A 57,671-nucleotide genomic window follows, 5' to 3' on the forward strand; every position below is an offset into this window, starting at 1 on the left:
CAGGTGCTTATCTATCCAGTAGCTGACTTAAGCTATGATACTGCATCATATGAAGAATTTCAACAAGGTTTTGGATTAGATAAAGATCTAATGATTTGGTTTGGTAACCATTATATTAGAGACAAATCGGATCAAAAAAAATATATATGTAGCACCTTTATTAGCCGAAGACTTAAGCAATCTGCCTCAAGCTATCGTCATCACAGCGGAATGTGATGTTTTAAGGGATGAGGGTTTAGCTTACGCAAAACGTTTAAAGGATGCGGTTACCGCGGTTGAAGCGATTTGTGAAGAGGGATTAGTTCATGGCTATTTTACAAATATGGCTGTCTTTTCAGATAGGATTAAAGATACTATTTCTAAAATTGATCAGTTTCTGACTGAATCCGAACAAAGGATTAAAAACGTTTGATTACTAAATTTAGCTTTATTCCAGACAAGCGTTTAATAGAATGATTGTTTCAAACAGCTTCTCTATATGTTTGAAAGAATCAATAAATTACAACAATATTCATCCATGGGAGGAATATTCAAATATGATAAATCAAAAAAGTGCAGTTATTAAATTAGACGCAGTTGTTGTAGGAGCAGGTTTTTCGGGATTGTACATGCTTTATCGGTTACGGGAAGCCGGTTTTAGTACGCGAGTCTTTGAAGCATCTTCGGGTGTAGGGGGGGGTCTGGCATAAAAACCGTTATCCTGGAGCACGTTGTGATAATGAAAGTATAGATTATAACTTTACTTTCTCCGAGGAACTTTTCAAGGAGTGGAATTGGTCTGAAAAATTCTCCAAGCAGTCGGAAATATTAGAGTACCTGAACTACGTGGCTGATAGGTTTGATTTGCGTCGTGATATTCAGCTCAATACTCAAATTATTTCGGCCCATTATCACGAGGAGGATAATAGGTGGATCATTCAAACCAACGAAGACCGTACAATAAGTGCTAAGTACTTTATTACAGGAGTGGGATGCCTTTCAACCGCTAACATTCCTAAGTTCAAAGGTTTAGATCGTTTTCGTGGTGAGTGGTACCACACTGGGAATTGGCCAAAGGAAGAAGTTAACCTCAAGAGGAAACGAGTTGGGGTAATCGGTACTGGGTCCACGGGTATTCAAGTTATCCCTGCTATTGCACCTGAAGTAGACCACCTTACTGTATTCCAAAGAACACCACAATACAGTGTACCATCAGGAAACCACCCATATGATCCGGAATATTTAAAACAAGTGAAAGATAACTTTGAATCGTTTAAGCAAAAAAGACGATACTCCTTTGGTGGATTCCCTAATGATGTGGAAGCGAGATCTTCAGCACTAGATGATACTCCTGAAGAGCGAGAAAAATTGTACGAGTCTGCTTGGCAAAAAGGTGGGGCAAGTAGTTTTTTTCTTGAAACTTACCAAGATTTAACCATCAATCCGGAATCCAATGAAACCGTGTCGGAATTTATCCGCAATAAAATTAGAGGGATTGTCCATGATCCTGAAGTTGCGGAGAAATTATGTCCAACGTATTATTATGGTACGAAACGATCCATTCAGGATACGGGTTATTATGAAACGTTTAATCGAAAAAACGTTAGTTTGGCAGATGTTAAGACAAATCCAATTGTTGAGATAACTCCAGAAGGGATTCGCACAACTGATGGGGAGTATGAGCTGGATATTATTATTTTTGCTACAGGGTATGACGCGATGACAGGGTCGCTATTTAAAATTGATATTCGAGGTAAAGATAGGATATCCCTTCAAGAAAAATGGGAGAATGGTGAACAAACCAAAACATATCTGGGAATTGCAACATCTGGTTTCCCAAATATGTTTATGATTACAGGCCCTGAAAGTCCTTCTGTATTAAGTAATGTTCCGACTTCTATTGAACAACATGTGGAGTGGATATCAGATTGTATTAAATATCTTCGGGAAAAAGACATTGATATCTTTGAGGCAAAACGGGAAGCTGAAGACGAGTGGAGTAAGCATTGCCGGGAAGTTGCCGAAACTACTCTGTTTACGAACACTGATTCTTGGTATACCGGTGCGAATATTCCTGGTAAACCACGAAGGTTCCTTATATATCTTGGTGGGGTTGGACCGTACCGTGAAAAATGTAGCGAAGTTGCATCGCAAGGATATGAAGGATTTTCTTTACAATCCACCTTAAAGAAGACCTGAAAAGGGTTAAGTGTTGCTTTAAAAGCTTTAAGGTCTATTGAAGATATGGACTCTCGGTAAGAAAATATTTTGTCTACAGGGTCTAACAATGGTTAAATCAAATAGTTCGGTATGCATTAAAAAGGCTGCTAAGAGGATGTCTCCTAACAGCCTTTTTTTCCTTTAATTTATACAGTTGCAGAGAACTGTTCTTTAAATGTGCTCTTAATTTGTTCGAGTGCTGTGTGGGCATCATCCATAATTGCCGGCATCCAGAAGAAGCCATGGATTTGTCCGTCAAATCGGGTATGCTGAACTGGTACACCGGATTCTCTCAAATATTGTACGTATGCTTCACCTTCATCACGCAACACATCTTTTTCCGCTGTGAATACAAGTGCGGGAGGAAGTCCCGAGACATCTTTAGCTTGTAATGGTGCAGCGTAAGGGTTTTTCTTGTCGGCTTCATTGTTTAAGTATTGATCATTAAACCAATACATTGCTTCTGTTTCTAAGTAGTTGCCCTTACCGTTCTCTAAGTATGATCCTGTTGTAGTGTCAAAATCTGTTACAGGGTATAGCAGGATTTGCAATGCGATGTCAGGCCCGCCACGGTCTTTGGCCATTAGAGGGATAACAGCTGCCAAATTACCGCCGGCACTATCACCACCCACGGCGATACGCTTCGGATCACCGTCATATTTCTGAATGTTGTCCGAAACCCACTTTGTAGCTGTATAACAATCTTCCACAGGAATTGGGAATTTGTACTCTGGAGATAGTCTGTAATCGACAGAAACAACTATTGAACTGGTTTCATTTGCTACCCAGCGCATAATTGGATCGATAACTTCCAAGTCGCCCAGTGCCCAACCACCACCGTGATAAAACACGAACACAGGAAAAGGGCCATTGCCTTCAGGTGTGTATAGTCGTAAACCTATTTTGTCACCATCATGTGACGGGATATTAATGTTTTCTACTTTTTTAACTTCCTGGGGTTCGCCAACCAAATCCATGTATAGGGCAGCCAGTCCTTCACGATTCTCTTCAACTGTCATTTCCTGGATAGGTTTTCCCTCAGCAGAATTAATTTGGTCAAGTAAATTCTTAACTGCTGTTTGATAGGTCATTCTATTTCCTCCCTTTAGAATCATTTAATCATTCTGAAAACTATTATATAACTATATACCTACAAATGCAATACAAAATTTAAAAAATATATAATATTTTAAAATTAAAACGTTGATTCAATATTTTAATACTGGTATAATATTTTAAACTGATGCAATAAATAAATTGTTAATAAGAGGTGGTGTTTAAAATGAATTACCAGTTTCTTCCGGTGGAGTATGTTCAATACGGAGAGGATATTGTACAAGAAGAATTGTTAAAACAAATTATCATGCGGAGTGCTAAACGGGTGTTAATCGTCACAACCAAAAGTATTTTGGGAAATGAAGCATATAACGGTATGTTAGAAAAAATACATGCCAGCCAAATTGAAACTTTAATCACACTTTCTAAGCAGCATGTTCCCGGTGACTTATTGATGAAGGATCTAAAAGAAATAAAATCCTTTAATCCTGATTTGATTATTAGTTGTGGTGGCGGCAGTCCTATTGATGCTGCCAAAATTCTATCGTTTGTATTAGCAGAAGATATACAAGCGGAAGATGAATTATATGCTTATTCAGAAAATAAACAGGAAAAGAAAATCGCCATGAGAAACTATATTCCAAATTTCGCGATACCAACAACCCTTTCAGCAGCAGAATTCACGGGCATTGCCGGTGTAACAAATGGAGAGGATCAGGTAAAATATAAGTTTTCTCACTTAAATATGACACCAAAACAAGTATTCCTGGACCCCGTATTTACAAGAGATACGCCGGAGTGGCTTTGGATATCAACCGGAATTCGTGCAGTTGATCATGCAGTAGAGACGCTTTACTCTCCCTCTCCGAACCCTGTTAATACGAGTCTCGCATTACAGGCATTAAAAAAGCTGCATCAAAATTTACTGTTGTCAAAGAGACACCCTGAAAATCTGGCATACCGTCTGGAATGTCAATTAGGTGCCTGGCTGTCATTATTTTCTGTCGTTAATATTAAGCTAGGACTATCTCATAGCATTGGCCATCAGTTGGGAACGTTATATGATATCCCGCATGGCATGACATCCGCTATTATGCTGCCGTTTGTGATGGAATTCCTCCTGCCCCGGACCTATCATGAACAAGCTCAAATTTCAGAGGAACTGGGCTTTGCCAGTCCGGGTAATAGCGTAACTGAAAATGCTAAAAAAGCACCGGGGCTGATTGCTGATTTAATTGAGAGTCTGGATATTCCGAATCGATTGCGTGACTTCGACGTAAAAAAAGAATCAATTCCGGAATTAATTGAAAATATATTGGTTGATATTTATGCAGAGAGAAATGATTTTGTAATGGAAACAGAAAGTTTGGAAGAAGAGATCACCAGGCTTATTTATAAGGTCTGGTAGTTTGTTATGAAAAGATCTTTTTTCACTGTAATTTAAAAAATACTTAAAAATTAAAAAAATACTTTACATTTAAATTTTGTATATGTATAATGATTTTAAATCAACTATAGATACTTGGAAAACACAAAATATTACCTTTTGTTTGTAAGCGTTAACATAAAGGAGGTCGTTACATAAGTTCATCGATCTAAAAGAAATGAAATAAGGAGGTGTAGAATGTGCTCAGGATAAAAAATGTGTATTACGGAGTTTCGAATATGGAAGAAACAAAGGATTTTTACCAGGATGTACTTGGACTTTCTTTACAATTCGCAGACAGAGATCAATGGGCACAATTTAAGGTGAACGGATTGACATTTGCACTCGGGGGACCAAAGGAAGTCCCAGAGGAGTTAAAAGGTGGAGCGGTTGTTACATTTGAGGTAGAGAATCTGAACAAGTCAATAAAGGAACTGCAGAACAAAGGGGTTAATATCAGTAGAGTGCGTGATATGGGGAGTCATGGAAGTACGTGTTATTTCCGCGATCCCTCCAATAACCTTGTACAGTTATATCAAAGCAGTAAGTGACTGGGTAATCTTTAAAGAGGATGGTCGGGAATGTTTTGGGATTTAATAATTCTGATTAGAAAGGGGAAATAATCAAAATGGTTAAGCTGGAAAATGACGTTTTAGATCCCCGCGCTTTTCGTAATGTCGTTGGCAATTTTAGTACAGGTGTAACCGTTATTACAACAAAGAATGAGGTAGGAAATCCAATAGGGTTCACTGCAAATTCATTTACTTCCTTATCATTAGATCCGAAACTTGTATTATTTAATATCGATAAAAACTCGAGTAACTATGATGTATTCATGAATACAAACTACTTTGCTATCAATGTTCTTGCAAGTGATCAGACTGGTATATCCAAACAATTTTCTACACGTGGTATCGACAGATTTGAGGGAGTGGCATATTTTGAGGACACATCTGGCAGTCCAATATTACCCGAGACAATAGCTTATTTAGACTGCAAAGTAAGCACCCACTATGAAGGCGGTGATCATATCATCGTAATCGGAGAAGTCTTATCGGGAGAAGCGAATCCTAATAAGGAACCGTTAATATTTTTTAAAGGTAAATATTTAAATGCTTAACCTAACATAGAGAAGATTCCGAGAAGAAACAGATTAGTTCTGCTATAAAATTAAATGAAAAATTTAAAAGGAAAGGGAGATTTAATAATGGAATTTGGAATGTTTTATGTACTTGAATCCCCAGACGGAGACTTTAAAAGAGCGTACGATGAAATGCTAGGTCAAATTGAATACGCTGAAGAATTAGGGTTTGACTCAGTATGGCTTGCCGAACATCATTCTACTGCTTACGGTTCCATGGCCAACCCGGCAGTTGCAATGGCAGCTATTGCTGAACGTACGAAAAAGATGAAAATAGGAACTCTTATTTCTGTGCTGCCGTTGAATAATCCGATACGTATTGCTGAAGATTATGCGATGGCGGATATCATTAGCGGGGGCCGTTTGCAATTTGGGGTTGGCAGGGGTTATCAGCCAACCGAATTTAAGCAGTTAGGTGTAAGTATGGAAGACACAAGAGCACGATTTAAAGAAGAATTGGAAATCATAACTGGTCTTTGGAAGCATAAAAACTTTTCATATGACGGTAAATTTTATCAATTAGATAATGTTACGCTTAGACCAAGGCCGATTCAGCCGGAACCACCAATTTACGTAGCGTCTATTAGTCCTGAAACATTTGAAATTGTTGCTGATATGGGCTTGAATATAACTGCAACCCCAACATTGGGAACATTGGAAGATGTGAAAGGTCAATTAAAAGATGCAAGAGCAGCATTAATTGAAAAAGGAATGAAACCGGAGAATATTGACTTCCCTGTAAACTTGCAAATGCATGTTGCTGATAATGCAGAAGTTGCGTATGAAAGAACAAAAGATTACTTTAATTGGTATTTTAAAGAGGTCGGAGCGTTAGTGCCAGGGGCTGATGGAAAAGCACCTAAATCTTATGAATCATGGGATGCAGTAGCTGAGAATTTGTCGAGCATTACTTTTGACCAAATGCGTGAAGGGGGAGTCATTCACGTTGATGGTCCACAGAAATTAATTGAAGAAATTGAAGGGATGCAAGAAGCATTTGGTTTAAAACAACTTAGTTGTTGGCACCGTGTGGGCGGCATGTCAGATAAGTTAGTTCGTGAATCTATGGAAAGAATGGCTAAAGACGTTATTCCATACTTCAAGAAAAAAGAAGCAAAACAAAAAGCTTGAAATTAAATTTCAAATTTGAAGGGTGGATTGCATAGGTTGAGTTTAGAAGAAAAAAATAAGAAGATTGTTAAAGAATTTATGGACACTTTTTCGACAGGAGATATTGATAGATTCTTAACTTACATGTCTGACACAGCAACATGGTGGGTTGCCGGTAATATCGAGGGCGTTTCTGGTGAAAAGGATATGAAAGAATTTAGGGAGATGAACTCAGGACTCGCGACGGCTACAAAAGAAGGTGCCATCCGCCTGACACCAATTGCATGGACAGTTGATGGTAACCGTGTTGCTGTTGAAACTGAATCCTATGCAGAAATGACTAACGGCAAGATTTACAATAACTTATACCATTTTCTGTTTGTTGTGGAGGACGGAAAGATTCAACAGGTCAAGGAATTTCTTGATACGGAACATACACGTTATGTTTTTCTCGGCGAATAAGACATGAATTGCAAAAGGAGAACAAAGCTCAAGAGTTGTTCTCCTTTTGTACATAATAATTACTTTTTAGTGGGGGTGATCCGATGTTGTCTTATGAGGAGATAAATGAAAATTTCTCATGGAAAAACGTATTGAAAAAATATGACTGGGACCCGGAGGAAAAATTCAACATGGCCCATGAAGCCTGTGACCGTTGGGCAAATGATCCCAGTAGGGTAGCTATTTATTATGAGGATCAACACGGGCGAAAAGAGACGTGGACATTTTATCAGTTAAAAGAAAAATCAGACAGAATGGCTAATCTGTTACGGTCTTATGGCGTTGAAAAAGGAGACAGGGTAGCTGGTCTGTTAGGCAAGGATATGGCACTTTATATAACGGTACTGGCAGCTTGGAAAATCGGGGCCATTTATGTGCCTTTATTTACTGCATTCGGCCCTGAAGCACTTCGTCATCGAATGTTAGATTGTGATTGCAAGCTATTATTAACGAATAAAGAACAGGCTGAGAAATTGGAAAATATAACTACAGAAACTATTGTTATTGATGAACTATTCGCCGGGAGACTCACATTTTGGGAGTTTTTGGAGACGTTTTCCAAAGAACATGTAACTGAACCCACCACGTTAATGGATCCATCGGCTATCCAATATACTTCCGGTTCAACAGGATTACCTAAGGGTGCAACATGGGGTCACAAAATTTTGCTCAGCATCTACCCATATCAGAAATATGCCATGGGCACAGAGATGAATGACCGTTTATATGGCGGGGCGGATCCGGGGTGGTCGTTTGGACTTATACAATGTACATTTGCACCGCTCTCCATGGGTGCATCAATTTTAATATATAAAGGAAAATTTGAAGTCGAAAAAACCTATCAACTATTGCAAGATTATAAAATTACAAGTTTTGCATTTGCTCCCACAGCATACAGGGCAATGATGGCTGCTGGTTCAGATCTCGTGCAGAAATATCATTTCCATTTGAAAAAATTCAGCAGTGCCGGTGAACCACTAAACGCTCAAGTCGTCCGCTTTTTTAAAGAGAACTTTGGCCGAGAGATTTATGATCATTATGGCGCAACTGAGCTCGGAATGATTATTAATAATTATAATAGTACTGATATGGAAGTAAAGCCAGGTTCAATGGGGTTTCCGTCTCCAGGCTATAACGTTAAATTAATAAATCAGGACGGGGAGGCCGTCCAGCAGGGAGAAATTGGAGAAATTGCAGTTGATCGAACAGCCTTTCCATTCTTTTTTCTTGGGTATTGGAATAACCCGGAGAAAACTGAAGAGAAGATGAAAAAAAACTGGATGGTTTCAGGTGATCTTGCGAGGGAAGATGAGAATGGTTATTTCTGGTTTCAAGGAAGGTCTGATGACGTTATCTCAAGCGCAGGTTACCGAATCGGACCTTTTGAAGTAGAAAGCAGCCTGATTGAGCATCCGGCTGTTCAGGAAGTTGCTGTTATTGGAAAACCTGATCAAGTAAAAAGTGAAATCGTCAAAGCATTCGTTGTACTAAAAGATGCATATAAAGCAAGAGCTTCCAAGGAATTTGCTGATGAATTAAGTTTGTTTGTTAAAGAAAGGTTATCCAAACATGAATACCCGCGTGAAGTCGAGTTTATTGATGAACTGCCGAAAACTCAAAGCGGTAAAATTCAGCGCTTTCAGTTGCGGGAAATGGCAAAAGAATTGAAATAAGGACAGTTTAGGGGGTGTATTTCATGAGTGTGAAGCAAGACATTACAGAGGTCCGCGAAGGAGAAGACTTTGACCGTCAGGCTGTGAAACAATATATAGCCGAACAGTATGGTGAACTTCCCACTGCCCCTTTAGAGGTAAAACAATTTTCAACCGGGTTGTCTAATTTAACATATTTCATTCGGTTTGGGGATTGGGAAGGGGTATTAAGGCGACCTCCTGATGGGCCATTGCCTCCTAAAGCACATGATATGAAAAGGGAGTCGACATTTCTCAAGAAACTTCATCCTTACTTTTCATATGTTCCGGAACCATATGTCATGTGTGAGGATACATCTATTATCGGCGTCCCTTTTTATGTGATGGAGCGGAAAAAAGGAATTGTGCTGGATGAAGAATTTCCGCCGGATGTGGAAATTACAGAAGCACGACTTCGAAAGCTTTCGTATGCGGTAGTAGATCGGCTTACAGAATTGCATACCATCAATTACGAAGAGGCTGGGCTTAAGCAATTTGGTCATCCCAACGGATTTATTGAACGACAGGTCCATGGCTGGATTAACCGCTATGAAAAAACTAAAACAGATTCAATTCCATATGTCGATAAAGTATGTCATTGGCTCATTGATAATATTCCAAAAACAGCGAAAAGCAGTATTATCCATAACGATTATAAATTAAATAATATGTTGCTTTCCAGGGATTTGACTAGTATCAATGCTATCTTGGACTGGGAAATGGCGACAATTGGCGATCCATTATTTGACCTCGGAGGTGCATTGGTTTACTGGGTTCAACAGGATGATCCTGAATCTATTAAAAAAAGTCTGCCAGCCATTACAGCAAAAAAGGATGGTTTTATTTCTCGTAATGAATTTATTGAACGGTATGCCAGAAAAACAAATAACGATATTCAAAATATGGATTTTTACATTGCTTTGAATTATTTCAAGCTGGGTGTTGCTCTACAGCAGATTTATTACCGCTGGAAGATTGGAAAATCGAGGGATGAACGTTTTGCAGAATTCCATCGGCGGGCAAAGAGATTAATTAAGCAGGCATATAAAGTTGTTGATCGAAAATTATATCCCTGAAAATGTAATAAACAGCGTTTTCACTTATCTGGTTGAATTTTTAGATAACTAAATTGACATAAAAATAATAAACGTTTAGAATAATGTTGAATGATATCGAATTTTGTTGAAGGAAGTGGAACAATGTCTTTACGAGCGCAAAAAACAGCGAAGAAAAAAGAGGAAATAGTAAAATCTGCAATTAGCATCATAACTGAAAAAGGCTATCATAATACAACGATGGAAGATATCGCAGCCAAACTTCTTATGACAAAGGGTTCTGTGTACTATTATTTTAAGGATAAGCATGATTTACTTTACCAAAGCTATAAAATGCTTCTGGAATCCAGTATTAATACAGTTGCAGATATACAGCGGGAAAATATTTCAGTGGAAGATAAACTATCAAAAGTTATGACTGCTCATATAGAATATTTAATAGCTGAAAGGTCCGGGTTTGAAACGGGGATTAATCCGGAGCAGTTTTTTGAAGGGAATAAACTGAAATCAATTTTAGATTTAAGATCAAAGTATGCAAGTGAAATTGATCGTTTAATCATTGAAGGTATCGATTCCAATGTTTTCGCCCCGGTCGATGTAAAAATTGTTAGAAATATCATCTTAGGTGCTATGAACTGGGTGATTCGATGGTATTCTCCCGAGGGAGAGATGCGAGGAGAAGAAATGGCCTCATCCATTACGAAATACCTATTGCGTATCCTTAAACAAAATGATTAGAAATACCGACTATTTAAGGACTTCTTAAGAAATAAAGAAGTCCTTTTCTAGCTGATTCCATGGATGTATGTTCAGCGCTTTTAGGTTTTTCCATTAGTTCATTAGAAATAAAGTAGTTATAAAAATTTAAATAAACCAAATTATCTAAAAATAAATTGATTTTAACCTGTGTTTCTGATATAGTTTAAATTATACAGGCAGAATGAGCGTTTTTAGCTGCCGTAATAAATAATAATATATATCAACATTTAATATAGATTTATACATAAATTTTTTTAACCTCTTATTTAACCAATTGTTTAAAAATAAAATTATAAGTTAAACAGATGAATAGTAACTATTTATAAGAAAGGAAGATTTTCATGGCCGAATTACTGTCCGTAACAAAGGAGAATGGTGTTGCAACCGTAATAATTGATAATCCGCCAATGAATGTTTTGAGTGTGCAGGTGACAAAAGAGCTTGATGAGGTGTTTCAGGCGCTAAAAGATGATCCCAAAGTTATAACTGTCATTCTTACCGGGGCAGGGGAGCGTGCTTTTATGGCTGGGGCTGATATTAAGGAATTTCCGGATAAAGAAAAAAATAAAAGCACAGAGATTGATACACATGACGTCTTTGATCGGATAGAAAACATCTCTAAACCGGTGATAGCTGTCCTGAATGGGTTTGCACTTGGCGGCGGCCTGGAATTATCCTTGCTCGCTGATATTCGAATTGCTGAAGAACATGCTCAGCTTGGTCTTCCGGAGGTTAATCTCGGACTGCTTCCTGGAGCAGGCGGCACACAGCGTTTGCCGCGAATCGTTGGTGCTTCAAAAGCAAAAGAAATGATGTTTACGGGAGATCCATTATCTGCTGAGGAAGCTCACAGACTTGGACTTGTCAACAAGATAGTTCCTAAAGGGGAAGGAAGAGATGCGGCAAACAGCCTGGCACAAAAGTTGGCCAATCATTCCCTGCAATCGTTGAGTCGGATTAAACACTTGGTTAATGTTGGCAGCGAGCTTCCGATTGATGAAGGTCAGGATATGGAGAAGCAGCTATTTGACGACCTTTTTGTAACAGAAGACGCCAAAGAGGGTGTTCGTGCATTTATTGAAAAACGAAAGCCTGTTTTTACACACAAGTAGTTACGATCAAAGGGGGCTGATGCCATGCAAAAGCAAAAAAACGATACAATTGATTGGCAAAAGATTGAAACGTATATCCGCAATCATATTACCGATTTGTCAAAAGACGAAGAAATGTCTGTGAAAAAGTTTACTGAAGGTTATTCCAATTTGACCTATATGGTTAAGATTGGGGAATGGGAAGCGGTTTTACGCCGGCCGCCTTTTGGCTATATACCGCCAAAAGCACATGATATGGAAAGGGAGTACCGGATTATTGAGAAGATACATCCGGTTTATCCTTTAGCACCGAAGCCATATATGTTCTGTGAAGATACAAATATAATGGATAAGCATTTTTATATCATGGAGAAGAAAAATGGGATTGTGATTGATGCGGAGATTCCTGAAGCATTTAAGGAAATAAAAAACGCCGGAAAGGATATATCAGAAGCAGTCATTTCTGCTTTAATAGATTTGCAAAATATTGATGTGGATAAGAATGGTTTGCATAATCTGGGGAAACCAGAGGGATTTGTAGAGAGACAGGTATATGGGTGGAAGAAACGTTTTGAAAGGTCAAGAACAGACGACCTCATAGACTTAAAGGATTTGGAAACGTGGCTTATCAATCATATCCCATCCAATAGAGAAGTATCGATTGTTCATAATGATTTTAAACTGAATAACATGATGTTTGAAAAAGGCGATCCGGGTAAAATAATCGGTGTTTTTGACTGGGAGTTATCAACGATTGGTGATCCGCTAACAGATTTGGGATCATCACTTGTTTATTGGACGGAAGAAGGCGATCCGGATATGGGGTTAACTTCTGTGACGGATGAGGCGGGCTTTGGATTTTATAGCCGTAGGGACTTCCTCGAAAGGTATGCACAAATATGCGGGCGAGACGTTTCTGACGTGAATTTTTACTTAACACTGGGGTTTTATAAATTGGCTGGCATACTGCAGCAGTTATATTACAGGTGGAAAATTGGTGAAGTGAAAGATGACCGTTTTTCCACTCTGAATCAAGGTATAGCACACCTTTTGGAAATGGCCGAAGAGGCCAAAAACAATCGATTGATATGATTGAAAGCGCTTTATCGAACGTGAGTTTCTTTGTTTTATGGGTAATACGGAGGAGGAATGGCTGTGTACTTTGAACACTCCCATAAAGTAAAAGATCTGCAAGCAAGATTAAAGTTATTTATGGAGGAATATATTTATCCGAATGAAGAAATTTATGCAGAACAAATCAATAGCCATGACCGATTTTCTGAAATCCCGCCAATTATGGAGGAATTAAAACAAAAGGCAAAAGAAAAAGGTTTGTGGAATTTATTTTTACCGGAGCGAGAATTTGGTTTGGGTCTATCCAATCTGGAATATGCACCATTATGTGAAATTATCGGGCGGTCACATATTGCACCTGAAGTCTTTAATTGTAATGCTCCGGACACAGGAAATATGGAAGTCCTTTTAAACTACGGCTCAACACAGCAACAAAATGAATGGCTTATCCCTCTATTAAATGGTGACATTCGTTCCTGCTTCTCAATGACAGAACCTGATGTTGCTTCCTCAGATGCTGTAAACATTAGTGCAAGTATTGTTCGGGATGGAGACGAATATGTCATTAATGGTACGAAATGGTGGTCGACAGGTGCGTTGGATCCGCGCTGTAAGATTGCTATTGTAATGGGGGTAAGTGACCCTGCTGCACCTCGTCATAAACAGCAATCTATGGTCCTCGTTCCAATTGATACACCCGGTGTAGAAGTGAAGCGTTCGTTAAATGTATTTGGTTATGATCATGCGCCTAATGGCCATGCGGAAATAGAATTTAGAGATGTGAGAGTTCCAGCCGGCAATATTCTGTTAGGTGAAGGACGAGGTTTTGAAATTGCCCAAGGCAGGCTCGGGCCCGGCCGAATTCATCATTGCATGCGGTCTATTGGGGCAGCTGAACGAGCACTGGAATTAATGATGACGCGTGTCCGGGACCGTGAAGCATTTGGCGGAAGATTGATAGATCAGGGAATTGTTCAGCAATGGATAGCAGATTCACGTATGGAGATTGAACAGGCGAGATTACTCACCTTAAAGGCGGCTTATATGATGGATACCGTTGGAAATAAGAAAGCAAAAGCGGAAATATCGATGATTAAAGTGATTGCACCGAAAATGGCTCTAAATGTTGTCGACCGGGCCATTCAAGCATTCGGGGGAGCGGGCGTCAGTGATGATTTTATCCTTGCAGCCAGCTGGGCAAATTTGCGCACAATTCGAATTCTAGATGGACCGGATGAAGTGCATAGAAGGACAGTTGCGCGAGAAGAAATAAAGAAATATAAATAATCAATCGGCTGTCAGAAAGAAAAGTGAAACAGGCCCAATTCATATATGCCAGAAAACTGAGGTGGCGGGGAATGCGTAAAATCCATGTCATATTAAAAAAAGAAGATGTAGATGAGAGATATTTAGATAATAAAATAGCAGTTGTGTTTGATATCCTGCTTGCCACAACAACCATAACGACAGCACTCGAACATGGAGCAAGGGAGGTTATTCCTGTCTTAGACCAATCAGAAGCAAAGGAAGTGATAAAGGCTATCCCGGAGGGTAACGGCCAGCTGGTTGGCGAAGATCAGGGGTTAACCATTGAAGGGTTCATATCTCCAGACCCATTGGCTTTAACGGGGAAGATTTCGGATAAAACGATGGTGTTATGTACAACCAATGGAACAGTAGCCCTTAAGAAGGTCTTGTCCGCCAAAAGCATATATGCTGCATCGTTATTAAATAGTGTAGCAGTAGCGAGAAGACTTCTGGACAATTGTCAAGACGAAACGATTTTATTGGTTTGTGCCGGATCATCCGGCGAATTTTGTGTAGAGGATTTTTATGGAGCGGGTTATTTTATTGAATGTTTAATCGCGCAATGCAAGGAAGAAGAATGGGATTTAACGGACGCAGCATTGTCCGCTTTTCATTTCGCCAGGGGAATAGGCGGCCAAGCGGCAGAAATATTTCATGCTTCCCGAGTTGGAAAAATGTTAACTAGTCTGGGGATGAGAGAGTCTATCGATTTTGCTGCCAAAAAGGATGTATGTCGAATTGTTCCATATATTGCCGATAGAGCAACCCTTCGTATAGATGAAAAATAGGTATCCATTTTTATTTTTAATGATTGCTGGAGGTGGAGCAATTGAATGCTTGTAAAATAGTGTTTGTGATTCGCTGTGAATTAATGGAAGTTATTCGGGGCTGTTTGGGTTTGAGAGGTGGGCTAGCGGATGCATGTATATGACTTTTTCAAATTAGATGGAAAAACTGCGATTGTCACGGGAGGCGGCCGGGGCCTTGGGGCACAGATTGCTGAAACTTTTGCCGAAGCAGGTGCTAATGTTGTCGTTTGCTCCCGGAAACTGGATGCCTGCCAGGAAATGAGTGAAACATTAAAAACGCATGGTGTGGACTCTTTGGCCTTAGCTTGTGATGTAACGAATAATGAAGAAGTAAAAACAGTCGTCAATGAAACCTATCAGCAGTTTGGACAAATTGACATTCTGGTGAACAACAGCGGCACATCTTGGGGAGCACCAGCTCTGGATATGCCCCTGGATGCATGGAATAAAGTGATGAATGTTAATATAACAGGAACTTTTTTAATGAGTCAGGAAGCCGGTAAGGTGATGGTCGAACAAGGACAGGGGAAAATTATTAATCTTGCTTCTGTTGCGGGGCTCAAAGGTACAGACGCCAGTTATTTGGATGCACTTGGTTATAATACGAGTAAAGGTGCTATTATTAATTTTACCAAAGACCTGGCTGCCAAGTGGGGACAGTATAATATTCACGTCAATGCTATTGCACCGGGTTTCTTTCCGACAAAAATGTCCAAGGGCTTGCTTGAACAGGCTGAGGGAAAAATCCTTGAATTAACACCATTAAACCGCTTGGGCAATGAAACGGATTTAAAAGGAGCAGCATTATTCCTCGCTTCGAGTGCCTCGAATTACATTACAGGGGGGATTATTCCTGTTGACGGCGGGATGAGTGCGGTGTGAAAGTTCGATTATGCAGCAAGATAAAGTTATACGTATAAGGAGGAAGAAAATGACAATCGTAAATACAAACTTTCAGAATGGTGTGTTTAAGATAATCCTGAACAGGCCGGATAAAATAAATGCCTTAAACAGGGATTTGGCTTTGGATTTAGCGAAAGCAGTATCTGAAGCTGAATCAAACCCTGATGTGCGTGCTGTTCTGGTTTATGGCAATGGAAAAGGATTTTGTGCCGGCGGGGATTTAAAGGATTTTGGGATACATACTGATAATCCAAATGAGGTTAAAGAATTCCTGAAAGAAGGCCAGGAAGCTGTACTTGGACTCTATAATATGGAAAAACCGGTCATTGCCGCTGTTCATGGCCCTGCCGTCGGTGCAGGCTGCAATATAGCATTTGCCTGTGATATCATTATTGCTGAAGAAAGTGCTGTCTTTTCCGAGATTTTTTCACAGGTAGGCGTGATTCCGGATTTTGGCGGATTGTATTTTTTACCGCATAAAGTTGGCATGCATGTCGCAAGTGAACTTGTATTTACAGGTAAAAAATTAAAAGCAAATGAAGCGAAAGAATACGGCTTAATTAATCAAGTGACAACTGAAGGGGAAGCGCTCGAAAAAGCAAGAAAACTTGCATCATCCTTGGCCCAGGGTCCGACAAAAACATTGGGAATGGCTAAACGGATTATGCATCAGGCACCGAATAGCTCTTTGGAGGAAATACTGCAATTGGAAGCTTACGGACAGGCAATCACTTTCCAGTCCAGAGATTTTAAAGAAGGCAGAGATGCATTTTTGGAAAAAAGACAACCTGAATTCTTGGGATATTAAGGGGTGAGAAGATGAGCCTTCCTGGCATCGAACGACTGAAAGGTTATGTTAACTTACCAATCATTATGGCGCCCATGTTTCTGGTGTCAAACACAAACATGGTTATAAATGCGTGTAAATCCGGTATCCTCGGATCTTTTCCGGCGTTGAATGCACGTACAGAAGAAACACTGGATAATTGGATGAAAGAAATAAATGAGGAACTGAAAGCATATGAAACAATAATGCCCGATAAGAAGGTGGCACCATGGGCGGTTAACTTTATAGCTCATCGCACCAATAAACGTTACCGGGAGGATTTGGGGCTGATTAAGAAACATCAACCACCAATTGTCATTACATCCTTAGGGGACCCAAGTCCTGTAGTGCAAGTGGTGCAAGATTATGGCGGGTTGGTATTTTCCGATGTTATCAATATAAAATTAGCTAAAAAAGCAATTGAAAAAGGTTCAGATGGATTAATTCTTATTTCTGCAGGTGCGGGCGGACATGGTGGTACATATAATCCTTTCGCTTTCATTCATGAGGTGAGAACTTTTTGGGATGGCCCAATTATTCTGGGCGGCGGGCTGACGAAAGGAGAAGATATCCTGGCAGCTGAAGCCGCTGGTGCTGATTTCGTTTATATGGGTTCGAATTTTATCCCTTCCACCGAAAGCACAGCAGTGCCTGGTTATAAACAAATGGTCGTGGATTCAAGTATCGAGGATATCATTTATACCGATGTATTCAGCGGAATTAACGCGAACTATCTTATCCCCAGTATTGTAAAAGCCGGGATTGATGTGAATCAATTGGAAGATATGAAGAGAGCCGACATATCAAAGATTGGAAAAGCTGATGTAAAGGCTTGGAAAGATATTTGGGGCGCCGGTCAGGGAATTGGCGCCATCAAAAACCAGTTATCTGTAGCTGAAATCGTTGATGAATTACAGAAGGAGTATCTTCAGGCTAAAGAGAGAGTAATTGTAAATTCGAGGGAGATGGGGGTCCCTTCTTATCCCCCCATTCACTGAATCAATTCCGCTTTTTCAACAACATCGTCAGGAACGGTGATGTCCTCAATTTCATTAAAGTTGCTTAATTCAAACGTTCCTTTGTAATACTGTTCCATATCGCCGAGGTCACTTGTCGTTGTTGAGGTGTATTCCATCTGGTAGCCTGTGATGTAGCCGGTGTTTTTGTCGATTGTAATTTCATAGCTTCCATCTGAGATTTCCATATTGTCAAAGTGTTCTTCAAGCATGTTGCTGGAAACGGAGACCGTTGCGCCAAAGGCAATATCTTTGTAAGCGGCATCATCACCGGCAAATGTTAAGACGTAATGATCACCGTTATCCGTGACATCGAATGCATTGCTGTAATGGGAGAATTGGTCAAACTGGTCATCTTCAACAACCTTGAATTGTTCGTACATCTCGGATTGTTCAGAATCCACCGGCATTGAAAACCAGTGTTCCTCGGAGTTGACGTAAAAGTGATCACCGGTCATGTAAAATTCAAATGCGCCTTCTCCAGCATCACTCGAAACATCGGATGATTGGACATAGAGCTTTTGAGAGTCACCGTAAACGATTTCCATCGTAAATGTGCCTTCGGTATGCGACGTCTGACCGTTCATAGTTGTTTCATCAATATAGTCGCTGGTGCCTTTGAAACTCTTTAATCCGGCCATCGCTTCTGCGGCGTTTCTTAATATATTTTCAGCATCCCCTGAAGCTGCAGCAGGTTCATCAGTTGTTTCTTCGTTTTCCTTCTTATCGGCGGTTCCCTTCGCTTTGTCAGATTTTTGTTTTTCCTCATGGTCCGTTCCTTCTTTCTCTGCTGCGTCCTTTTTATCTTCAGTAGCCTCTGTTTGCGCTGGCTGTTCTGAAGCTTCTCGTTCGTTACTTCCGGCATCCATATTATCGTCACCGCAGGCAACGAAAAACAGCATCACTAATATGAATATAAAACTCATAAATGGTTTCATTATAATGTCGCCCCCTTGTGTCTGTTGTTATAAAGCATACCAAGGGGATATAAAGAGGGTAAACTATACTAAAGTATATGATTGAATCCGGCGTGTGACAGGCACTATAAAAATGTAATAAAAATATATATTTATGCCACATTTTTTCGATAGATATGCCGTTAGGAAGAGGTATCCTCAATAATAGAACGTGGCAATGCAAGGAAATGCAGCAGGAAAAGCAGTGTCCTGTTATGTGTTAATCGCACGTTCGGTGAGGAGCTTTCGTATGTTCACACCAGATCGAAGAAATTTTATTCATGAGGCTGTCATCGAATTTGACTACGATGGCAAACGGATAAAAGGAAAAATGCAGCCTTCTAAAACCAAAAATCGTATGGTGGTCGATATCATGTCTGTGAAAGAAATTGAAGCTGCCAACTGCAGTTGCCCCAATACGCTCATGCAGCACGTATGCCGGCATCAGTGTGCTGAGGCGGTCGAGGGATTTAAAAACACTTATTTGGTGCGGGAAATCCCAAGTGAAAGGTGGCAGTGAATGGTTGATAACAGATCAATAAAGTGAGGCTCACGTACATCAGACTGCATTAAAATCGCGATAAACAGAAGGCTTTATGGCATTCTGTTTATATAAATATACCCCCCTTTATAACACAAAAAGTGGCACCGCCAGGATAAAACAGTCCGCGGCATGCCGCTTTTTGTGTTGCTGTTTCGTTAGGATCTGGACAAATGAGCGTACTTATATATAACAAGAAATCCTTCCGCTCTCTATGATAGAATATTAGAATGTGTGCTGCACGGCACAATGATTATCAACATGGGAGTGGAACAGATTGGATAAACAGGACATCGCAAGCATTCGCAAACAATTCAAAGTGGATAACGATTTATTAACGATAAACGATATTTTCAATGTGTATATTATGAAGGAATCGAGTGAGATTTATCATCATCAGAGCATGCCGTTCGAAATGCTTGAGGCTGAGCAGCAGGAATTATTTATGGAAAACTTTAAAAAAGTGCTGACAGGCCAGCTGGATGAGAAACTTTTTGAGTTGAAGTTTCAGCGTGAGGCAGAAAACAACAGTCAGCTCATCCTCCATCAGGGGCTGTTAAGCAATGATACCGAAGAATGGAAAGGGCAGATGCTGAAGCTGGTCGAGAAGATGCTTGCGGATAAACAATATGAAATGGATGTGGTCGTCACGTTTATTCACGGCGAGTATATGAAACCGATGAAGCGTCAAAGTGATGAAACGGAGGAAAGTGAGCGTGACACCGTTTATTCGCATCCATTCATTTTATGCAGTATGAATAAGACCCAGGATCCGAAAAAAGAGCTGCTGTTTGACTATGTCGAAAAAGAATTCAAATACAATATCGTCGTCGATCCGATTATCAATTTGAAAGCACCGATGTCAGGGTTTTTGTTTCCATCGATTACGGATAATGCAGCAGACGTCAACCATGTGCTTTATGCGGCGGGAAAGAAAAATGAACCGGATTATCATTTTATTGAAGATGTTCTGAACGCTGAAGAAATTATGACCGCTGCCCAGGATAAATTGGTCTTCGAGGAGATTGTGAAGAACGTAGCGGGTGATCAAAAGTTGAATACATCCACACTTTCAAGCGTCTATGAAGAAATTAACCGGGTGGCAGAAGAAACTGAAGCGGCCGACCGGGCGACGTTGGACGTGAAAGATGTGGAAGACGTTTTATCAAGCAGCGGCATTGAAGATGTCAGCACGGAAAAGGTCTCGTCTGCTTTTAAAACGGTTATCGATGATGAGTCGTACGAATTCAAAGCGAACAATGTTGTACCAAAATATAATTCGAAATCGATTAAAATCGAAACGAAAATCGCCAATATTTCAGTCAGCCCGCAAGATTTAAGCCATGTGCGTCAGGTTCATTTAAACGGCAAACGTTTCTTAATGATGGAAGTGGAGGAAAATACAGTGATTGAAGGCTTTGAAATGATCCCTGAAGCGTTGTTTCAAAAAGCCCCGGATGAAGAGGAATGACACGGTAAATCATCTGGAAAATTTTGACGAATTTCCTGACCAGCTTTAGTGAAATCCAGACAATATTAAATATTAAAAATGCGAACAAGTGTTTGATTATATGTTATTTTTATAGTATAATAAATAATAGGATACCCATTAAAAGTAAGTGTATATAGGCAGTGGGGGGATGGAATTGGCTAATGAAACAGACATCCTGATTTACCAAACAGAAGACGGAAATACTAAAATTGATGTCAGGCTTGAGAACGAAACGGTCTGGATGACGCAAAAGGCAATTGCGGAGCTGTATCAAAAGGGAGTAAATACGATTAACGAGCATATAAAAAATATATATGCAGAAGGAGAACTTCACGAATCAGCAACTATTCGGAAAAACCGAATAGTTCAAACTGAAGGCAATAGAGAGGTTAAAAGAGAAGTATCGTTATACAATCTCGAAATAATCATCGCAATCGGCTACCGGGTTCGTTCACATCGTGGCACCCAATTTCGTCAGTGGGCAACAGAGCGATTAAACGAATATCTTGTCAAAGGTTTCACAATGGATGATGATCGTCTGAAAGAGATGAGGAACTTTGGCCAGGATTATTTTGATGAGTTACTCGAGCGGATTCGTGATATTCGTGCTTCAGAGAAAAGATTTTATCAAAAGATCACAGAAATTTATGCAACCTCTGTTGATTATGATCCGAGCGCAAAAATTACACAAGAATTTTTTGCCACCGTCCAAAATAAACTTCACTTTGCCATCCATGGTCAAACGGCTGCTGAACTCATAGTCGACAGGGCGAACGCTGAGGACAAAAATATGGGCTTAACGTCGTGGAAAGGTGATCAGGTACGAAGACAAGATGTTACGGTTGCAAAAAATTATTTATCTGAGAAAGAATTAAAATCGCTTAATCGTATCGTGACTATGTATTTGGATTACGCTGAGGATCAAGCAGAACGACAACAGCCAATGCACATGAACGATTGGGTGGATAAACTCAATGCGTTTCTTCAATTTAATGAACGCGAAATACTTCAAAATGCCGGTAAAATTTCAAAGACCGTGGCTGATAAATTGGCGATTCAAGAGTATGAAACGTTTAATCAGCAGCGGTTAAAGCAAAAAACACATGATGACTTTGAACGGTTTATTAATCAAAATCATTTGAAGAAATAAAGTTACAACGTGTTCAGTCATTATAGTGATTGAAAAGAACCATAAGGTGACCGTTTGGCATCAGAAACTACTCCTTGAAACATTGCTGTATCCTTCAATGCTCTTTTAAAAAAGGTCGGACTCACTGTCTGATTTAAACTTGCTCAAAACACCTCCCGTATCATCATTAGATAATGATACGGGAGGGTTGGCTGAATCTTGTTATTAAGTTTAACGAGAACTGAAATTTTTACGAAATAATTTTCAAACAGTCGTTTTATCTGCTTTAGAATAGCTTACTTCACTTTCATAGCTTCTGCCATAATTTTCGGTAGTTTCGTATTATCGTAGAAGCCGGAAAATTCATCGGCTTTTGGTCCGAATGCATAGACCGGAATATCGGCACCGGTGTGGTTGGTGCTTGTCCACCCGATACTTGCTTTATCGCTGACAATGCTTTTTATGGCTGATTCAGCACTATCCGCTTCCTGGATTTCCTGGACTTCCGCTTGTGTTAATGTCAATCCTGTGTATGATGCGACGACTTCACGGACGTTGGAGCGGTCTTCATTTAACTGGGATGCGATATGTCCCCCGGTTGCCGTGACATTTTGCAGGATGTCGGCATTGCGATCCATTGAGCCGTTTGCGCCGGCTGTCATCCCGCCTGTGTCATGATCGGGTGCCACAACAACGAGAGTTTCACCATCTTCTTCGGCAAATTCGATGGCTTCTTGAACAGCTTTTTCAAACGCTGCCGTATCTGACATGGCCCATGCGGCATCATTGGCATGGCCTGCCCAGTCAATTTGGCTGCCTTCAACTGTCAGGAAGAATCCGTCCTTGTCTTGCTCCAGTGTATCAATCGCTGTTTCTGTCATGGCAGCAAGGCTTGGCTCTTCTGTATCAGCACGGTGTAATTCAGGCGTAAGCGCACCACCGGAAAACAGGCCAAGGAGTCCTTCACCATCTTCAACATTGACATCAGCTTTTGCCAATTGATCACGGTTCTCGACCAATGCCATTCCTTGTTGGGTGGCCTGATGAATTAAATTGGCCTCTTCTTGATTGCCGCCTTCAGATTCCGGCAGAAAGTTATTTTTACCGCCGCCGAGCATGACATCGACACCGCTGTCGACAAGTTGTCGGGCAATTTCGGTTTCATTGTTGCGGTCTTCCACGTGTGTTGCAAAGGAAGCCGGTGTCGCATGGGTAATTGTTGATGTAGCGACAAGTCCTGAAGCTTTGCCGTCTTTTTCAGCGGCTTCAAGGATGGTTTCAAGCTCGTTTCCCTCGGTATCAAGGCCGATGACGCCGTTATTCGTTTTTTCACCGGTTGCCATTGCAGTACCGGCTGCAGCTGAATCGGTTATGTCGGAATCGGCTGAATGGGTGGTGAACAGCCCTTTTAAGTGGTCGTCCCAAATGGCATCCTCACCTTTGTACGTGCGGTAATTGGCAGCATAAGGCGCGCTGAAGCCATCCGGAATCATATAGATGACGTTTTCGACCTTGTTATTGCCGTTTCCATTACCATTACCATTACCATTTCCCGGTCCCGCCCAATCCGGTGGTCCGGCCCAGCTCGGGGGTCCTGCGCTTGCCGTTCCGAGACCAATGCCAGAAAATACGAGTCCAATGCTAAGTGCTCCAATTCCAAATTTCTTTAACATGAAATGCCTCCTTTTTTGATTCTGATTAAAGCGTAACAGCCGAATGTTTTGTTGGTATTAATTGGAAGTAAAGAATCTATTAAACTATTTCATACGAAAGAACCGGGCCATTTTTCAGAGGTGTTTCAATGTTAATAGACGCATAAAATGCTATCAAAACGTTAACGGACGGGCCGTGATTGAGTTGCCGGGCAGTTGCGGTTATAATTTTTACAAAGAAGTGGTTAAGGAGTTGTTCACGATGCAAAACGAAAAACGCGTCATTTTAGACTGCGATCCGGGGCATGATGATGCGATATCAATTATTTTAGCGGCGTCAACTATAAGCCCGCTCAAAATAGAAGCCATTACAACGGTTGCGGGAAATGTTGAGGTGGAAAAAAATACGTTAAATGCGCTCAGGGTGTGTGACGTCGCCGGGTTAACCGATGTTCCTGTGGCACAGGGATCGACAAAACCGTTGCTTAAACGAATGGAAATAGCTGAAGAAATTCACGGCGAAACAGGATTGGAGGGTCCGGCGCTTCCAAGCCAGCCAAGTAAAACAGCTGTCCAGCAGCATGCGGTTGATTTGATCATTGAGAAGGTAATGGCATCGGATGGCGATATAACACTCATTCCGACGGGGCCATTAACAAATATTGCCCTGGCAATGATACGTGAGCCGGCAATAATTCCGAAAATCAATGAAATTGTGTTGATGGGCGGCGGGACCTTTGGCAATTGGACACCGGCTGCTGAATTTAATATTTATGTGGATGCAGAAGCGGCTAAAGTCGTGTTTGAAAGCGGTGCGCCAATCACCATGTTTGGTTTGGATGTGACGCATCAGGCACTGGCGACACAGGAGACGGTTGACCGACTCGCTGAAATTGACAATCACGTTTCGCATTTTGTTGTGGATTTATTAAAATTTTTTATCAAAACAAATCAGGATGTGTTCGGCATGGATGGCGGTCCGATTCACGACGCCTGTACGACGGCATATTTAATCGATCCGTCCATTTTTGATTTTAAGCATGTCCGGGTCGATGTCGAAACGAAAGGTGAATTTACATACGGGATGACGTGTGTTGATACGAATGGGACCGTCAATCGGGAACCTAACGTTAACTTTGCCTATCAGTTAAACCAGGCGAAACTCTGGCAGTTGTTTGAGGATGCGTTAAAAGGTTATTCTTATTAAGCAGGGAGAAGGGGGAGAACGGGACTGCATGCCCTCAAGTTTATCCCTCCTTTTTGCTGACCCAGGTATAATAAAGCGCAGTAATCGTTAGCGTTACAAGAAATACTGCAATGGAGTATGTCCAATTATAGCCGTTCTGATAATGAATAACGTTCATCACCCTTGATAATTGTTCCATTAACAGACCAGCGACAGTCCATCCTAATATATAGGTGATAAAGGTCTTACGCTTAATTTGGAATCGATGATAGAAATAAACGAAAAAATAACTGATCGGTGCAAACGAAAAATAGGTGATCAGGTCGGTTAATTCATACTTATTTGAGTCGTTAACTTTGTAATAGTCCAACAGTCCGCCGCCAATCGTAAAATCGAATAAAGTTGAGATGGCAAATCCCCATATTAAAAATAACCACGTAATATGACGCGGCAACTTTTTTGGAAACGCAAAAAACGCAATGAAAACAAGGACGAGCAGTGTTAAAATGTACAGTTCATTTCGATCAAACGTTTCCCATAGGATCATGTGGAATTCACCGCTTTCTCAGAGGCTCTGTTTATCATTCGGTAAGCAAATAGGGCTGCAAGATTGAGCAGAAGAAAGTAAATGGCATCAAATGCAGAATGCCAGTGTGTGTATTCAGCTACATTTAAAGCCGTTAAAAGATAATTTATATCTGTCAACATAAGTACAGCAACCAGTATAGAAGCAGTTTTCCATAAAAATGTGTCATACCTTACGAATACTTTCAGTTGTATTAAGATAAGGACAGGGATAATAATGCTGCGGTTCAGCAAATACGCTATGTATGGAAGTGGTTCCTCGGGCTGCTTGATAAGTTTTAGCTCATCGCCGACTATCCAGGAGAAGTTGATGCTTATAATCAGGATGATAAGAAATACGAACGTGTTTTCCACGATGGAAAGTCTTTTTTGCATAACAGCGAATAGTGAAATGAAAAACCAGGCCAAAAAGAAAAATATTGCAAAAGCCAAAGCAAAGGACCTCCAGATTGAAAAGTTTAGTTGTAGTATGGCGTTTTCGGAATAATATATGCATTAAATGATGGGCGCTGGAAAGGCGGAGAACGTAAGAATTTTCAATAAATTTAACCGTGATTAAGCTGGAAATAATTTGTCAATAATCAGAATTTTTGTTATAATTGTATGAGATGGACTCACCTATATTCGTGACAGGAATCAAGCATATGATACAGAATCCTGCATAACAGCCGGAATTCCATAAATTTTTCAATAATTAAGTTGTTATTTAAATCATATGATAGAACGGTTAAATTAACAATATAAAGGAGGCCTGGCATAATGAAAGCAGTGGTTTGTACAAAGTACGGTTCCCCCGACGTTCTGGAAATCAAAGAGGTGGCAAAACCCGCTCCAAAGGAAAATGAAATACTGATAAAAGTTTATGCCACAACAGTGACATCAGGCGATGTACGAATCCGGCGTTTTATAAGTCCGTTGCTGGTATGGCTGCCTATGCGACTTTCCCTGGGTATAAGACGACCGAAAAAACCAATTCTGGGCATGGAATTATCAGGAGAGGTAGAAGAAATTGGGGAGCATGTCAAACATTTTAAAAAGGGAGACCAGGTTGTTGCCATGACCGGAAATAATTTCGGTGCTTATGCGGAGTACGTTTGTCTGCCTGAAGACGGTGGCATCACAATTAAACCCGCCAATGTGCCGTATGAAGACGCTGCTGCTTTTTCGTTTGGTGCGACTTCAGCATTGTATTTTCTCAGGCAAGGCAATATCCAAAAAGGGCAGAAAGTACTTATTTATGGGGCCTCCGGTGCGGTGGGAACTGCCGCGGTTCAGCTCGCCAAATACTTTGGTACAGAAGTTACCGCAGTATGCAGCGCAGCAAATAGTGAATTGGTAAAATCACTCGGGGCCGATTATGTTATTGACTATATGAAAGAGGATTTTACGAAAACGAATGTTCGTTATGACCTTATCTTTGATGCTGTTGGGAAAACGTCAAAATATATTTGCATGAATGAACTGACGCCGGATGGGTTATACGTATCCGTTGCAGGGCAGAGAATGGCAAAGGTGCACCCTGAAGATATGACATTTCTTAAAGATTTGGTAGAATTGGAAAAGATAAAACCAGTAATTGACAGGCGCTACCCGCTTGGACGCATTCAAGAGGCTCACAGCTATGTTGAAAAAGGACACAAAAAAGGCAATGTCGTTATGCTGGTTCACGATGAAAAAGTTAAAAGCTAGTCAGGCTTATAATGTTATATTTATAATTCACTCATGTTTTCTCCTATTGCAGTAATTTAACATCATCTAATAATTCTCTAAAAGCCAATTGATTGGAGGAGTGAAAAATGAACAACTCCGAGATTCAGATATTGAAACTGGACGTATCAACTGACAAGGAAGCATTGAAATACATGGGTGATTTTTTGGTGTTTCAGGGTGTTACAGTGAAAGCATTCCCGGAAAAAGTTATTGAACGGGAAGCGACGTTACCGACCGGGTTGCCGGTCCAGTCCATCGGTGTTGCTGTGCCGCATACAGATTCAACATATGTTAAAAAGCGCCAATTGCTTATTTCCCCGCTCAAAACTCCGGTCGTCTTCCGCCAGATGGGGGACACTGAGCAGGAAGTAAATGTTTCATTTGTTTTCATGCCGGCAATCCCGGACGCCGGTGAGCATTTAACACTGCTCCGTCAGTTATTCACGTGCTTTGAAGATAATCAATTCACTGAGGCACTGATTAATTGGGATGGAAAGAAATCGTCACTGAAACGACTGATTCAACGAAACGTGGATGGTTGAGGAACGGGTTCTTTTTCACAAGTGGCCCGTCCTTTCTTATGTGCAGATGTGAATTCAAGAAATTCACATGCTGGACTCGGAATATGGTCGCCAGTTGATTCGTCAAAAAAACAAAAATCTGCTATGATATTAGAAATCTATCACGTTTATAAGGGGGCACCGGCATGAAGTTTGTTTTAATATACGGTCCTCAGGCAGTTGGTAAGATGACGGTTGGGCAGGAACTTTCAAAAATAACTGGTTTAAAGCTGTTCCATAATCACATAACGATTGAGATGCTTGAGCCTTTGTTCGGTTTTACGCCGGAGATGTGGCAGCTGTCAGATTTATTTCGCAGTGAAATATTTAAGGCATACGCAGCCAGTGATCAGGAAGGCTTGATTTTCAGCTTCGTCTGGGCTTTTAATGAAGAAGCGGATTGGAATGCCGTGGAGATAATGACCGGCATTTTCAGGGAGGTAGGAGCGGATATATTTTTCGTGGAGTTGGAAGCCGAGGTGGAAGAACGCCTGATACGAAATAAGTCTGCCAACAGGCTGGTACATAAACCGACAAAGCGGAACACCTCCCATTCTGAACGTGAATTGCTGCGGACGATGGACACGATAAGGCTGAATTCATACGAAGGCGAAATTCAAGAAGCGAACTATTTGCGCATTAACAATACGCACCTGCATGCTGCAGAGGTGGCGCAAAAGATTGTGGAAGCGTTTGAATTGCCGCAACTATAAGGATTGTTGGCTGATGGAATTTATGTTGAGTTTAATATTTGCTAAATTGTAAGGAGGTCTTCGAAATGGGAGACAGTTTACTTCAGAGACATGGAAATAAATTCTAACAAAGCGTTAACAGAATGGGGTTACTGTTATTTGAGAATATTCAACGGGTCATTAAAGTAATTTGAAAGGAGTGGCATCGTATGAAGCATATTAATTCACCGGAAGAGTTATACGCGGAACTGGAAAAGTTGAATAAAAGCAATTCAGCGTCAACCTTTTCTGTTCCGGGTAAAGGAAAGTTCACACTGGTTTATGAAGATAATGAAAAAACAATTCAACAAGAAGTTGAAGAAGACCCCGAACTAAGGGAAATGATTCTGGAAAGCAGAAAGAATTATAAAAAGGGTGAATATAAGACGACCGATGAATTGATTGATTCCCTATACGATAGAAAGTATAAAAAATAATGTGTGTTATTTGGTCAGCAGCGGCTGAAAGTAAGATGATACGATATCAAAGTGAACATTTTACACGAGAAGAAACACTGGATTATATTGCCGGATTAATGATGGAGATAGAGAAACAACTACTCAATCCCTTTATTAGCATTGATCATCCTTCGCACCGTACCGTTTTAATCCCCATAATAAAACGCCTTTTTACTTCAATTCTTTCGCCTCTTCATCATACAGCTGCGTACGTTTAAGATTAACACCGACAAATGACTCGAGAATTGCTTGTCCGCCGGCAATTGCCAGAATAAAGATGACATACTGGGCAATATCGGGAATCAACAGATAGATCAGACCGAGAAAGATAGCGCTCCAGATTCCGGCACACCAGTAGCAGGTCAACAGGTAGCCGACGTTTGATTTGGGTACCGTCTTCGTTTCATTATTTGAGGTTTTCTTTTTTGTTAAGAAAGGTTTTCGTATAAATTCGGTTATTTTATCGAACACGACTAAGTGTGTCAGCCGGTAGCTGGCAAGGATCAGCATCGTGAAGGTCATCCAGGACATTTCCAGTTCCATAAAACACATCCTTCTGGTTTTTAGTTTAGCCTTCCCTTAATGACAAATCTTAAACAGAACAGCACAACAAGGAGGAACATCAACGTATGTATAATTCATCAGAACCGCTGGATCAATCATTTTATAATCAGCCGACGCTCGAACTCGCGCAGTCATTGCTCGGAAAACTGCTGTTGAAAGAAACTGAGGACGGCATTGCGGGCGGTTATATTGTTGAAACTGAAAGCTATATGGGTCCCGCCGATCGTGCGGCTCACAGCTTCAACAACAAGCGGACAAAGCGAACGGAAATCATGTTTGGAAGACCGGGTCACGCTTATACTTATTCGATGCACACCCATTGCCTGTTTAATGTGGTAAGCGGTGATATCGATCATCCGGAAGCAGTATTGATTCGAGGGATTGAACCGTGCACAGGGGAGGATTTAATGGAGCTCAGGCGGCCCAAAGCTAAAACGAAAAAACAGTGGACAAACGGTCCGGGGAAATTGACGAAAGCACTCGGCATTACGATGGCTGATTATGGCCGCAAACTCGATCAGCCGCCGCTTTGGATTGCACCCGGGAAAACGGTGAAGTCGTCAGAAATTGCATCAGGCCCCCGAATCGGCATTGAAAATTCCGGTGAGGCGAAAGATTATCCGTGGCGCTTTTGGATTGAAGGGAACGCGTTTATATCCAGATGAATGTGATTGGGTCATATCAATTTATGGAATGCATTACAGCTTGACTTAAAATTTTAAATATTATACACTGTAAAAAATCGATTGTCGACAAAATTTGCAGACAGTTTGCTGTTAAACTATTTGAAAATTGCGTTAAGTAGCATTAATACGATAGACGGTAATAAATATTTTTGCTGCTTATCGAAAAGAGGGGTATGCTTTCGCTACAACCGTGTTTTGAAAGCGCTATGAAGTCAGAATTTTATGGTGAGGGGGGTTCAATATCGCTTTATCGCATGAAGTCGATATAAGAAAACACATCGATCAAAAAAGAGATCATTATATATCACTTCTCCAGCAAATGATCCGGCAGCCGAGTACTGCGGGAAACGAGAAAGGCGTTCAGCAGCTTGTTTCCGAAAAGTTAACGCAGCTCGGGTTGGAAGTGGACATATGGGAACCGGATGTCAAAGCACTCTCCAAGAGTAAATTTTTTAATTCAAGCCGCAGCGATTTTGACAACAGTCCTAATGTTGTAGGGGTGTTAGCAGGTACTGGAGGTGGTCATTCAATCATTTTAAACGGTCACGTGGATGTTGTTCCGCCGGGTGACCTTAACACATGGGACGAGGATCCTTATTCAGGACGTGTTAAAGATGGAAAAGTGTATGGACGCGGGGCCACTGATATGAAAGGCGGCAATGCAGCCTTATTGATTGCATTAGAGACAATTGTTGACATGGATGTGCAGCTTAAAGGGGACGTTATTTTTCAAAGTGTCATTGAAGAGGAATCTGGCGGAAGCGGCACATTATCGGTTATCGAGGAGAGAGGTTATAAGGGCGATGTAGCCTTGCTTCCTGAACCGAGTGAAATGAAAATATTCCCTAAACAGCAAGGATCGGTTTGGTTCAAGGTTAAAGTGAAAGGTATATCAGCTCATGGCGGCACGCGGTATGAAGGCGTCAGTGCGATTGACAAAGGTATCAAAGTGTATCATAAGTTACTTGAGCTGGAAAAAATCAGAAACGATCGACTAAACGATCCGTTGTATGCGGAAAATCCGATTCCGATTCCATTAAATATCGGTCAGTTTAACGGCGGTTATTTTCCTTCTGCAGTGCCGGATGATGTCGAAATTGAAGGAAGGTACGGGATCGCCCCTGCAGAGTCGATTGAAGAAGCACAAAGGGAATTTGAAGAAACGTTAAAACATCTGGCCGAGGATGATGAATGGTTTAAAGAACACCCCGTGACAGTCGAGTGGTTTGGATTGCGTCTCCCGCCTGGTGGTTGTGATTTGGACCATCCATTTTTAGAGGTCCTTAAAAACAGTTATCAATCTGTGAAAAATGAAGAACCAACTTTGGCTGGCTCAACCTGGGGCACGGATGGCGGGTTGTTGACACAAGCGGGCAATATTCCATCGCTCATATTTGGTCCGGGCACCACACGTATGGCTCATTTTTCAAATGAATACGTTGAATTGGATAAGATTTTTGATACTGCAGAAATTATAACTGAAGCCATATTAGAATGGTGTAACCGATCAAAATAACTGCTGATAGATCCTTTTCAAGAACAACAAGACAAAAATAAATGGAGGAGTTTTCATTTCATGAAAAATTTTAAACGAACCACCACGTTAATTATGATAGCCGTATTCGCTATAGTGCTGGCTGCCTGTTCGGGTGGCGACGGAGATGGCACGGAAGGAAGTTCTGATGCGCAGACGCTGCGAGTCGGCCATACGTTGACAGAATCGACTGCGACACATATTGCATTGGAATCGTTTAAAGAAACGGTAGAAGCAAATTCGGACGGCGCGATTACTGTCGAATTGTACCCGAACGGTCAGCTGTATTCTTCGGAACGTTCTGCGATTGAGGCTGTTCAGGGAGGCAATATGGAAATGACTGTGACGGCTACTGCCCCAGTTGTAGGATTCGTGCCGGAATACAAGGTTCTTGACCTTCCATTTCTGTTCCCTGATAACGAGACGGCTTATGAGGCATTGGACGGCGAATTAGGATCCACATTACTTGAGAAACTGCCCGAAGCCGGATTGAAAGGGCTGGTTTATGGTGAGACAGGCATGCGCCAGCTTTCAACCGGCAATAAACCTATCGAAAAGCCCGAAGATTTAGAAGGAGTTAAAATGCGTACGATGGAAAACGATGTGCATATTGAAGCGTTTGAAACGTATGGCGCTTCGCCTGAGCCCTTCGCTTTTGGTGAGCTTTACTCAGCTTTACAGCAAAACACATTTGATGGTATGGAAAACCCATTAAACTTAATTGATCAAATGAAGTTTTATGAAGTTCAGGAGTACTTGACAATAAGTAATCACGCCTATACGGCAACACTTTTCTTCATTAATAATGATCTTTTTGAAGGGATGTCTGAGGAAAATCAAACCGTTATTGAGGAAGCGGCGGTTGAATTCCGCGATTCCCAGCGTGAATTAGCCCAGGAAAACGCACAAAAAGGGATGGAAGCCGTACAAGGCGAGATGGAAATTACTGAACTGACAGAAGACCAAAGACAAGCGTTTATCGATGCTTCACAACCGGTCTATGACACCTTTCAAGATGATATCGGCCAGGAATTGATGGATTTAGCATTGTCGTACAGAGAGTAAATTTTATTGTTATAGGCTGTTTATAGGCTGGTTTGCTTAAGGTCCCGCCTATAAACATACTAACTTTATCAGGAATCAAAATGTATAGCGTTATAATTGAGAACACATAAAGGAAATGGGGAAAAGTATGGATCTTAAAAAGATTCTTGATAAGCATGTTGAAGAGTTTTTTCTTGTTATAACTATGGCTATCATGGTTCTCTTAATATTTTTTCAGTCATTTTCCCGTTACTTTTTAGGCTTTTCCCTTAGCTGGGGATCTGAACTGGCCGTCTATCTCCATATATGGCAGATTTGGCTCGGTGCAAGTTTAGGGATAAGACTGAGTGAACATGTAAGAATTGACGTATTTGTAAATTTATTAAAAGGAAAAATTAAATTTATCGTTGATGTCTTTGCTTCTTCGATATGGTTTTTATTCGCGCTGTTTCTGGCTTATGAAGGGTCATTATATGTATTGGACTTACTGAGTAACGATCAAACAAGCCCGACTCTGGGAATTCAGATGGGGATTATATATATTGTCATTCCATTAAGCGGCCTATTAATGTGTATAAGATTAATCCAGCATATCTATCTACTCTACAGCAAGGAATTTAAATCATCGTAATCGAAAGGAGTTAAATTCATGACAATATTTATCCTGTTTGCTGGTTTTTTCTTCTTAGTGTTAATAGGTCTTCCAATTGCATTGGCGCTGGGGATATCTTCCTGGCTTACCATTACATTTGCATCGAATGTCAATACGAGTACCATCATTCAAAAAGCTTTTGACTCACTCGATTCGTTTCCATTATTGGCGATTCCTTTTTTCATTTTAGCCGGTGTTTTAATGAGTAATGGTGGTATTTCCGAGCGGCTGCTCGATTTAGCCAATGTCCTTGTCGGCTATTTGGTCGGCGGGTTGGCTATGGTTACGATCGTTGCCAGCATGTTTTTTGCTGCTATCTCAGGATCCGGACCTGCAACGGTTGCAGCTGTCGGTTCGTTCATGATTCCTGAAATGAAGAAGCAGAATTACGGTCAGGGGTTTGCAGCTGCCATAACAGCATCAGCCGGGTCAATCGGAGTGCTGATCCCGCCGAGTATTCCGTTCGTCATGTATGGGGTTGTTGCTCAAGTTTCCATTGGCTCAATGTTCATTGCAGGTATTCTTCCAGGACTTGTCGTCGGACTGGCACTTATGGCAATTGCCTATGGCATATCCAAAAAGAACGATTATGTCGGTGTGGGTGAAATCCCGAGTTTTATGGATGTTCTTCGTTCACTTAATCGGGCGAAACTCGCCTTGTTGGTCCCGGTCATCATTCTGGGTGGCATCTACGGCGGATTTTTTTCAGCGACCGAATCAGCGGCCGTTGCTGCGGTATACGCATGGTTAATTAGTACATTTGTCTATAAGGAGCTGGATGCAAAGCAACTCTATCAAAGCTTTGCACAAGCAGCTCTGACAAATTCTGTCACCGTTATTATTATCGGATTTTCAATCTCGTTTGCTTACTTGATGACACTCGAGAGAATACCCGTCATTATTGGTGAATTTATATCAGGTCTTTCCGACAGTCCGATTATTATTTTCCTGGTAATTAACTTATTCTTGTTGGTTGTAGGAATGTTTATCGATACGATCTCTGCATTGGTTATTCTGACACCTATTTTGCTGCCGGTCGTAACTGACTTAGGTATGGATCCTGTCCATTTCGGCGTTATTTTAGTGTTGAATCTTGCAATTGGTTTTGTCACGCCGCCATTGGGAGTCAACTTATTTGTGGCAACCGGGGTCGGAAAAGTGTCATTTGAAAGGATTTCCAAAGCGATGATTCCTATTTTGATCGTGATGTTTATCAGTCTGTTAATTGTGACGTACGTACCGCCACTGTCCACATACTTGCCAAGCTTTATGGAGAACTAAGCATGTTATATTAATATAAGAGACAGCATAATCTTACGGGGTTATGCTGTTTTTAATCGATTAGAGGCAGAGTGGGAAAGATACACGCTTCAGATTACATACGGTGTTGTTATTTGGGAACTTCGGTGAGGATGGTGTGAACTTCGGGGAAAATCATGTGAACTTCGGGGAACTCCATGTGAACTTCGGGAAATATCGTGTCATCTTCGGGAAAAATGGTGCGATTTTAAACTGAAAAGGATCACGCAGGTGGTAGAGTCTGCTTGATTCGAAAGTATTCGGTCTATAGACGGGATTGGTTGGAACGTTTATAATAGATTTACAACTAAACGCGTTCGCTTAAAAATTCAGGCAGAGGAGCGGGTAAAATGTCGAATGAAGAAAACGAACAGATCATGCAGGCGATCAAAGAGTTACACGAGCAAATGAATGAGGGATTCGCAAAAGTCGATAAGCGATTTGAAGATGTCGATAAGCGATTTGAGTCAGTGGATAAGCGTTTTGACCAGATGCACGAAGAGATGAATGCCAGATTTAAGGAAGTCGATAAACGGTTTGAAGAGGTGGATAAACGATTTGAAGAAGTAGACAACCGGTTTGATCAGATGAAGGAAGACATGGATGAAGGGTTCAGCAAAATGAAAGACGGAATGGCGCTTCTTGCTGAGAAAAATTTTGAAAATGAAAAAGATATATACAGAATTAAAAAAGTAATTGGTCAGCAATAATCTTCAGTGAGGGGTTTCTTTCTTCCCACACTGATTAAGGGGAACAAAGGCTAAGATCGCCACGTCAACAGCCAACGCTTTTGTGACCAACATCTTAAAGGCTTTGCCATACATCAGGTGAAGCTTTTTTTTATAAATAAATTTTGCCAATATACTGATATAATTACAGAGGGGCTTTAGGCTAATGAGGTTTTAGGAGGCGAGCAAATGAAAGTGATTAATCAGTATACAGCCGCGATCGTTCAAGCGGGTTCGGAGGTGTTGGATAACGATAAAGGCATTGAGCATAGGTCGTTATCGGCCTGATTGAAAGAAACAGTGAATCCAGCGGCGGGACACTATACTGTACGGTAGTATATGTCTAATAATCCTGCTGCGATGAACCAAACTCTTTTGCTGAACAAGCATGATTGGTCCAAGCCCTGAATAACTATTAATAAATGGTTTTAACAGGGGGAGCAGGCATGGTGCAATTCATTCTCGAACTGTTCGCAAGCGAGCAAAAAGCAGAAGCGCTGCTGTCAAATCCAATCATTGAATTGATATTTATGGTGTTATTCTTCGGTTTTCTCCTTACAGTGTTGGTTCATCTCATTTTATTTATGAAACTCAAACGCATCAGAGACTATTTGAATCAAACCAATCGGATGGATATTGCGCCGCTGAATAATTTTAAAGCGGAATTTGTAAGAAGCGAACAAAAGGAAGCGGTAAAGCCGGAAACGTTCGTGCAGGAGAAGTTTTCCGGCTGGCGTGTATTTAACGTGCCCGTAGTCAGTCTGATTAAAATGGTGCAAATGACGGTTTCGGTATTTATATTGGTCGGTGTCTTAGGGACCTTTATTGGCCTCACGCTATCATTGGGAAGTATTGATGCTGCGGGCAGTCAATTGGTGGAAAATGTTGTGTCCGTTCTTTCGGGAATTGATGTAGCGTTTTATACCAGTATTGCCGGAATGGGGCTATCGCTGATGATGACCGTCTTGATTAAAGTGTTAAACACGGAATATATGCTGACGGATATTATGTTGAAGGCTGAAGCGCATTTGGAAGGAAACGGACCTGACGGGATCAGCCGATTAATTGAAGTCTCGGAAACGATAAACGATTCGATTGGGCATCTCGAGGAAACAAATCAAAAATCATTGACGGGGATTGAAAATGCGTTTTCGGGGTTTCAGGACTATACAAGCAGTCTACAGCAATCGGCAGAAGACTTGGCAGCGTTTAACGATGGATTGTCACGTAACCTCGGGACTTTTCAGGAATTGTTCAATCATATGAAAGATGTCACTGATGGTTTTGGCGAATCAACAGCCAAACTCAACGATAATTTTGCGTCCCTGTTTTCACACTTTAAAAAGATGGACGGAAAAAATGAGCGAATGGCCAAAGCGTTTGAGAATACGTATGACCGTGTGAAGGAAGTTTCAGAAACGCAAATCGAGTCGCTGAACCAGTTTGGGGAGTCGGTGGCTGAGTTAAAAACATTTACATCATCGATCATGGACGACCAGCAGGCGGTAAAAGCTTCGTTTGAGAACATCGTGCAGCAAAATAACGACTTGGCTAAAAAGATGGAAGCACATAATAACGAATTCAAGCAAGTATTTGGCGGTAATCTCAGCTCCAAATTGACGGGTATCATCTCGAATTTGGGAGACCTCTCGAAAGCGTTTGATAAAATGGGGGATTCGATTGTCAGGCTGCCCGAAGCGCTCGACGTTATCAATCAGACGCAAGCTGAATATAAGTATTTGTTAACGGATCGTTTTGATGAGCTGAAGGAATTTAACCAGATGTTTAATCGTCATTTGAAAACACATGACGAGGAAGCGAGAAATTTCGAGAAACGGATGCAGGAAGCTTCCCGCAGTTATGAACAAATGGGCAGGCAAAATCATGAACTGATCAATGAAATTAACCGAACCATTTCACAGATGAACAATGCCATTAATCAACGTGAAAACCAAATCGATACAAGTGTAAATGTTTTAAAAGATGCGCTATCAAGCTACGTTATGTCGGTGGAACGACAACTGGGTGATAAGCTGGATTTGGTGGCGCGGAATATGAATGATTCGATGGCCAAAACGACTGATGAAATCAAACGGGAATTCCAGGAGATACGGCGTTTATCTGAAACGATTCAGCAATCGAACGCACGGGACAGTCAGCAAATGATCCAGGAACTGATACGTGAAATACAAGGGCTGAACCGCCAGTTGAATATGGTTGGCCGGCAGAACGGGAACAATGGGCCGGGGCCTGATCGGCTATGATGTCAAAATATCAGCGCCTGTTTAAGAAAGAACAGGAAGAAAGCCACTTTTGGCCATCGTTTACCGACTTGTTAACGATTATTTTACTGTGTTTCATTTTGATTTTCATTGTGATGATGGTGATTAAATCGCTGCAGATTGAAGAAATGAAGCGAACGATTGACCAAATCATGGGGGTGCGGTCCGAGCTGGTCAATGATTTGCAAAATGAGTTTAGTGACTCGACGATGGGAATTGAAGTGGACGAAGACACGGGTGCGATGATTTTTAATACGGAGATCCTGTTTGAATACAACAAATCGGAACTGAAGCCCGAGTCGTTTCAATTTTTGGATGAATTTGTGCCGAAGTATTTGGATGTTTTACTGCAAAGCGGCTATGAGGATTATGTAGCCGAAATTATCATCGAAGGCCATACAGACCGGGACGGGGGCTATTTGTATAATTTAAATTTATCACAGGAAAGGGCGCATAGTGTGGCCGCCTATATACTGAGCAGCGATTTTCCTTATAAGAATATTCAGCAGCATTTGCAGGAAAAACTGACGGTCAACGGCAGGTCGTATACCGACTTCCGTACGGATGAATCCGGCAATTACAGTCCCGATGCATCACGGCGGGTGGAGTTTAAATTTCGGTTAAAAGATGAAGAAATCTTAGAAAAAACGAGGGAGATATTGGAGGAGTGAGCAAGAACGGTAAAAGAATTTAAAAAAATAACGGGAACACTTGTTTGTTTATTTCTGATGTGTTATACTTGATTTAGAATAAACTCCCCGTCAAGACCTCATAAACTTTAAGGATGTGTGGACGTGATGTTAACCCAATCACGCGAGACTGTCTTTGGCACTGTGAGAGAAGATTCAAACAACTATTCCAGCCAAAATGAAAACAAAATGCACGGCAAAACAAATCTGCTCAAACGAATATCACTTGAAAAGCTCATGGACTTAAAGGTTGACTACGCCTTTAAGCAACTCTTTGGCAACGAAAAGAATAAAGCGATTACAGTTGTGTTTTTGAATGCAATTTTGCAGCGGACAGGTCGAAAACGTATAACAGATATTTCTTTCTCTAATACCGATGTAGGCGGCGAGTATTATAAAGATAAGAAGTCAAGTTTGGATTTGTTGGTACTCACAAAAGATAATGAATGGATTAATGTTGAAATTCAATTTGCAAATAAATACGATATGGTTAAACGCTCCTTGTTTTACTGGTCCAGATTATATGACAATTCTCTTAAAGAAGGTATGAGGTACCAACAGTTGCGATCGGTTATTGCAATCAACATTGTGAATTTTAATCTTTTTAGCCAAACAGACCTTCTTCACACCTCTTACCATTTATACGAAGATGAAGAACAGTTCAAGTTAACGGACGTCATGGAATTTCACTTTATCGAGATGCCTAAGTTAATAAAAGATTGGAAAGCGAACAATTTGGATCCGTGGAATGATGTGCTTGCGCGATGGTTAATGATGCTTGGCATGGTCGATTCCAGAAATGGTGAAATCTATAATGACATTTATCGGGAATTGGAGGTGATTGCTATGAATGATGATTCACTGCGCGAGGCTTTTGAAAACTGGGAAGAGTTAAGCATGACTCAGGAGCAAAGACTTGCATATGAGTCCCGTCTAAAACAAATTTTGGACGATGAATCGTTTAAGCAAAGTATGAAATCGTTGGAGGAAGAGGCTGCGAAAAAAGAACAGATGGCCTTGAAGAAGGAACAGGAAGCCTCGAAGAAAGCACAGGAAGCCTCGAAGAAAGCACAAGAAGCAAGTCGTGTGGAACAAAAAGCACAAAAAAGAATGCAGGACGCGGAAACGAAAGAACAGGTTACTGAGAGAAGAATGGAAAAAACGGCACACAAGCTTTTGGTAAAGGGAATGGACATGGCATTTGTTGCGGACGCCACCGGTCTGTCTATGGAACGAATCGCTGAAATAAAAGATGAAATAGAGATGTAGAGAAGTAAATTGTTATTACAGGCATTAAAGGAGAGGTTCATATTGGGTTATTATGCTGTATTTTTACCGATGAAAGATAAAGAAAAAAGTAAGGAATTCCGCCCTCAGCACCTGGCGTTTTTGAAGCAAATGCGTGACGAGAAAAAGATATTGATGAACGGCCCATTTACAGACGGAACCGGGGGACTGGTCATTTATGCGGCTGACAATTTGGATGAAGCCACATCCTATCTGAAACAGGATCCTTACATTATAAACGGTGCAAGAGACTGGGAGATTCATGAATGGGTGATGGAAACAGATGTTGGATTTGATTTTTAGCTTGAGTAATGTGCAGAAACAGGGCGATCATTAAATTGATTGTCTTTTATTTTTTGCAAATAACTCTAAATATTATAATACTATTGAATTACTAAAGTAAAACATGAGTTAAGTCTTTTCACTCACAGGAAGGAAGCGTCGCATCTTATGTCGAATATTAGGGCCATAAGCGATTTTTTCTGAAGGGAGATAAGGCATATGAAAATAGGTTTTATCGGCTTAGGTATTATGGGAAAACCAATGAGCCAAAATTTGATTAAAGCAGGCTATGAATTGATTATTTCAAGCAGCAATTCCGAAACGAACAAGGAGATGAAAGACCTGGGGGCAGAGGTGGCAGATACATATATTGAGGCGGCGGCCAAAGCGGAAGTCATTATTACAATGCTCCCCAATTCGCCTGAAGTAAAGGATGTTATTTTATCAGAAGGCGGGTTAATCTATGGGGCAAGGGCCGGGACAACGATTATTGACATGAGTTCGATTGCGCCGATTGCAAGTCAGGAGATTGGAGAAGCACTGAGGGAAAAAGGGATTGGGTTTATCGATGCCCCTGTCAGCGGCGGGGAACCAAAAGCCATAGATGGGACGGTGTCAGTAATGGCAGGCGGAGATAAGAAGACGTTTGAAAAATGCCTGCCGATTATGGAAGCCATGGCCGGGTCTGTTGTAAGAACAGGTGATATCGGGTCAGGTAATTCAACGAAACTGGCCAATCAAATTATCGTCGCACTCAATATTGCTGCGGTTTCAGAAGCGTTGACACTTACTGAAAAAATGGGCGTGGATAATGATTTGGTCTATAATGCAATCCGCGGTGGTCTTGCTGGCAGCAACGTGCTTGATGCGAAAGCGCCGAAGATGCTCGAGGGAAACTTTGACCCTGGCTTTAAAGTCGATTTGCACCTGAAAGACTTGAACAATGTTATGGAAACCTCGACCGATATTGATGTCCCGCTGCCGTTAACCGCGTCAGTCAGAGAAACGTTAAAAGCACTGACGGCAGATGGTAATGGGGAGGACGATCACGCTGCCATTATGAGGTATTATGAAAAACTGGCCAACGTTGATGTGCGCCATAAGCAGCCAAAAACGTGAGAAGCTCAACCGCCTCAGCAAACCTGAGGCGTGTAAATTTTCGGGCGAACTTATTAACGCCTTAAAAGCACATTCTTTCCGATGTAGCGCAGTCGTTTGAAATCTTGCAGCATATATGAAAAGCTGAAGCGCGCCATCACGGACGTTCTTCAGCTTTTTCATACCATATTATTCTATTTCGCAAATCGGTGGTTGCCAATTTTTTTAATTGTTTTGCGCGAGAAAATCCAATTATCGCTGTTTACCTTGTCCGGATTATAGAAATACAACGAATTCATGCCCTGCCCTCTAAAGGCGATTGCCTCATTGACTGCTTTCATGTCGCTCTCGTCATAGCTATTATTTATTGCGCCATTTTTGACGGGTGAGAACGCATGGACGCCGCCTGTTTTTTCATAAATGACATCTTTTACGGTATCAGGAAAATCGTTTGAATCGACACGATTTAAAACGACTGTCGCAACAGCCACTTTTCCTTCATACGGTTCACCTTTTGCTTCAGCATGAACGAGCTTGGCCATTAATTCCTTTCCTTCCTCTGAAACGGAGTCCGGAACTGTGATGGTTTCACCTGCTTTAAGCTGACTGCCTGAGCGTTCGTTGGCAATTTGCAGGTTTGCAAGTGTCAGGTTGTTTTGTTTGGCAATCGTGTAGAACGAATCACCATACTGAACAGAGTACGTCTGGGCTGATGCGCCTGCAGGGAATGCAATCAGACCTATTAATATAGCTATAAAAGAAAATCTATTTGATTTATTCATCATTTTATTAACCTCCCAATTGAAATGGTCACAACTAAGAGTTTAATGAATGTAATATCATTTGACATTAACCAAAAAATGGCTGTTCTAATTGGCGTGTTCTCAGCATTCCAGTCGTCTATGATGACACAAATCAAGGGAATGTTTACCAATGGAAAAAAACTTACAGATCCTGACTTGACTGGCAAAGAAAGGTTAGTATATTACAAGTTTTACGAATCGATAACAACGGCTGCCTGTATTCAGCGGCTGATGGTGTCACATTTGATAAAAATCCTGGGGGTGGGATGTTGAGTGGGCGTTAATCTTGTCATTCTAACGGCGGAGAATTATAAAGAACACGTACACAATCGGGGTCAGGAACTGCCGGATTTAAATACGATAAAACGCTATGAATCCCGGGCGGACAGCAATACGATATTGCATAAATTTGGCATGATTACACCGGCGGGAAACCTAATCGGATTTGGGATGTTTGTGATGGGGACCTGGGATCCGATGTTGAAGCCAGGTTGGGCGGAAATTTCGATACAAGTTGATCCCAATTGGCAGCACCAGGGCATAGGAACCCGGATGCTGGATGAGGTTAGAACTTTGGCAGCTAAATATTCAGCCGTATCGCTGCGATTCAGTTTAAAAGATACGGATAAAGTGTCGCTTGACTGGGCTGAAAAAAGAGGGTTCAGTATAACCAGTCACACATTTGAGTCGCAATTAGACGTGACCGATTTTGACACGGGTCAATACGAAAATGACTTCAAAGCGCTGGAATCATCGGGGATACGGTTTACGAGTCTGGCAGCATACCCGCAGACTGAAGCGTTTCACGATCGGTATTGGGATTTTTGGCGCGAACTCGTTACCGATATTCCCGGCATGGGCGATCAGCCGCATCCGGATAATGAGCAAATGAAGCATTTGACGCAAAATGTCGATAAAAATGGTTTTATAGTGGCGGTTGATGGTGATGCGTGGGTTGCGTTGTCGATGGTCATTAGGGAAACGGCAACAACGTATTATAATTCAATGACCGGGGTCAGCCGGCAGTATCGCGGCAAAGGGCTGGCTCAGGCAATTAAAGTGAAAGCTATTGACTATGCACAACAAAATGGTGCAACGTATCTTCGGACACATAATGACGCGCGAAATGCCCCGATGCTTTCGCTTAATGAAAAATTAGGGTATCAGCCAAAGCCGGGTCAATTCAGTCTCGTCAAGCACTTGAAGTGAAAAAATTGGTCTTGATAGATCTACGGAGATTAATTTTTTCAGTTTATCCCGCATGTAATAGATAGTAACCTGCCGAAGAACGTCAGCTAACTGTCTCTAAATGCCCGATTCGGTTCATCTAACAATCCCAGGCGGAAAAGTGAGTTCCGCCTGGGTTTGAAGATTCACTTTATCTCGCATGTAATAGATAGTAACCTGCCGAAGAACGGCAGCTAACTGTCTTTAAATGCCCGATTCGGTTCATCTAACAATCCCAGGCGGAAAAGTGAGTTCCGCCTGAGATTGAAGATTCACTTTATCATTTAACTGTGAGATGATGGAAAAAGCAGCTAAGATTGTGAAAGGAGATAAACCTTAAATGAAGCTAAGTGTGCTGGATCAGTCGCCGATTTCGCGGGGGGATGATCCTGAAACCACATTGAACAATACATTAACATTGGCCAAAGCAGCTGAAGACTTTGGCTATACACGCTATTGGGTGGCGGAGCATCATAATACCAATGGTCTGGCAAGTGTGTCGCCGGAAATATTAATCGCGCGGATTGCGTCGGTAACACACCGCATTCGAGTCGGTTCCGGTGGTGTTTTACTGCCGCAATACAGCCCATTTAAAGTGGCAGAAAATTTCAAGATGCTTGAGGCGCTGTTTCCGGAGAGAATTGATCTCGGGCTCGGCCGTTCCCCTGGAGGCTCACAGGATACACGCATGGCGCTGATGGATGGCGTCAATAAAAGCATGACGGAATTTCCGCGTCAACTTGCAGATTTGCAGGGATTTTTACATAACACACTTTCGAATGACCATCCTTACCGCCTTGTTAAAGCAGTACCACGAACGAGAACCGTTCCGCCCATGTGGGTGCTCGGTATCTCGGAACGCGGCGCTGCCAATGCAGCTGAAATTGGCGCGGGGTTTGTGTTCGGGCATTTCATCAGTCCGGATAAAGGCGAAGCTGCGATGAAAACGTACCGGGAACATTTTCAGCCTTCTCGCGACTTTGATGAGCCCGTTAACGCGGTTTGTATCTTTGTCGTCTGTGCGGATACAGAAGAGGAAGCAGAAGAACTGGCCATCAGTCAGAATAAATGGCTGCTGAATGTTGGAAAAGGGTCTGATATTAAGGTGCCATCGATTGAAGAAGTCAAGAAACGTTCGTACCGGCAGGAAGAGCTGGATATCATGCAGAATAATCGCAACCGTGCTCTCATCGGAACGCCGGAGCAGGTGAAAGCTGATTTGGAACGGTTGAGCGAGTATTATCAGACTGATGAATTTATGATTATTACGAACATTTATGATTTTGATGCGAAAGTGCACTCATATCGTTTGCTGGCTGAAGCATTTGGTTTGTAGAATTTAGCAGCTAGGTTTGGCGTGAACTTCAAAATAGGTGGAAAATCCATTTTTTGCGAATGAATCTGTAATACGCGTAATTTTTCCTCTACAAAAAATATAAATTGGGAATGGCGGCGAGCCGCGAATTTCAATTTCCTGACATGGACACTGGCTGAAGGCTCGTTTAAAATGGAATTAACGAACACAAACGGGATTAATGAAAGGGGGCGTGTCTGTGACTGATGAACAAAATCGCCAAGTGATGCAAGCCATTAAAGAATTGCAGGATCAGATGAAGACCGGATTTGCGGCGATAGACAAGCGGTTTGAGCAAGTGGATAGTCGACTTGAAGCGATTGACCAGCGACTGGATAAGATGGATGATCGGTTTGACAGATTGGATGACAAGACGGACAAATTGAAAGACGGTCTGGATTTGCTTGCACATCGGACATGGGACAATGAACAAGAGATTTATCGACTTAAAATCGGCAAGGAATAAGGGATGCTCCGGACAACATCCCAGTGGCAAAAAAACGATCAGGGGAAAAAGCCCTGATCGTTTTGCATTTGTGGCAGCCCCGCCAAATACACGTTGTTGATCTGCCTTATAACCGCATAGATTTTCCATCTACCACATTACCTTCAAGCTTGATACCATTCCCGTACCTTTTCATCCGTTGGCAGTAAAAAGGTGAGAAAGCCGAGCAGGGGCAATAGAGATGCTAGAATCATCGTGGTTGTTATGCCAACTAAATCGATCAACGACCCTAAAGCCACTGCACCAATCGCTCCCATTCCGAATGCCAGTCCGATGATCAGGCCGGACATTGTACCGATTTTACTGGGCACAAGTTCCTGGGCATATACGACCGTTACAGAAAAGCTGCTCATTAGGACGATGCCAATGACAGCCAAGAGGATGGTTGCGATAACCGGACCGACATATGGTAAGAGAATCGTCAGCGGGCTTGCAGCAACAAGCGAAAAAAGGATAACGTTTCGTCTGCCAAACCGATCTGCTAAAGGACCGCCAATGAATGTGCCAATGGCGCCCGCAGCCAGAAATATAAACAGATAGATCTGTGATTTTGCGATTGTTACCTGATATGTTTCGATCGCGTAGAAAGCATAAAAGTTGGAAATGGCTTTTGTGTACCAGGACCGGGCAAACACAAGGAAGACGAGAATGAAAATAGCGCCTTTAATTGATCGGGACACTGATTTGTTCGGGCTTGTCGTTGTAGTGTTTTTCCGTTTTTCTTTAATAACTTCCATTTGTTCTTTATACCATCTTGCAATATATATCAGGAATACAACCGCGAGCCCTGCGATTAGAGTGAACCAGAGTGCTCCTTTTTGACCGAGCGGCACGAGGATTAATGCGGTAATGACAGGTGCCAGCGCTTGCCCGGAATTCCCGCCAACCTGGAATATTGACTGGGCAAGTCCCCGTTTATTCCCGGCGGCAAGATAAACAACTCGAGACCCTTCCGGATGAAAAATTGCAGAACCTAATCCGATGAATACAACACTTATAACGAGCGGCCAGAAACCCGGCGTCAATGCTAATCCGAACATGCCGAGCATGCTGCTTCCAAGTCCGATTGGCAGCGCATAGGGAACCGGGTGTTTATCGGTGAGTGTTCCGACGACAGGCTGCATGACGGAGGCAACCATATTAATTGTAAACGTAATCAGACCAAGCTGTGTAAAGGTCAACCCCATGGATTCTTCTATAATGGGAAACATCGCAGGAACGACAGCCTGAAGCGAATCATTGAGCAGGTGACATGCTGCGATGATAAACAAAATGCGGTATACAGTTTTCGTTTCACCGGTCGACGTGACGGTTTTTTCAGGTATTGTTTTCTCCATTTGAAGTCCTTCTTCTCAAGATTCGTATAGTAGCGTTCTTAAAATACGTCTATGTTGGAGTATAACTGAAAAATGATGGGGACACCATTAAATAAAATCTCCCCAATCAGCAAAATATCCCGCAGCTTTCATCGTTTCGATAAAGCTGCGGGATATTCATAGACTTTATTGCGCTAACTTCGGGTAAAAAGCAGCGAACTTCGGGGTTTTCTTTGTGAACATCGGGAATTTCTTTGTGAACTTCGGGATTCCACCCGATGAACCCAAATCTAATAAACGCTATCCCCGTTAAAAATTGAATTTTTCACGACGACATAATCAACATGGCGGATGGCCTTCAATTCAGCACCGCCTGCATAGGAAATGGCTGATTGCAGGTCCTGCTGCATTTCAGTCAATGTGTCGTTCAGTGAGCCTTTGTGCTCAACATACATTTTCTTGCCTTCCACATTCTTCTTTTCACCTTTTTGGAATTCAGAAGCGGAGCCAAAATATTCTTTATACAGCTTGCCGTCTTTCTCAACTGTTTGGCCCGGAGATTCTTCATGGCCGGCGAACAAGGAGCCGATCATGACCATCGATGCGCCGAAGCGGATTGATTTGGCAATGTCGCCATGTGTGCGGATTCCTCCGTCAGCAATAATCGGTTTGCTTGCGGCTTTGGCACACCATTTCAATGCCGCCAGTTGCCAGCCGCCGGTACCGAAACCGGTTTTTAATTTCGTGATGCAGACTTTACCGGGCCCGATGCCGACTTTAGTAGCGTCGGCTCCGGCATGCTCGAGTTCACGTACTGCTTCAGGTGTGCCGACATTTCCGGCGATGACAAAACTGTCAGGCAGATGTGTTTTAATATGACGAATTATATTGATAACGGCATTAGAATGGCCGTGGGCAATATCAATTGTGATAAATTCAGGTATCAATTCTTTTTCAGCGAGTTCCTTAACAAAGCTGTATTCATCGTCTTTGACGCCAACGCTGATTGAAGCAATGAGACCGCTTTCCTGCATGTCACGAATGAAATCGATCCGCGTTTCCGGTTCAAACCGGTGCATAATATAAAAGTAATTATTTTCAGCCAAGTGGCGTGCAATTCGCTCGTCAATGATTGTCTGCATGTTTGCTGGAACAACAGGCAAATTGAACGTATGCCCGCCAAACGTTACGGTTGTGTCACACTCCGAACGGCTGCTTACAACACACTTGGCCGGTATTAATTGAATATCTTCATAATCAAAAACATTCTCCATTTTAACACTCCTAAAAAACGAATAATATTTATAATAATACTAACATCGTTCGCCATTTATAAATGTACCTTAAATTTTAGAATCTGTCAATTGAAGAATGGTGGGAGAAGAGGTCAAGAACGGGGTCTGACCCCTTGTTCCAATTTTGGGGTTGTTTTTTCTGTGTGAGATGCTATAATAGTCACCAATTCAATAGCTTTTTTCATATAATCGCGGGGATATGGCCTGCAAGTTTCTACCGGTTTACCGTAAATGAACCGACTATGAAAGGAAGCAGAACAAAGGACTGGCCTTTAGTGCCTCTTTTGTTTAATGTTCGGATTTAGATGCAGTCGCATGTTTATGTGTCTTGCGTTTTCGATAACCCGAAAAACATTGCTTTCCTCATAGTCTGAGTGGGAGCTTGTTTTTCGGGTTTTTTTATGCCGCATGTATCTGGCAGTAAATGCCCGATTTGTTCATCTAACAATCAGTGGGGGAAAGAGCCCCCAATGATTGAAGACTCACTTTATTTTCCGGAAAGGGGATCAGTATGGAATCACTCAAACAGAAAATTTTAACAGAAGGAAAGGTTTTATCTGATTCGGTTGTAAAAGTTGACAGCTTCCTGAATCATCAGGTGGATCCTGCGTTCATGCACGCAATCGGGGAGGCATTTGCATCACATTTTGCCGGCTCAAATATAACCAAAATCCTTACGTTGGAGTCATCAGGCATTGCGCCTGCTGTTATGACTGGACTGTGCATGGACGTGCCGGTTATTTTTGCCCGCAAGCGCAAGTCGCTCACGTTAAATGAAGGGCTTTATTCGGCTGACGTTTATTCATACACAAAAGAAGAGACCAATCAAATATCGCTGTCGGACGATTATATCACCAGTGAAGATACGATTCTCATTATCGACGATATTTTGGCAAACGGTCAGGCAGCTCTCGGTTTGGTTGATTTAACAGAGCAGGCCGGTGCGGCACTTGAAGGCATTGGTATTGTGGTAGAAAAAGGTTTTCAGAAAGGTAAGGCAATGTTGAGTGATCGTGGTATCCGTGTTGAGTCGTTGGCAACCATCGCATCGCTTAAGAATGGCCGTATTACATTTGAAAATGAGGAGGCAATCATATGATGAAAACAGCAGCTCTCAGTTTCCAGCATTTACTCGCCATGTATGCTGGTGCGATTTTAGTCCCGCTGATTGTAGGGGAAGCGCTTGGTCTCTCGTCTGAACAACTAACATACCTTGTCGCGATTGATATTTTAATGTGCGGTGTGGCGACGATTTTACAAGTTGTCCGTAATCGGTATTTCGGAATTGGCCTTCCAGTTGTGCTTGGCTGTACATTTACGGCCGTTGGACCGATGATTGCGATCGGTGGTGAATTTGGGATTACGGCCATTTATGGTGCCATTATCGTTTCAGGTATTTTTGTGCTCGTTATCAGTCGCTATTTTGGCAAAATGGTTCGGTTTTTCCCGCCGATTGTGACAGGGACGGTTGTGACGATTATTGGGATTACGTTAATCCCGGTTGCGATCAATAATATGGGTGGGGGAGAAGGTGCACCGGATTTCGGTTCGGCAGCGAATCTTTCACTTGCGTTTGGTACATTGCTGTTTATCATTTTGATGTATCGGTTTACGAAAGGGTTTATCCGATCGGTTTCAATTTTAATCGGATTGGGTGTCGGCACGGTTGCAGCAGCTTTCATGGGTAAAGTTGATTTCGCTGCAGTGACAGAAGCGTCGTTTTTTCATATGGTGCATCCACTTTATTTTGGGACGCCGACATTTGAATGGTCGGCGATCTTGACAATGATTCTGGTGGCAATGGTTTCACTCGTTGAATCGACAGGTGTCTATTTTGCACTCGGTGATATGACAGAAAAGGAACTGAAAGAGGAAGACCTTTCCAACGGTTATCGTGCAGAAGGGTTGGCCGTCTTGCTCGGCGGGATTTTCAATGCGTTTCCGTATACCGCTTTTTCGCAAAACGTTGGTTTGATGCAGCTGACAGGGGTCAAATCGGTCAGAGTGATCTTCGTGACCGGCGTTATGCTTGTGACACTCGGGTTTATTCCTAAAATCGCGGCTGTCACAACAATTATCCCTACCGCTGTTTTAGGCGGGGCGATGGTTGCCATGTTCGGAATGGTTATTTCCCAGGGCATCAAAATGCTGAGCGGGGTCATCTCGGAATCACCCGGCAATTCGATGATTGTTGCTTGCTCAGTCGGTATGGGCATGGGCGTGACCGCGGTGCCCGAGTTGTTCGCCCAATTTCCATCAGGCGTGCAAATCCTCACCAGCAATGGCATCGTAGCAGGCAGTGTAACAGCTATTGTGTTAAATATCGTATTCAACATGAGCCCGGTAAAAGGAGCACGATCAACCGTCGCCCATCAGGAAAGTGCGTAAACAGGGGACAGTCCCTGACACCCTGTCCCCCGTTTTTTAAATGGTGTAAGATAAGGGTAAATGGTTGTTCACTCATTACGGAAGTGGCAGCGAGTTACTTATTTAAACAGGGGGGATTCCTTTGTCTTTAAAAGCAGGCGATGTCATTGAGTTCGAACGGCGTTTTACCAAAGCGGATGTCGAGTTATTCACTAAAAGCTCGCGTGATGAAGGTGCGCACCACCTAACGCCGGATGAAAAGGGCAGACTGGTTGTTCAAGGGCTGCTAACAGCAACACTGCCGACAAAAATCGGCGGAGATTACAACGTTTTGGCACGTCATATGAACTTTGAGTTTTTGCGACCGGTTTTTACTGAAGATACGATTCGTTGTGAGGTTACGATTGAGGAAAATGAGAGACAGGAAACGAAAAACAGAACATCTATTGTGGCATCTTTTATATGTACGAACCAAAAGCAAAAACATGTGTTAAAGGGCAATTTTTCAGGCGTTATTTTAGATTCATAGGTTATGCGAATCGAGGCGGCCATTGAGCTGCCTCTTTTTTATATTAAAACTGTCTTTACTATGCGACATCACTTCCTGTTAGGTCCGCCGGCATTTTTGACAGCGATATGAAGATCGAAAAAAGCTAAAATTTATAAATATACACTTGACATTATAAATATACATTTTATAATAGGGAGAAATAAAAATTTTCGAGAGGGGAAAACGTCATATGAAAGCAGCCGTGATTGGTGCAACCGGATACGGCGGAGCGGAACTAATCCGTCTATTGCAACAGCATCCCGAAGCCACACTCCACTCATTTCACTCATCAAGTAAAGAAGGCGAATCAATTGAAGCGAGTTATCCACATTTACAGACGGTTTCCGGGATGGCACTTGAAGCGATTGATCCGGAAAAAATTGCGTCAGAAACCGACGTCGTTTTCACAGCAACCCCATCAGGTGTATCGTCTGAACTTGTGCCTGAATTAATTGACGCGGGCAATCGGGTTATTGACTTGTCAGGTGATTTTCGGCTGAAAGATCCTAAGCTGTACGAACAATGGTACAACAAGAAAGCACCGGATGAAACGGTTCTGCAAAATGCGGTATACGGTTTGACCGAATGGCTTGAGGCGGATGCCACAGAAGCACAATTGATTTCAAATCCCGGATGCTATCCAACCGCTGCGCTTCTTGGTCTGGCACCATTGATGAAACAAAACATCGCAAACCCTGACTCAATCATAATTGATGCCAAAACAGGTGTCAGCGGCGCGGGCAAAAAAGCCACACCGGTCACGCATTTTACTGAAATGAATGACAATCTGAAAATCTATAAAGTGTTTGCACACCAGCACACACCGGAAATCGAACAAGTTCTTTCCGGCTGGAATTCTCAAACAGGTCCAATCACATTCAGCACACATCTTGTGCCGATGACGCGCGGCATTATGACAACGATCTATGCCCAGGGACCGGATGGCATGACCGCGAAGGAACTAACCGATCTTTATCAGGAAAGCTACAACGATTCTTATTTTGTAAGAGTGAGAGAACAGGGTACATACCCGAGTACAAAAGAAGTATACGGCTCGAATTTTTGTGATTTGTCAGTGGCGCTGGATGAACGAACGAACCGAATTATGATCGTTTCCGTGATTGATAATCTTGTAAAAGGGGCCTCCGGGCAGGCTGTTCAGAATATGAATCGGATGTTTGATATTGAGGAGACGGCAGGTCTTGGGTTTGCACCGGTTTATCCATAACGGGCCACTGCCACCGATAACAACATTCCGTGAAAGGAGGAAAATATATGGTGCTGACAAAGCAGAACAGCATTAAAAAAATTGAAATGGGGACGATTGTGACCCCCGCGGGTTTTTATGCGGCGGGGATGCATACGGGTGTGAAGCGGAAGCGAAATGATCTTGGGCTGATTTACTGCGACGTGCCCGCGAGTGCTGCTGCGTTGTATACGCTGAATGCCATACAGGCAGCACCATTACACGTGACAAAAGAAAGCATTGCTGAAGAAGGAAAGTTGCAGGCGGTTATTGTCAACAGCGGCAACGCAAACGCCTGTACAGGAGCGCAGGGTGAAGCGGATGCTTATACAATGCGCCGGGCCACTGCCCGTGAATTGTCAGTGCCGGAACATACAGTAGCTGTTTCCTCCACAGGGATTATCGGGCTTGACATGCCGATGGATAAAATCATACCAAATATCGAGCATTTAACGTTATCATCCGATGCAAATGATGCTGCGGCGTTTAGTGAATCGATTCTGACAACCGATACCGGGCCTAAGGCGACATGTTACCAGGCAGAAATTGATGGAGAGACGATTACGATGGGCGGTTCGGCAAAAGGTTCCGGTATGATTGAACCAAATATGGGGACGATGCTTGCGTATTTGACAACAGATGCTGCAATCGAACCTGACATGCTCCATCATGCGTTAAAAGAAGCGACCGACAAAACGTTCAACTGCATTACGATTGATGGGGATACCTCGACCAATGATATGGTCCTGACAATGGCCAGCGGAAAAGCTGAAAATGAAACGCTGACACCTGATCATAAAGACTGGCCGATTTTTGTTGAATTGCTTGAGGCGACATGTGAGGATCTTGCCAAGATGATCGCGCGTGATGGGGAAGGCGCGACGAAATTGATCGAAGTTGCTGTGACGGGTGCCAAAGACAACGATGAGGCTGTCAAAGTGGCGAAAACCGTTGTCGGATCACCGCTCGTCAAAACAGCCGTTTACGGATCTGACCCGAACTGGGGCCGGATTATTGCAGCAATTGGCCGAAGTGGTGCAACAGTAGACCCGACCGCTATCGAAACATCGATTGGTTCGGTTAAACTGCTTGTGAACGGTCAGCCAGTCGCTTTTTCTGAAGAAGCGGTATCCGAGTATATGCTGAATGACAACGTGCTGATTTCCATCGATTTAAATGTCGGTGACGGATCCGGCAAAGCATGGGGCTGTGATTTAACGTATGACTATGTCCGCATTAATGCGAGTTACCGGACATAAGGAGGTGTGATGATGCAAGAGATTGCTGTTATCAAGTGCGGCGGAAGTATCGTTGACGACTTATCGGATCAATTTTTTCATAATATAAAGACGTTACAGCAAAACGGTGTCCAGCCGGTTATTGTACATGGTGGCGGACCAGCGATTCAAAAAATGCTTGATACGCTTGAAATTGATTTTTCGTTTATCGACGGGCTCAGGACAACGTCTGAAGCTGCGATGGATATTGTCGAAATGGTGTTAAGCGGCCAAATCAATAACCTCATCACACGGAAGTTGAATCAAGCGGGTATTCAAGCAGCCGGTTTTTCAGGATCAGATGCGCATTTAATTCAGTGTAAGCCGATTGATTTCGCTACCTATGGCTATGTTGGTGAAGTGACCGCTGTTAACGCACGTTTTTTGGAAAAAATTTCATCCCGGGGGACTGTCCCCGTAATTGCCCCGATTGCTCTCAGTCAGGATGGTGAGCGTTATAACGTGAATGCTGATACAGCGGCCGGCGCGATTGCTCAGGCCGCCGGGGCAGGCGAATTGGTATTTGTAACCGATGTGCCCGGAATTATTGAGAATGGCGCGTTACGGCAATCTACCAGTGAAAGCGAGATTGAGGCGCTGATCAGCGAAGGGGTTATTGATGGCGGGATGATACCGAAAGTGAAAGCCGCACTGAGCTGTTTAAGCGACAGTCTCCAGCACGTTATGATTGCGGATGCTAACCAGGTTATGGGGCAAGATGGCTTTACAGGGACACGTATAACGAAGAACGAAGGAGCGACAACAGATGACAGCACTGTTTCCAACATATAAACGCTTTGACTTAGCAGTCGAACGCGCAGAAGGAACGACGGTTGAAGATACCGACGGGAAAACTTACCTCGACTTTGGCGCAGGTATCGGTGTGTGTAATCTCGGGCACCGGCATCCTGCTGTTCAAAAAGCGCTTGAGGAGCAGCTAGAGCGTTATTGGCATGTTTCGAACCTTTACCATAATCCGATTCAGGAAAAAGTAGCTGCCCTTTTGACAGCGAACAGTTCCGGGAATCAGGTATTTTTCGCTAACAGCGGGACCGAAGCGAATGAGTCGGCGATTAAATTAGCCCGGAAAGCGACCGATAAACATAAAATTATTTCATTTGAACAATCGTTTCATGGTCGGACATTTGGCGCCATGGCTGCAACCGGACAGGAAAAAATTCATGCGGGATTTGGTCCGATGCTTGAGGGATTCAGCTATGTGCCATTTAACGATATTGAAGCGGTTAAAGCGGCTGTGGATGGTGAAACGGCTGCTGTTATGCTGGAAGTAATCCAGGGTGAAGGCGGGCTTCACATGGCAGACAGTGAATTTATCGAGCAACTTTCGCACGTATGCCAGGAAAATAATCTTCTCTTGATTGTAGATGAAGTCCAAACAGGCATCGGGCGGACCGGCAAGCCGTTTGCCTATCAGCATTACGGCATTTCACCGGATATTATCACCTCGGCTAAGGGATTGGCGAACGGGGTTCCGGTTGGTGCGATGATTGCAAAAGAATCGCTTCGTGACACTTTTGGCCCGGGTACACATGCAGCGACTTTCGGTGGTAACCCGCTTGCGATGGCAGCGGCTGAAGCTGTTTTAACGAACGTTTTCAAGGATGATTTTTTGCAGGAAGTAACGGAAAAAGGGACTTACCTTAAGAAGCAGCTGGAGGAGATGATAGGCGATCTTTCATTTGTTTCGTCAATTCGCGGCAAAGGCTTGATGGTTGGCATTGAATGCAGCCAGGACGTTTCTGCTGTGGTGCCGCAGTTGATGGAAAAAGGTCTTTTGGTGCTTGTGGCGGGACCAACTGTCCTAAGATTGCTGCCGCCGCTGACAGTCAGCAAATGCGAAATCGATCAGGCAGTGACACTTATAAGTGAAGCTCTTACTGGTAAAAAAGTTGAGACACATTAATTGGAAAGCTCCTTTCTTTTGGTGAGAGAGGGGCTTTTTTATGTTTTTAAAACCTGGGTGGCGTTGTTGATGTACACTAAGAGGCTGGGGCAAAAGGTTTGAAAGTAAAAGAATAGACGAACGATTATTAGGAAAGGTAGCGGGATACACCGCTCCGGAAATATGCTTGGGTGCTCGTCGTGTTGCAAGCGTTCTCGGTGAAGCAGCACTCCTCGCAACTCGCAGCGGATTCGGTGGATGTTTTGGCTCGTCGCTTTCCGCGGGCGGCTGTTGAGCCAACTCGTGCTCGTCGTGTTGCAAGTGTTTTCTGTGATGCAGCACTCCTCGCAGGTCGAAGCATACTCGGGTGAAGTCTTGCTTTGTGCGAAGGCACTTCGTTGTCTCACCTATGCCTCTCTTCCCGCAGGAGTCTACGCATATTTCCTCCGCTAACCTTAATGATCGTTCGTCTTTTATATTAGATATATAAGTTATGTCCCAACCTCATATCTCAAGATTTCGTTGCAATTATGACGTCATGTTTCCTTCCGCAAGCATTGGTTGGTTTTGTGCACTTTGCAGGAAGTCCAGCAATGCCTGGTGTTTTTCTTGAGCCACCTGATAACCCTGATAATATAACGCCTCAAGTTTTTGTTGACTTTTTTCAATCCGGCTTGCTTCAAGCGGTTTTTCCGGCTGGATGACAAATACTTCATTACGTGCTTCCATTGTGCGTATTTTTTCCATTGTTTCATTATACCTCAAGTGGCGGTCACGCAGCAGTTTGATAAGGTTGGGCTTATCTTTAAACATATGTTTATAAAACCAATTTAACTTGGTAGGTTGTTTAACATAGTCTTTGTTTCGGGTGAGCACAATAACATGCCGTTTAAATCCCTGTTCAATTAAAGGGGTAATTGGTATTGGATCAGCCACGCCGCCGTCGATTAATTGTTTGCCTTTATAATCAATGCTCGGAGCTAAAACGGGTAATGAACAAGAGGCTCGGATAACAGTTGAGAGATCCATCTGTCTATTAAACTGATCATAGAATTCAGGTTTTCCGGTGTTTATATCGGTTGTCCCGATAATAAACTTGGATTCAGATTGTGAAAATGCTTGAAATTCGAGCGGGAACGCTTGATTAGACAATTTATCAAAAATCAGGTCCATGCTGAATAATTCTTTTTTTTGCAGGAGTCGGCGAATTGATATCGTGCCCCGGCTTTTGGTTATGGCAGCAAGCAGATTCGTGTTCCGGTCACGCTGCCGGGCGATATAAGAGCTGCCGATAAGCGCTCCGGCTGATGCTGTCGCCACAGCAGGGAATTCAATCTTTTGATCCAGAAAGAAATCCAGTACGCCTACAGTGAATGCACATCGCATACCGCCGCCTTCTAACATGAGACTTGCCTCGTATTCCAAAGTTTCGACACTTCCTTTTTCGCTTGTAAGAAAAATTATATCAGTCATCTGACTATCCCACAATTTATCAGTTTTGGGTTGGTATTGCTGTATAATATATGACGATCCAATCCAACTGTTTACTCATAAAATTTTCAGTTATCTATTGCAACTGTGTCATTAATTTTCGTACAATTAAAATATGTAACAATCTTAAGAAGGAAGGGGCGCCCGGTTTTATTTGGAGCTTGGCTGTGCCTGGGCAATCGTGAGCCTCGGCTGGTGCGGGTCTACTGTAAAATTGATGCATACATAGGTATTAACGATTAGCGAAGGGAGTCTTTTAATATGTTTTCAACATTGACACCACTTGACTGGAAACGCAGAGCAGTTAAATATTATCCGGAGAAAGTCGCTGTTATTGATGAAGAGAAAGCGTTTACGTATAAGGAATTTGCCGAACGGACGGACAGGCTGTCAATCGCACTGCATGAGGCCGGTATTCAGAAGGGTGATCATGTTGCGGTGATGCTGCCCAACACACATTATATGCTCGAATGTTTTTACGGTATTTGCCAGCTTGGTGCCGCGATGGTGCCTTTGAATTACCGATTAAAGGCTGAGGACTTGGAATATATTATAAATCATAGTGATGCCAAAATGCTGATTGTTGATGAAGAATTCAGTGGTCCGATTGAAGAAATTGCAGAGGACCTTTCGCTTGAACAGATCGTCGTTGTCTCAGTACCAGGCCAGGAGACGTCTTTAAAAGGGGTGGATTATGAGGCGTTTCTGCAGGGCACCGCTGAGAATGCAGTACTTCCTGAAGTCGAAATTGATGAAAATCAGCTTATGACCCTGAATTATACGAGCGGCACGACGTCAAACCCTAAAGGTGTCATGCTGACGCACCGCAGTAATTATCTCAACGCAGCTAATTTTATGTACCACCTTGGTGTCAGCCAGGATGATGTCTATCTGCATACGCTGCCGATGTTCCATGCCAATGGCTGGGGCGGGGTCTGGGCCATAACGGCGGCCGGCGGTACGCACGTTTGTCTGCGAAAAGTCGATCCCCCTCACATACTCGATTTATTTGAACGTCATCATATCTCGTTGTTATGCGGGGCACCGACCGTTGTCAATATGCTGATTAACGAGCCAAAAGCAAACGAGACGTCGATTTCATCAAGTCCACGAATGGCAACAGCAGGCGCGCCACCAGCGGCAGCACTCATCCATAAAGCGCAGGAAGTGCTTGGTTTGAACATGATTCATGTCTATGGTCTCACCGAAACGTCGCCGTTCATACTT

Annotated in this window: 59 protein-coding genes and 1 riboswitch (2 of these 60 only partly in view); of the genes, 49 read left to right on the plus strand and 10 right to left on the minus strand. The window is 42.4% G+C overall.

The annotated features are described in order from the left end of the window. The 4 genes from BMZ22_RS01505 to BMZ22_RS01510 all read left to right on the plus strand — a co-directional run. A protein-coding gene (locus BMZ22_RS01505) for an alpha/beta hydrolase (protein WP_342709737.1) crosses the window boundary here: on the plus strand, positions 1–216 show its 3' portion. The gene continues 276 nt to the left of window position 1, outside the view; the window shows 216 of its 492 coding nt (coding positions 277–492); its start codon lies beyond the left edge, outside the window; its stop codon occupies positions 214–216. After that, the gene (locus tag BMZ22_RS17335) at positions 101–412 is read left to right on the plus strand and encodes an alpha/beta hydrolase fold domain-containing protein (protein ID WP_281242060.1); all 312 of its coding nucleotides are present in this window, start codon (positions 101–103) and stop codon (positions 410–412) included. Before BMZ22_RS01505 ends, BMZ22_RS17335 begins: the two co-directional genes overlap by 116 nt. 70 nt (positions 413–482) lie before the next feature. Next, entirely contained in the window at positions 483–689 is a 207-nt protein-coding gene (locus tag BMZ22_RS17220) for an NAD(P)-binding protein (protein ID WP_245745120.1), read from the plus strand. 37 nt (positions 690–726) lie between these two features. After that, a complete protein-coding gene (locus BMZ22_RS01510) occupies positions 727–2,178 on the plus strand; it encodes a flavin-containing monooxygenase (protein ID WP_245745154.1) in 1,452 nt (483 codons plus the stop codon). A 167-nt stretch (positions 2,179–2,345) separates the two neighbouring features. Here the strand turns inward: BMZ22_RS01510 and BMZ22_RS01515 are convergent, their stop codons facing one another. Continuing rightward, positions 2,346–3,290 (minus strand): alpha/beta hydrolase, encoded by a 945-nt coding sequence (locus BMZ22_RS01515; RefSeq protein WP_177183322.1) that lies wholly within the window; start codon positions 3,288–3,290, stop codon positions 2,346–2,348. 191 nt (positions 3,291–3,481) lie between these two features. Here BMZ22_RS01515 and BMZ22_RS01520 point away from each other — a divergent pair, with 191 nt between their 5' ends. The 15 genes from BMZ22_RS01520 to BMZ22_RS01590 all read left to right on the plus strand — a co-directional run bounded on the left by BMZ22_RS01520 (position 3,482) and on the right by BMZ22_RS01590 (position 17,947). Then, a complete protein-coding gene (locus tag BMZ22_RS01520) occupies positions 3,482–4,663 on the plus strand; it encodes an iron-containing alcohol dehydrogenase (RefSeq protein ID WP_090080329.1) in 1,182 nt (393 codons plus the stop codon). Positions 4,664–4,899: 236 nt separating this feature from the next. Next, entirely contained in the window at positions 4,900–5,232 is a 333-nt protein-coding gene (locus tag BMZ22_RS01525; protein ID WP_281242066.1) for a VOC family protein, read from the plus strand. Between the two features lie 77 nt (positions 5,233–5,309). Further along, entirely contained in the window at positions 5,310–5,801 is a 492-nt protein-coding gene (locus BMZ22_RS01530; RefSeq protein ID WP_090080333.1) for a flavin reductase family protein, read from the plus strand. Between the two features lie 54 nt (positions 5,802–5,855). Continuing rightward, positions 5,856–6,953 carry an LLM class flavin-dependent oxidoreductase gene (locus BMZ22_RS01535; protein WP_090080335.1) on the plus strand — a complete coding sequence of 366 codons (1,098 nt, stop codon included), beginning with the start codon at positions 5,856–5,858 and terminating at the stop codon, positions 6,951–6,953. A gap of 36 nt (positions 6,954–6,989) precedes the next feature. Next, positions 6,990–7,394 carry a nuclear transport factor 2 family protein gene (locus BMZ22_RS01540; protein ID WP_218144013.1) on the plus strand — a complete coding sequence of 135 codons (405 nt, stop codon included), beginning with the start codon at positions 6,990–6,992 and terminating at the stop codon, positions 7,392–7,394. 83 nt (positions 7,395–7,477) lie between these two features. Beyond that, positions 7,478–9,106, plus strand: a complete 1,629-nt coding sequence (locus tag BMZ22_RS01545; RefSeq protein ID WP_090080337.1) for an acetate--CoA ligase — start codon at positions 7,478–7,480, stop codon at positions 9,104–9,106. 23 nt (positions 9,107–9,129) lie between these two features. Continuing rightward, positions 9,130–10,200, plus strand: coding sequence for a phosphotransferase family protein (locus BMZ22_RS01550; protein ID WP_090080339.1), 1,071 nt, complete (start codon positions 9,130–9,132; stop codon positions 10,198–10,200). Between the two features lie 123 nt (positions 10,201–10,323). After that, positions 10,324–10,917, plus strand: a complete 594-nt coding sequence (locus BMZ22_RS01555; protein ID WP_090080340.1) for a TetR/AcrR family transcriptional regulator — start codon at positions 10,324–10,326, stop codon at positions 10,915–10,917. 362 nt (positions 10,918–11,279) lie between these two features. After that, positions 11,280–12,050, plus strand: coding sequence for an enoyl-CoA hydratase (locus BMZ22_RS01560; RefSeq protein ID WP_090080342.1), 771 nt, complete (start codon positions 11,280–11,282; stop codon positions 12,048–12,050). A gap of 24 nt (positions 12,051–12,074) precedes the next feature. Next, positions 12,075–13,121: a phosphotransferase family protein gene (locus BMZ22_RS01565; protein WP_090080343.1), complete on the plus strand. Its 1,047-nt coding sequence runs from the start codon at positions 12,075–12,077 to the stop codon at positions 13,119–13,121. A 57-nt stretch (positions 13,122–13,178) separates the two neighbouring features. Then, a complete protein-coding gene (locus tag BMZ22_RS01570) occupies positions 13,179–14,390 on the plus strand; it encodes an acyl-CoA dehydrogenase family protein (RefSeq protein WP_425434262.1) in 1,212 nt (403 codons plus the stop codon). Positions 14,391–14,461: 71 nt separating this feature from the next. Next, positions 14,462–15,199: a 2-phosphosulfolactate phosphatase gene (locus BMZ22_RS01575; RefSeq protein WP_090080347.1), complete on the plus strand. Its 738-nt coding sequence runs from the start codon at positions 14,462–14,464 to the stop codon at positions 15,197–15,199. Between the two features lie 129 nt (positions 15,200–15,328). Beyond that, complete coding sequence (locus BMZ22_RS01580) at positions 15,329–16,102, plus strand: SDR family oxidoreductase (protein ID WP_090080350.1); 774 nt, start codon at positions 15,329–15,331, stop codon at positions 16,100–16,102. 49 nt (positions 16,103–16,151) lie between these two features. Beyond that, entirely contained in the window at positions 16,152–16,931 is a 780-nt protein-coding gene (locus BMZ22_RS01585) for an enoyl-CoA hydratase/isomerase family protein (protein ID WP_177183324.1), read from the plus strand. Between the two features lie 11 nt (positions 16,932–16,942). Continuing rightward, entirely contained in the window at positions 16,943–17,947 is a 1,005-nt protein-coding gene (locus tag BMZ22_RS01590) for an NAD(P)H-dependent flavin oxidoreductase (protein WP_090080355.1), read from the plus strand. On the opposite strand, the gene BMZ22_RS01595 is transcribed toward BMZ22_RS01590, so the two are convergent. Further along, positions 17,941–18,903 carry a cell envelope integrity TolA family protein gene (locus BMZ22_RS01595; protein ID WP_090080358.1) on the minus strand — a complete coding sequence of 321 codons (963 nt, stop codon included), beginning with the start codon at positions 18,901–18,903 and terminating at the stop codon, positions 17,941–17,943. The genes BMZ22_RS01590 and BMZ22_RS01595 overlap by 7 nt on opposite strands. A gap of 268 nt (positions 18,904–19,171) precedes the next feature. Between BMZ22_RS01595 and BMZ22_RS01600 the strand changes: the two genes are divergently transcribed. The 3 genes from BMZ22_RS01600 to BMZ22_RS01610 all read left to right on the plus strand — a co-directional run bounded on the left by BMZ22_RS01600 (position 19,172) and on the right by BMZ22_RS01610 (position 22,104). Next, complete coding sequence (locus BMZ22_RS01600; protein WP_090080360.1) at positions 19,172–19,441, plus strand: hypothetical protein; 270 nt, start codon at positions 19,172–19,174, stop codon at positions 19,439–19,441. 298 nt (positions 19,442–19,739) lie between these two features. Beyond that, positions 19,740–20,933 (plus strand): DUF4317 domain-containing protein, encoded by a 1,194-nt coding sequence (locus tag BMZ22_RS01605; protein ID WP_090080363.1) that lies wholly within the window; start codon positions 19,740–19,742, stop codon positions 20,931–20,933. Positions 20,934–21,102: 169 nt separating this feature from the next. Continuing rightward, the gene (locus BMZ22_RS01610; protein WP_425434263.1) at positions 21,103–22,104 is read left to right on the plus strand and encodes a virulence RhuM family protein; all 1,002 of its coding nucleotides are present in this window, start codon (positions 21,103–21,105) and stop codon (positions 22,102–22,104) included. A gap of 275 nt (positions 22,105–22,379) precedes the next feature. Here the strand turns inward: BMZ22_RS01610 and BMZ22_RS01615 are convergent, their stop codons facing one another. Continuing rightward, positions 22,380–23,756, minus strand: coding sequence for an alkaline phosphatase (locus BMZ22_RS01615; protein WP_090080368.1), 1,377 nt, complete (start codon positions 23,754–23,756; stop codon positions 22,380–22,382). Positions 23,757–23,997: 241 nt separating this feature from the next. On the opposite strand from BMZ22_RS01615, the gene BMZ22_RS01620 reads away from it, so the two are divergent. After that, the gene (locus BMZ22_RS01620) at positions 23,998–24,942 is read left to right on the plus strand and encodes a nucleoside hydrolase (protein ID WP_090080371.1); all 945 of its coding nucleotides are present in this window, start codon (positions 23,998–24,000) and stop codon (positions 24,940–24,942) included. 40 nt (positions 24,943–24,982) lie between these two features. On the opposite strand, the gene BMZ22_RS01625 is transcribed toward BMZ22_RS01620, so the two are convergent. Next, positions 24,983–25,468 (minus strand): hypothetical protein, encoded by a 486-nt coding sequence (locus BMZ22_RS01625; RefSeq protein ID WP_090080373.1) that lies wholly within the window; start codon positions 25,466–25,468, stop codon positions 24,983–24,985. Continuing rightward, positions 25,465–25,938, minus strand: coding sequence for a hypothetical protein (locus tag BMZ22_RS01630; protein ID WP_090080375.1), 474 nt, complete (start codon positions 25,936–25,938; stop codon positions 25,465–25,467). Before BMZ22_RS01630 ends, BMZ22_RS01625 begins: the two co-directional genes overlap by 4 nt. A gap of 327 nt (positions 25,939–26,265) precedes the next feature. Between BMZ22_RS01630 and BMZ22_RS01635 the strand changes: the two genes are divergently transcribed. The 4 genes from BMZ22_RS01635 to BMZ22_RS01650 all read left to right on the plus strand — a co-directional run bounded on the left by BMZ22_RS01635 (position 26,266) and on the right by BMZ22_RS01650 (position 28,944). Next, on the plus strand, positions 26,266–27,195 hold the full coding sequence (locus BMZ22_RS01635) for an NAD(P)-dependent alcohol dehydrogenase (RefSeq protein ID WP_090080377.1): 930 nt from the start codon (positions 26,266–26,268) through the stop codon (positions 27,193–27,195). A gap of 107 nt (positions 27,196–27,302) precedes the next feature. After that, positions 27,303–27,758, plus strand: coding sequence for a PTS sugar transporter subunit IIA (locus BMZ22_RS01640; protein WP_090080379.1), 456 nt, complete (start codon positions 27,303–27,305; stop codon positions 27,756–27,758). Positions 27,759–27,922: 164 nt separating this feature from the next. Next, complete coding sequence (locus BMZ22_RS01645; RefSeq protein WP_090080381.1) at positions 27,923–28,489, plus strand: AAA family ATPase; 567 nt, start codon at positions 27,923–27,925, stop codon at positions 28,487–28,489. A 188-nt stretch (positions 28,490–28,677) separates the two neighbouring features. Then, positions 28,678–28,944: a hypothetical protein gene (locus BMZ22_RS01650; RefSeq protein WP_090080383.1), complete on the plus strand. Its 267-nt coding sequence runs from the start codon at positions 28,678–28,680 to the stop codon at positions 28,942–28,944. 192 nt (positions 28,945–29,136) lie between these two features. On the opposite strand, the gene BMZ22_RS01655 is transcribed toward BMZ22_RS01650, so the two are convergent. Continuing rightward, positions 29,137–29,508, minus strand: coding sequence for a DUF1360 domain-containing protein (locus BMZ22_RS01655; protein WP_090080384.1), 372 nt, complete (start codon positions 29,506–29,508; stop codon positions 29,137–29,139). Between the two features lie 86 nt (positions 29,509–29,594). On the opposite strand from BMZ22_RS01655, the gene BMZ22_RS01660 reads away from it, so the two are divergent. The 11 genes from BMZ22_RS01660 to garR all read left to right on the plus strand — a co-directional run bounded on the left by BMZ22_RS01660 (position 29,595) and on the right by garR (position 41,131). Further along, on the plus strand, positions 29,595–30,194 hold the full coding sequence (locus BMZ22_RS01660) for a DNA-3-methyladenine glycosylase (RefSeq protein ID WP_090080386.1): 600 nt from the start codon (positions 29,595–29,597) through the stop codon (positions 30,192–30,194). 262 nt (positions 30,195–30,456) lie between these two features. Beyond that, complete coding sequence (locus BMZ22_RS01665; RefSeq protein WP_090080388.1) at positions 30,457–31,731, plus strand: peptidase; 1,275 nt, start codon at positions 30,457–30,459, stop codon at positions 31,729–31,731. A gap of 60 nt (positions 31,732–31,791) precedes the next feature. Then, positions 31,792–32,814, plus strand: coding sequence for a DctP family TRAP transporter solute-binding subunit (locus BMZ22_RS01670; protein WP_245745124.1), 1,023 nt, complete (start codon positions 31,792–31,794; stop codon positions 32,812–32,814). A 127-nt stretch (positions 32,815–32,941) separates the two neighbouring features. Continuing rightward, positions 32,942–33,424, plus strand: coding sequence for a TRAP transporter small permease (locus BMZ22_RS01675; RefSeq protein WP_177183325.1), 483 nt, complete (start codon positions 32,942–32,944; stop codon positions 33,422–33,424). Between the two features lie 18 nt (positions 33,425–33,442). Beyond that, positions 33,443–34,726 (plus strand): TRAP transporter large permease, encoded by a 1,284-nt coding sequence (locus tag BMZ22_RS01680; protein WP_090080392.1) that lies wholly within the window; start codon positions 33,443–33,445, stop codon positions 34,724–34,726. Between the two features lie 368 nt (positions 34,727–35,094). Then, positions 35,095–35,454: a hypothetical protein gene (locus BMZ22_RS01685; protein ID WP_090080394.1), complete on the plus strand. Its 360-nt coding sequence runs from the start codon at positions 35,095–35,097 to the stop codon at positions 35,452–35,454. A gap of 464 nt (positions 35,455–35,918) precedes the next feature. After that, the gene (locus BMZ22_RS01690; RefSeq protein ID WP_090080396.1) at positions 35,919–37,736 is read left to right on the plus strand and encodes a MotA/TolQ/ExbB proton channel family protein; all 1,818 of its coding nucleotides are present in this window, start codon (positions 35,919–35,921) and stop codon (positions 37,734–37,736) included. After that, a complete protein-coding gene (locus BMZ22_RS01695; RefSeq protein ID WP_245745126.1) occupies positions 37,736–38,425 on the plus strand; it encodes an OmpA family protein in 690 nt (229 codons plus the stop codon). Before BMZ22_RS01690 ends, BMZ22_RS01695 begins: the two co-directional genes overlap by 1 nt. Positions 38,426–38,551: 126 nt before the next feature. Next, the gene (locus BMZ22_RS01700) at positions 38,552–39,712 is read left to right on the plus strand and encodes an Rpn family recombination-promoting nuclease/putative transposase (RefSeq protein WP_090080400.1); all 1,161 of its coding nucleotides are present in this window, start codon (positions 38,552–38,554) and stop codon (positions 39,710–39,712) included. A gap of 42 nt (positions 39,713–39,754) precedes the next feature. Further along, a complete protein-coding gene (locus BMZ22_RS01705) occupies positions 39,755–40,033 on the plus strand; it encodes a YciI family protein (RefSeq protein WP_090080402.1) in 279 nt (92 codons plus the stop codon). 198 nt (positions 40,034–40,231) lie between these two features. Beyond that, on the plus strand, positions 40,232–41,131 hold the full coding sequence (gene garR / locus BMZ22_RS01710; protein WP_090080405.1) for a 2-hydroxy-3-oxopropionate reductase: 900 nt from the start codon (positions 40,232–40,234) through the stop codon (positions 41,129–41,131). A 173-nt stretch (positions 41,132–41,304) separates the two neighbouring features. Here garR and BMZ22_RS01715 read toward each other — a convergent pair whose 3' ends face one another. Further along, a complete protein-coding gene (locus tag BMZ22_RS01715) occupies positions 41,305–41,892 on the minus strand; it encodes a cell wall hydrolase (protein WP_090080619.1) in 588 nt (195 codons plus the stop codon). A gap of 294 nt (positions 41,893–42,186) precedes the next feature. Here BMZ22_RS01715 and BMZ22_RS01725 point away from each other — a divergent pair, with 294 nt between their 5' ends. The 3 genes from BMZ22_RS01725 to BMZ22_RS01735 all read left to right on the plus strand — a co-directional run bounded on the left by BMZ22_RS01725 (position 42,187) and on the right by BMZ22_RS01735 (position 44,960). Then, the gene (locus BMZ22_RS01725) at positions 42,187–43,122 is read left to right on the plus strand and encodes a GNAT family N-acetyltransferase (protein ID WP_090080409.1); all 936 of its coding nucleotides are present in this window, start codon (positions 42,187–42,189) and stop codon (positions 43,120–43,122) included. Positions 43,123–43,480: 358 nt separating this feature from the next. Then, entirely contained in the window at positions 43,481–44,476 is a 996-nt protein-coding gene (locus BMZ22_RS01730; RefSeq protein WP_090080411.1) for an LLM class flavin-dependent oxidoreductase, read from the plus strand. A 217-nt stretch (positions 44,477–44,693) separates the two neighbouring features. Next, positions 44,694–44,960, plus strand: coding sequence for a hypothetical protein (locus tag BMZ22_RS01735; protein WP_090080413.1), 267 nt, complete (start codon positions 44,694–44,696; stop codon positions 44,958–44,960). Positions 44,961–45,103: 143 nt separating this feature from the next. Here the strand turns inward: BMZ22_RS01735 and BMZ22_RS01740 are convergent, their stop codons facing one another. Both BMZ22_RS01740 and guaC read right to left on the minus strand, forming a co-directional pair. Continuing rightward, on the minus strand, positions 45,104–46,336 hold the full coding sequence (locus BMZ22_RS01740) for an MFS transporter (RefSeq protein WP_090080414.1): 1,233 nt from the start codon (positions 46,334–46,336) through the stop codon (positions 45,104–45,106). Between the two features lie 269 nt (positions 46,337–46,605). Beyond that, positions 46,606–47,589: a GMP reductase gene (guaC, locus tag BMZ22_RS01745; protein ID WP_090080416.1), complete on the minus strand. Its 984-nt coding sequence runs from the start codon at positions 47,587–47,589 to the stop codon at positions 46,606–46,608. A gap of 182 nt (positions 47,590–47,771) precedes the next feature. Beyond that, positions 47,772–47,873, plus strand: a riboswitch (purine riboswitch). A gap of 248 nt (positions 47,874–48,121) precedes the next feature. Here guaC and BMZ22_RS01750 point away from each other — a divergent pair. From BMZ22_RS01750 to BMZ22_RS01780, 7 genes are all read left to right on the plus strand, one after another. Continuing rightward, positions 48,122–48,709 carry a xanthine phosphoribosyltransferase gene (locus tag BMZ22_RS01750; RefSeq protein ID WP_090080418.1) on the plus strand — a complete coding sequence of 196 codons (588 nt, stop codon included), beginning with the start codon at positions 48,122–48,124 and terminating at the stop codon, positions 48,707–48,709. Next, the gene (locus BMZ22_RS01755) at positions 48,709–49,998 is read left to right on the plus strand and encodes a nucleobase:cation symporter-2 family protein (RefSeq protein ID WP_090080621.1); all 1,290 of its coding nucleotides are present in this window, start codon (positions 48,709–48,711) and stop codon (positions 49,996–49,998) included. The genes BMZ22_RS01750 and BMZ22_RS01755 overlap by 1 nt, the downstream gene beginning before the upstream one ends. A gap of 121 nt (positions 49,999–50,119) precedes the next feature. Further along, on the plus strand, positions 50,120–50,506 hold the full coding sequence (locus tag BMZ22_RS01760) for a hotdog family protein (protein ID WP_090080421.1): 387 nt from the start codon (positions 50,120–50,122) through the stop codon (positions 50,504–50,506). A 211-nt stretch (positions 50,507–50,717) separates the two neighbouring features. Then, positions 50,718–51,755, plus strand: coding sequence for an N-acetyl-gamma-glutamyl-phosphate reductase (gene argC / locus BMZ22_RS01765; RefSeq protein ID WP_090080423.1), 1,038 nt, complete (start codon positions 50,718–50,720; stop codon positions 51,753–51,755). Positions 51,756–51,802: 47 nt separating this feature from the next. After that, on the plus strand, positions 51,803–53,032 hold the full coding sequence (gene argJ, locus BMZ22_RS01770; protein ID WP_090080426.1) for a bifunctional glutamate N-acetyltransferase/amino-acid acetyltransferase ArgJ: 1,230 nt from the start codon (positions 51,803–51,805) through the stop codon (positions 53,030–53,032). A gap of 12 nt (positions 53,033–53,044) precedes the next feature. Continuing rightward, complete coding sequence (argB, locus tag BMZ22_RS01775; protein WP_090080428.1) at positions 53,045–53,842, plus strand: acetylglutamate kinase; 798 nt, start codon at positions 53,045–53,047, stop codon at positions 53,840–53,842. Continuing rightward, positions 53,817–54,974 carry an acetylornithine transaminase gene (locus tag BMZ22_RS01780; RefSeq protein ID WP_090080431.1) on the plus strand — a complete coding sequence of 386 codons (1,158 nt, stop codon included), beginning with the start codon at positions 53,817–53,819 and terminating at the stop codon, positions 54,972–54,974. The genes argB and BMZ22_RS01780 overlap by 26 nt, the downstream gene beginning before the upstream one ends. Positions 54,975–55,481: 507 nt before the next feature. Here the strand turns inward: BMZ22_RS01780 and BMZ22_RS01785 are convergent. Continuing rightward, the gene (locus BMZ22_RS01785) at positions 55,482–56,426 is read right to left on the minus strand and encodes a patatin-like phospholipase family protein (protein WP_245745130.1); all 945 of its coding nucleotides are present in this window, start codon (positions 56,424–56,426) and stop codon (positions 55,482–55,484) included. 279 nt (positions 56,427–56,705) lie between these two features. Between BMZ22_RS01785 and BMZ22_RS01790 the strand changes: the two genes are divergently transcribed. Continuing rightward, on the plus strand, positions 56,706–57,671 hold the 5' portion of the coding sequence (locus BMZ22_RS01790) for a long-chain-fatty-acid--CoA ligase (RefSeq protein WP_090080433.1). Its footprint extends 627 nt past the window's final position; 966 of the gene's 1,593 nt are visible here — the first part of the coding sequence; its start codon is at positions 56,706–56,708; the stop codon falls past the right edge of the window.

It is taken from the genome of Lentibacillus persicus (assembly GCF_900112705.1).
GTDB classification, from domain to species: domain Bacteria; phylum Bacillota; class Bacilli; order Bacillales; family Amphibacillaceae; genus Lentibacillus; species Lentibacillus persicus.

Bases quoted from the DNA above. Each gene is read 5' to 3' on its own strand.
- BMZ22_RS01655 (WP_090080384.1), bottom strand. From the start codon at position 29,508: ATGGAACTGGAAATGTCCTGGATGACCTTCACGATGCTGATCCTTGCC.
- BMZ22_RS01625 (WP_090080373.1), bottom strand. From the start codon at position 25,468: ATGATCCTATGGGAAACGTTTGATCGAAATGAACTGTACATTTTAACA.
- BMZ22_RS01520 (WP_090080329.1), top strand. From the start codon at position 3,482: ATGAATTACCAGTTTCTTCCGGTGGAGTATGTTCAATACGGAGAGGAT.
- BMZ22_RS01615 (WP_090080368.1), bottom strand. From the start codon at position 23,756: ATGTTAAAGAAATTTGGAATTGGAGCACTTAGCATTGGACTCGTATTT.
- BMZ22_RS01645 (WP_090080381.1), top strand. From the start codon at position 27,923: ATGAAGTTTGTTTTAATATACGGTCCTCAGGCAGTTGGTAAGATGACG.
- BMZ22_RS01755 (WP_090080621.1), top strand. From the start codon at position 48,709: ATGAAAACAGCAGCTCTCAGTTTCCAGCATTTACTCGCCATGTATGCT.
- BMZ22_RS01640 (WP_090080379.1), top strand. From the start codon at position 27,303: ATGAACAACTCCGAGATTCAGATATTGAAACTGGACGTATCAACTGAC.
- BMZ22_RS01575 (WP_090080347.1), top strand. From the start codon at position 14,462: ATGCGTAAAATCCATGTCATATTAAAAAAAGAAGATGTAGATGAGAGA.
- BMZ22_RS01635 (WP_090080377.1), top strand. From the start codon at position 26,266: ATGAAAGCAGTGGTTTGTACAAAGTACGGTTCCCCCGACGTTCTGGAA.
- BMZ22_RS01695 (WP_245745126.1), top strand. From the start codon at position 37,736: ATGTCAAAATATCAGCGCCTGTTTAAGAAAGAACAGGAAGAAAGCCAC.
- BMZ22_RS01715 (WP_090080619.1), bottom strand. From the start codon at position 41,892: ATGAATAAATCAAATAGATTTTCTTTTATAGCTATATTAATAGGTCTG.
- BMZ22_RS01555 (WP_090080340.1), top strand. From the start codon at position 10,324: ATGTCTTTACGAGCGCAAAAAACAGCGAAGAAAAAAGAGGAAATAGTA.
- BMZ22_RS01535 (WP_090080335.1), top strand. From the start codon at position 5,856: ATGAAAAATTTAAAAGGAAAGGGAGATTTAATAATGGAATTTGGAATG.
- BMZ22_RS01590 (WP_090080355.1), top strand. From the start codon at position 16,943: ATGAGCCTTCCTGGCATCGAACGACTGAAAGGTTATGTTAACTTACCA.
- BMZ22_RS01545 (WP_090080337.1), top strand. From the start codon at position 7,478: ATGTTGTCTTATGAGGAGATAAATGAAAATTTCTCATGGAAAAACGTA.
- BMZ22_RS01595 (WP_090080358.1), bottom strand. From the start codon at position 18,903: ATGAAACCATTTATGAGTTTTATATTCATATTAGTGATGCTGTTTTTC.
- BMZ22_RS01570 (WP_425434262.1), top strand. From the start codon at position 13,179: ATGGCTGTGTACTTTGAACACTCCCATAAAGTAAAAGATCTGCAAGCA.
- garR (WP_090080405.1), top strand. From the start codon at position 40,232: ATGAAAATAGGTTTTATCGGCTTAGGTATTATGGGAAAACCAATGAGC.
- BMZ22_RS01585 (WP_177183324.1), top strand. From the start codon at position 16,152: ATGACAATCGTAAATACAAACTTTCAGAATGGTGTGTTTAAGATAATC.
- BMZ22_RS01750 (WP_090080418.1), top strand. From the start codon at position 48,122: ATGGAATCACTCAAACAGAAAATTTTAACAGAAGGAAAGGTTTTATCT.
- BMZ22_RS01785 (WP_245745130.1), bottom strand. From the start codon at position 56,426: ATGACTGATATAATTTTTCTTACAAGCGAAAAAGGAAGTGTCGAAACT.
- BMZ22_RS01780 (WP_090080431.1), top strand. From the start codon at position 53,817: ATGACAGCACTGTTTCCAACATATAAACGCTTTGACTTAGCAGTCGAA.
- argB (WP_090080428.1), top strand. From the start codon at position 53,045: ATGCAAGAGATTGCTGTTATCAAGTGCGGCGGAAGTATCGTTGACGAC.
- BMZ22_RS01600 (WP_090080360.1), top strand. From the start codon at position 19,172: ATGTTCACACCAGATCGAAGAAATTTTATTCATGAGGCTGTCATCGAA.
- BMZ22_RS01675 (WP_177183325.1), top strand. From the start codon at position 32,942: ATGGATCTTAAAAAGATTCTTGATAAGCATGTTGAAGAGTTTTTTCTT.
- BMZ22_RS01550 (WP_090080339.1), top strand. From the start codon at position 9,130: ATGAGTGTGAAGCAAGACATTACAGAGGTCCGCGAAGGAGAAGACTTT.
- BMZ22_RS01740 (WP_090080414.1), bottom strand. From the start codon at position 46,336: ATGGAGAAAACAATACCTGAAAAAACCGTCACGTCGACCGGTGAAACG.
- BMZ22_RS01530 (WP_090080333.1), top strand. From the start codon at position 5,310: ATGGTTAAGCTGGAAAATGACGTTTTAGATCCCCGCGCTTTTCGTAAT.
- argC (WP_090080423.1), top strand. From the start codon at position 50,718: ATGAAAGCAGCCGTGATTGGTGCAACCGGATACGGCGGAGCGGAACTA.
- BMZ22_RS01565 (WP_090080343.1), top strand. From the start codon at position 12,075: ATGCAAAAGCAAAAAAACGATACAATTGATTGGCAAAAGATTGAAACG.
- BMZ22_RS01730 (WP_090080411.1), top strand. From the start codon at position 43,481: ATGAAGCTAAGTGTGCTGGATCAGTCGCCGATTTCGCGGGGGGATGAT.
- argJ (WP_090080426.1), top strand. From the start codon at position 51,803: ATGGTGCTGACAAAGCAGAACAGCATTAAAAAAATTGAAATGGGGACG.
- BMZ22_RS01700 (WP_090080400.1), top strand. From the start codon at position 38,552: ATGTTAACCCAATCACGCGAGACTGTCTTTGGCACTGTGAGAGAAGAT.
- BMZ22_RS01560 (WP_090080342.1), top strand. From the start codon at position 11,280: ATGGCCGAATTACTGTCCGTAACAAAGGAGAATGGTGTTGCAACCGTA.
- BMZ22_RS01680 (WP_090080392.1), top strand. From the start codon at position 33,443: ATGACAATATTTATCCTGTTTGCTGGTTTTTTCTTCTTAGTGTTAATA.
- BMZ22_RS01670 (WP_245745124.1), top strand. From the start codon at position 31,792: ATGAAAAATTTTAAACGAACCACCACGTTAATTATGATAGCCGTATTC.
- BMZ22_RS01515 (WP_177183322.1), bottom strand. From the start codon at position 3,290: ATGACCTATCAAACAGCAGTTAAGAATTTACTTGACCAAATTAATTCT.
- BMZ22_RS01660 (WP_090080386.1), top strand. From the start codon at position 29,595: ATGTATAATTCATCAGAACCGCTGGATCAATCATTTTATAATCAGCCG.
- BMZ22_RS01620 (WP_090080371.1), top strand. From the start codon at position 23,998: ATGCAAAACGAAAAACGCGTCATTTTAGACTGCGATCCGGGGCATGAT.
- BMZ22_RS01610 (WP_425434263.1), top strand. From the start codon at position 21,103: ATGGAATTGGCTAATGAAACAGACATCCTGATTTACCAAACAGAAGAC.
- BMZ22_RS01690 (WP_090080396.1), top strand. From the start codon at position 35,919: ATGGTGCAATTCATTCTCGAACTGTTCGCAAGCGAGCAAAAAGCAGAA.
- guaC (WP_090080416.1), bottom strand. From the start codon at position 47,589: ATGGAGAATGTTTTTGATTATGAAGATATTCAATTAATACCGGCCAAG.
- BMZ22_RS01685 (WP_090080394.1), top strand. From the start codon at position 35,095: ATGTCGAATGAAGAAAACGAACAGATCATGCAGGCGATCAAAGAGTTA.
- BMZ22_RS01580 (WP_090080350.1), top strand. From the start codon at position 15,329: ATGCATGTATATGACTTTTTCAAATTAGATGGAAAAACTGCGATTGTC.
- BMZ22_RS01650 (WP_090080383.1), top strand. From the start codon at position 28,678: ATGAAGCATATTAATTCACCGGAAGAGTTATACGCGGAACTGGAAAAG.